Annotated in this window: 51 protein-coding genes, 1 tRNA gene and 1 other RNA gene (2 of these 53 running past the window's edge); 36 read left to right on the top strand and 17 right to left on the bottom strand. The window is 68.1% G+C overall.

Features of this window, described 5'->3' with window-relative positions; all coding sequences use genetic code 11:
- A tRNA-Ile gene (locus EGK63_RS11260) sits at window positions 1-10 on the bottom strand; it reaches 66 nt to the left of the window's first position.
- A 189-nt stretch (window positions 11-199) separates the two neighbouring features.
- Here EGK63_RS11260 and EGK63_RS11255 point away from each other — a divergent pair.
- The 16 genes from EGK63_RS11255 (at window position 200) to EGK63_RS11180 (ending at window position 17,778) form a co-directional block, all read left to right on the top strand.
- Entirely contained in the window at window positions 200-970 is a 771-nt protein-coding gene (locus tag EGK63_RS11255) for an SIMPL domain-containing protein (RefSeq protein ID WP_125901538.1), read from the top strand.
- A gap of 151 nt (window positions 971-1,121) precedes the next feature.
- Complete coding sequence (gene sppA / locus EGK63_RS11250; RefSeq protein ID WP_125901537.1) at window positions 1,122-2,921, top strand: signal peptide peptidase SppA; 1,800 nt, start codon at window positions 1,122-1,124, stop codon at window positions 2,919-2,921.
- A gap of 121 nt (window positions 2,922-3,042) precedes the next feature.
- Window positions 3,043-3,366: a hypothetical protein gene (locus EGK63_RS11245; protein WP_243637661.1), complete on the top strand. Its 324-nt coding sequence runs from the start codon at window positions 3,043-3,045 to the stop codon at window positions 3,364-3,366.
- A 25-nt stretch (window positions 3,367-3,391) separates the two neighbouring features.
- Window positions 3,392-4,153, top strand: coding sequence for an N-acetylmuramoyl-L-alanine amidase (locus tag EGK63_RS11240; RefSeq protein ID WP_125901535.1), 762 nt, complete (start codon window positions 3,392-3,394; stop codon window positions 4,151-4,153).
- A gap of 32 nt (window positions 4,154-4,185) precedes the next feature.
- Window positions 4,186-4,564, top strand: an RNA gene (gene rnpB / locus EGK63_RS11235) — RNase P RNA component class A.
- A 446-nt stretch (window positions 4,565-5,010) separates the two neighbouring features.
- Complete coding sequence (locus EGK63_RS11230; protein WP_125901534.1) at window positions 5,011-5,499, top strand: division/cell wall cluster transcriptional repressor MraZ; 489 nt, start codon at window positions 5,011-5,013, stop codon at window positions 5,497-5,499.
- Window positions 5,496-6,458: a 16S rRNA (cytosine(1402)-N(4))-methyltransferase RsmH gene (gene rsmH / locus EGK63_RS11225; protein ID WP_125901533.1), complete on the top strand. Its 963-nt coding sequence runs from the start codon at window positions 5,496-5,498 to the stop codon at window positions 6,456-6,458. Before EGK63_RS11230 ends, rsmH begins: the two co-directional genes overlap by 4 nt.
- A complete protein-coding gene (locus EGK63_RS11220; RefSeq protein WP_125901532.1) occupies window positions 6,455-6,841 on the top strand; it encodes a cell division protein in 387 nt (128 codons plus the stop codon). The genes rsmH and EGK63_RS11220 overlap by 4 nt, the downstream gene beginning before the upstream one ends.
- Entirely contained in the window at window positions 6,838-8,616 is a 1,779-nt protein-coding gene (locus tag EGK63_RS11215) for a penicillin-binding protein 2 (RefSeq protein ID WP_125901531.1), read from the top strand. Before EGK63_RS11220 ends, EGK63_RS11215 begins: the two co-directional genes overlap by 4 nt.
- Complete coding sequence (locus tag EGK63_RS11210; protein ID WP_125901530.1) at window positions 8,613-10,070, top strand: UDP-N-acetylmuramoyl-L-alanyl-D-glutamate--2,6-diaminopimelate ligase; 1,458 nt, start codon at window positions 8,613-8,615, stop codon at window positions 10,068-10,070. The genes EGK63_RS11215 and EGK63_RS11210 overlap by 4 nt, the downstream gene beginning before the upstream one ends.
- On the top strand, window positions 10,063-11,505 hold the full coding sequence (murF, locus tag EGK63_RS11205; protein WP_125901529.1) for a UDP-N-acetylmuramoyl-tripeptide--D-alanyl-D-alanine ligase: 1,443 nt from the start codon (window positions 10,063-10,065) through the stop codon (window positions 11,503-11,505). Before EGK63_RS11210 ends, murF begins: the two co-directional genes overlap by 8 nt.
- 12 nt (window positions 11,506-11,517) lie before the next feature.
- Complete coding sequence (gene mraY, locus EGK63_RS11200) at window positions 11,518-12,627, top strand: phospho-N-acetylmuramoyl-pentapeptide-transferase (protein WP_125901528.1); 1,110 nt, start codon at window positions 11,518-11,520, stop codon at window positions 12,625-12,627.
- 136 nt (window positions 12,628-12,763) lie between these two features.
- Window positions 12,764-14,161: a UDP-N-acetylmuramoyl-L-alanine--D-glutamate ligase gene (murD, locus tag EGK63_RS11195; RefSeq protein WP_125901527.1), complete on the top strand. Its 1,398-nt coding sequence runs from the start codon at window positions 12,764-12,766 to the stop codon at window positions 14,159-14,161.
- Complete coding sequence (gene ftsW, locus EGK63_RS11190; RefSeq protein ID WP_125901526.1) at window positions 14,158-15,339, top strand: putative lipid II flippase FtsW; 1,182 nt, start codon at window positions 14,158-14,160, stop codon at window positions 15,337-15,339. Before murD ends, ftsW begins: the two co-directional genes overlap by 4 nt.
- 152 nt (window positions 15,340-15,491) lie before the next feature.
- Entirely contained in the window at window positions 15,492-16,586 is a 1,095-nt protein-coding gene (murG, locus tag EGK63_RS11185) for an undecaprenyldiphospho-muramoylpentapeptide beta-N-acetylglucosaminyltransferase (RefSeq protein WP_125901525.1), read from the top strand.
- 64 nt (window positions 16,587-16,650) lie between these two features.
- Window positions 16,651-17,778: a mechanosensitive ion channel family protein gene (locus EGK63_RS11180; protein ID WP_125901524.1), complete on the top strand. Its 1,128-nt coding sequence runs from the start codon at window positions 16,651-16,653 to the stop codon at window positions 17,776-17,778.
- Between the two features lie 4 nt (window positions 17,779-17,782).
- On the opposite strand, the gene EGK63_RS11175 is transcribed toward EGK63_RS11180, so the two are convergent.
- Entirely contained in the window at window positions 17,783-18,232 is a 450-nt protein-coding gene (locus EGK63_RS11175) for a hypothetical protein (RefSeq protein WP_125901523.1), read from the bottom strand.
- 84 nt (window positions 18,233-18,316) lie between these two features.
- Between EGK63_RS11175 and EGK63_RS11170 the strand changes: the two genes are divergently transcribed.
- Window positions 18,317-19,177 carry a WecB/TagA/CpsF family glycosyltransferase gene (locus EGK63_RS11170; protein ID WP_125901522.1) on the top strand — a complete coding sequence of 287 codons (861 nt, stop codon included), beginning with the start codon at window positions 18,317-18,319 and terminating at the stop codon, window positions 19,175-19,177.
- Between the two features lie 224 nt (window positions 19,178-19,401).
- On the opposite strand, the gene smc is transcribed toward EGK63_RS11170, so the two are convergent.
- The 4 genes from smc to EGK63_RS11150 all read right to left on the bottom strand — a co-directional run bounded on the left by smc (window position 19,402) and on the right by EGK63_RS11150 (window position 24,812).
- The gene (gene smc / locus EGK63_RS11165) at window positions 19,402-22,842 is read right to left on the bottom strand and encodes a chromosome segregation protein SMC (protein WP_125901521.1); all 3,441 of its coding nucleotides are present in this window, start codon (window positions 22,840-22,842) and stop codon (window positions 19,402-19,404) included.
- A 10-nt stretch (window positions 22,843-22,852) separates the two neighbouring features.
- On the bottom strand, window positions 22,853-23,509 hold the full coding sequence (locus EGK63_RS11160; protein WP_125901520.1) for a DsbA family protein: 657 nt from the start codon (window positions 23,507-23,509) through the stop codon (window positions 22,853-22,855).
- A gap of 4 nt (window positions 23,510-23,513) precedes the next feature.
- On the bottom strand, window positions 23,514-24,149 hold the full coding sequence (locus EGK63_RS11155; RefSeq protein ID WP_125901519.1) for a thioredoxin domain-containing protein: 636 nt from the start codon (window positions 24,147-24,149) through the stop codon (window positions 23,514-23,516).
- Window positions 24,150-24,248: 99 nt separating this feature from the next.
- On the bottom strand, window positions 24,249-24,812 hold the full coding sequence (locus EGK63_RS11150) for a DUF721 domain-containing protein (protein ID WP_125901518.1): 564 nt from the start codon (window positions 24,810-24,812) through the stop codon (window positions 24,249-24,251).
- A gap of 21 nt (window positions 24,813-24,833) precedes the next feature.
- Here EGK63_RS11150 and mutY point away from each other — a divergent pair, with 21 nt between their 5' ends.
- Window positions 24,834-25,856 carry an A/G-specific adenine glycosylase gene (gene mutY / locus EGK63_RS11145; RefSeq protein ID WP_125901517.1) on the top strand — a complete coding sequence of 341 codons (1,023 nt, stop codon included), beginning with the start codon at window positions 24,834-24,836 and terminating at the stop codon, window positions 25,854-25,856.
- Here mutY and EGK63_RS11140 read toward each other — a convergent pair.
- The 3 genes from EGK63_RS11140 to EGK63_RS11130 form a co-directional block, all read right to left on the bottom strand.
- Window positions 25,853-28,000 (bottom strand): glycogen debranching N-terminal domain-containing protein, encoded by a 2,148-nt coding sequence (locus EGK63_RS11140; RefSeq protein WP_125901516.1) that lies wholly within the window; start codon window positions 27,998-28,000, stop codon window positions 25,853-25,855. The two genes, mutY and EGK63_RS11140, sit on opposite strands and share 4 nt — an antisense overlap.
- Window positions 28,001-28,118: 118 nt before the next feature.
- Complete coding sequence (locus EGK63_RS11135) at window positions 28,119-29,210, bottom strand: glycosyltransferase family 4 protein (RefSeq protein WP_125901515.1); 1,092 nt, start codon at window positions 29,208-29,210, stop codon at window positions 28,119-28,121.
- 132 nt (window positions 29,211-29,342) lie between these two features.
- Window positions 29,343-30,422, bottom strand: coding sequence for a site-specific DNA-methyltransferase (locus tag EGK63_RS11130; RefSeq protein WP_125901514.1), 1,080 nt, complete (start codon window positions 30,420-30,422; stop codon window positions 29,343-29,345).
- Window positions 30,423-30,727: 305 nt separating this feature from the next.
- Between EGK63_RS11130 and catB the strand changes: the two genes are divergently transcribed.
- The 9 genes from catB (at window position 30,728) to lpxC (ending at window position 43,849) form a co-directional block, all read left to right on the top strand.
- Window positions 30,728-31,369: a type B chloramphenicol O-acetyltransferase gene (catB, locus tag EGK63_RS11125; protein ID WP_125901513.1), complete on the top strand. Its 642-nt coding sequence runs from the start codon at window positions 30,728-30,730 to the stop codon at window positions 31,367-31,369.
- 61 nt (window positions 31,370-31,430) lie between these two features.
- On the top strand, window positions 31,431-32,876 hold the full coding sequence (gene murC, locus EGK63_RS11120) for a UDP-N-acetylmuramate--L-alanine ligase (protein WP_125901512.1): 1,446 nt from the start codon (window positions 31,431-31,433) through the stop codon (window positions 32,874-32,876).
- A 150-nt stretch (window positions 32,877-33,026) separates the two neighbouring features.
- Window positions 33,027-33,935: a UDP-N-acetylmuramate dehydrogenase gene (gene murB / locus EGK63_RS11115; protein ID WP_125901511.1), complete on the top strand. Its 909-nt coding sequence runs from the start codon at window positions 33,027-33,029 to the stop codon at window positions 33,933-33,935.
- A 119-nt stretch (window positions 33,936-34,054) separates the two neighbouring features.
- On the top strand, window positions 34,055-34,993 hold the full coding sequence (locus EGK63_RS11110) for a D-alanine--D-alanine ligase (protein WP_125901510.1): 939 nt from the start codon (window positions 34,055-34,057) through the stop codon (window positions 34,991-34,993).
- Entirely contained in the window at window positions 34,981-35,820 is an 840-nt protein-coding gene (locus EGK63_RS11105) for a cell division protein FtsQ/DivIB (RefSeq protein ID WP_125901509.1), read from the top strand. The genes EGK63_RS11110 and EGK63_RS11105 overlap by 13 nt, the downstream gene beginning before the upstream one ends.
- Window positions 35,821-35,847: 27 nt before the next feature.
- Window positions 35,848-37,173 (top strand): cell division protein FtsA, encoded by a 1,326-nt coding sequence (ftsA, locus tag EGK63_RS11100; protein WP_125901508.1) that lies wholly within the window; start codon window positions 35,848-35,850, stop codon window positions 37,171-37,173.
- A gap of 397 nt (window positions 37,174-37,570) precedes the next feature.
- Window positions 37,571-40,891 (top strand): TonB-dependent receptor, encoded by a 3,321-nt coding sequence (locus EGK63_RS11095; protein WP_165906586.1) that lies wholly within the window; start codon window positions 37,571-37,573, stop codon window positions 40,889-40,891.
- A gap of 261 nt (window positions 40,892-41,152) precedes the next feature.
- A complete protein-coding gene (gene ftsZ, locus EGK63_RS11090) occupies window positions 41,153-42,745 on the top strand; it encodes a cell division protein FtsZ (protein WP_125901506.1) in 1,593 nt (530 codons plus the stop codon).
- Window positions 42,746-42,949: 204 nt separating this feature from the next.
- Window positions 42,950-43,849 (top strand): UDP-3-O-acyl-N-acetylglucosamine deacetylase, encoded by a 900-nt coding sequence (lpxC, locus tag EGK63_RS11085; RefSeq protein ID WP_125901505.1) that lies wholly within the window; start codon window positions 42,950-42,952, stop codon window positions 43,847-43,849.
- A 177-nt stretch (window positions 43,850-44,026) separates the two neighbouring features.
- Here lpxC and pgeF read toward each other — a convergent pair whose 3' ends face one another.
- The 4 genes from pgeF to lgt all read right to left on the bottom strand — a co-directional run bounded on the left by pgeF (window position 44,027) and on the right by lgt (window position 47,195).
- Entirely contained in the window at window positions 44,027-44,797 is a 771-nt protein-coding gene (pgeF, locus tag EGK63_RS11080; protein ID WP_125901504.1) for a peptidoglycan editing factor PgeF, read from the bottom strand.
- Window positions 44,794-45,063, bottom strand: a complete 270-nt coding sequence (locus EGK63_RS11075) for a helix-hairpin-helix domain-containing protein (protein ID WP_125901503.1) — start codon at window positions 45,061-45,063, stop codon at window positions 44,794-44,796. The genes pgeF and EGK63_RS11075 overlap by 4 nt, the downstream gene beginning before the upstream one ends.
- Window positions 45,064-45,076: 13 nt before the next feature.
- Complete coding sequence (locus EGK63_RS11070) at window positions 45,077-46,174, bottom strand: class I SAM-dependent methyltransferase (RefSeq protein ID WP_165906585.1); 1,098 nt, start codon at window positions 46,172-46,174, stop codon at window positions 45,077-45,079.
- 142 nt (window positions 46,175-46,316) lie between these two features.
- The gene (gene lgt, locus EGK63_RS11065; RefSeq protein ID WP_125901502.1) at window positions 46,317-47,195 is read right to left on the bottom strand and encodes a prolipoprotein diacylglyceryl transferase; all 879 of its coding nucleotides are present in this window, start codon (window positions 47,193-47,195) and stop codon (window positions 46,317-46,319) included.
- Between the two features lie 177 nt (window positions 47,196-47,372).
- Here lgt and EGK63_RS11060 point away from each other — a divergent pair, with 177 nt between their 5' ends.
- The 3 genes from EGK63_RS11060 to EGK63_RS11050 all read left to right on the top strand — a co-directional run bounded on the left by EGK63_RS11060 (window position 47,373) and on the right by EGK63_RS11050 (window position 49,046).
- Window positions 47,373-47,660: an accessory factor UbiK family protein gene (locus EGK63_RS11060; RefSeq protein ID WP_125901501.1), complete on the top strand. Its 288-nt coding sequence runs from the start codon at window positions 47,373-47,375 to the stop codon at window positions 47,658-47,660.
- Window positions 47,661-47,739: 79 nt separating this feature from the next.
- A complete protein-coding gene (locus tag EGK63_RS11055) occupies window positions 47,740-48,243 on the top strand; it encodes a YbjN domain-containing protein (RefSeq protein WP_004370784.1) in 504 nt (167 codons plus the stop codon).
- On the top strand, window positions 48,243-49,046 hold the full coding sequence (locus EGK63_RS11050) for a pyrroline-5-carboxylate reductase (protein WP_125901500.1): 804 nt from the start codon (window positions 48,243-48,245) through the stop codon (window positions 49,044-49,046). Before EGK63_RS11055 ends, EGK63_RS11050 begins: the two co-directional genes overlap by 1 nt.
- A 12-nt stretch (window positions 49,047-49,058) precedes the next feature.
- On the opposite strand, the gene EGK63_RS11045 is transcribed toward EGK63_RS11050, so the two are convergent.
- The 3 genes from EGK63_RS11045 to EGK63_RS11035 all read right to left on the bottom strand — a co-directional run bounded on the left by EGK63_RS11045 (window position 49,059) and on the right by EGK63_RS11035 (window position 51,751).
- Window positions 49,059-49,550, bottom strand: coding sequence for a hypothetical protein (locus EGK63_RS11045; RefSeq protein WP_125901499.1), 492 nt, complete (start codon window positions 49,548-49,550; stop codon window positions 49,059-49,061).
- Window positions 49,551-49,638: 88 nt separating this feature from the next.
- The gene (locus tag EGK63_RS11040; protein ID WP_125901498.1) at window positions 49,639-50,997 is read right to left on the bottom strand and encodes an ATP-binding protein; all 1,359 of its coding nucleotides are present in this window, start codon (window positions 50,995-50,997) and stop codon (window positions 49,639-49,641) included.
- A 22-nt stretch (window positions 50,998-51,019) separates the two neighbouring features.
- Entirely contained in the window at window positions 51,020-51,751 is a 732-nt protein-coding gene (locus tag EGK63_RS11035; RefSeq protein ID WP_200166204.1) for a response regulator, read from the bottom strand.
- Window positions 51,752-51,839: 88 nt separating this feature from the next.
- Here EGK63_RS11035 and EGK63_RS11030 point away from each other — a divergent pair, with 88 nt between their 5' ends.
- The 4 genes from EGK63_RS11030 (at window position 51,840) to EGK63_RS11015 (ending at window position 55,406) form a co-directional block, all read left to right on the top strand.
- Entirely contained in the window at window positions 51,840-52,718 is an 879-nt protein-coding gene (locus EGK63_RS11030; RefSeq protein ID WP_125901496.1) for a branched-chain amino acid aminotransferase, read from the top strand.
- Window positions 52,719-52,836: 118 nt separating this feature from the next.
- A complete protein-coding gene (locus EGK63_RS11025) occupies window positions 52,837-54,108 on the top strand; it encodes a NupC/NupG family nucleoside CNT transporter (protein WP_125901495.1) in 1,272 nt (423 codons plus the stop codon).
- Between the two features lie 34 nt (window positions 54,109-54,142).
- Window positions 54,143-54,760 carry a glutathione S-transferase family protein gene (locus tag EGK63_RS11020; protein WP_125901494.1) on the top strand — a complete coding sequence of 206 codons (618 nt, stop codon included), beginning with the start codon at window positions 54,143-54,145 and terminating at the stop codon, window positions 54,758-54,760.
- A gap of 7 nt (window positions 54,761-54,767) precedes the next feature.
- Window positions 54,768-55,406: a YoaK family protein gene (locus EGK63_RS11015; RefSeq protein ID WP_207896368.1), complete on the top strand. Its 639-nt coding sequence runs from the start codon at window positions 54,768-54,770 to the stop codon at window positions 55,404-55,406.
- Here the strand turns inward: EGK63_RS11015 and EGK63_RS11010 are convergent.
- The gene (locus EGK63_RS11010) at window positions 55,390-55,824 is read right to left on the bottom strand and encodes a PaaI family thioesterase (RefSeq protein WP_125901493.1); all 435 of its coding nucleotides are present in this window, start codon (window positions 55,822-55,824) and stop codon (window positions 55,390-55,392) included. The genes EGK63_RS11015 and EGK63_RS11010 overlap by 17 nt on opposite strands.
- Before the next feature lie 47 nt (window positions 55,825-55,871).
- Here EGK63_RS11010 and EGK63_RS11005 point away from each other — a divergent pair, with 47 nt between their 5' ends.
- Window positions 55,872-56,207, top strand: coding sequence for a DUF3253 domain-containing protein (locus EGK63_RS11005; protein WP_125901492.1), 336 nt, complete (start codon window positions 55,872-55,874; stop codon window positions 56,205-56,207).
- On the top strand, window positions 56,191-56,233 hold the 5' end (the start) of the coding sequence (locus EGK63_RS11000) for a uracil-DNA glycosylase family protein (RefSeq protein ID WP_125901491.1). The gene runs 563 nt beyond the window's last position; 43 of the gene's 606 nt are visible here — the first part of the coding sequence; the start codon lies at window positions 56,191-56,193; the stop codon falls past the right edge of the window. The genes EGK63_RS11005 and EGK63_RS11000 overlap by 17 nt, the downstream gene beginning before the upstream one ends.

The following is a 56,233-nucleotide window of genomic DNA, read 5'->3' as shown; positions in this document are numbered from 1 at the left end:
CTACGGGCCCCCGAAGCACTGCAGCGCGTGCCTAGCAGGCGGGGCGTCGGCTGCAAAGCCGCCTTGGACCTGTCGTGCTTTTCACGCCGATGAACGGAACCTGCACAGGGGGCTTTTGCGTTCGTTCAGCTTGAAACGGTCAAGTTAGGCCGTGGCTGGCGAACACGTCCGCCCAAACAAATTCGACGGAGACCTCGTAATGACCCGCACCGCACGCGCCCTGATGCTGGGCACGGCCCTGATGACCTTGGCGGCGCCGGCCGTCGCGTCTGCCGCTTCTGGCGCCCAATCCCAGCCCGGCGGCGCTTCCCCGATGCAGGTGCACGCTATGGCTCAACAACCCGCCCTGAACCTGTCGGCCTATGGCGAGGTCAAGGTCGCGCCGGATCAGGCGACGATCAACTTCGGCGTGGTGACCGAGGCCCCGACAGCCCAGGAGGCCATGGCACAGAACGCCCAGCAGATGACCCGCGTGGTCGCCGCCCTGCGCCGCGCCGGGATCGCCGAGCGCGACATCCAGACCTCGGGCCTGAACCTGTCGGCGCAATATGACTATCAGCAGAACGAACCGCCCAAGCTGCGCGGCTACCAGGCGTCGAACCGCGTCACGGTGACGATCCAGGATCTGACCAAGGTCGGCACGACCGCCGACGCCGTGGTCGCAGCGGGCGTCAATCAGATCGACGGCATCGGCTTCGGTCTGAAGGATCCGAAGGCGGCCGAGGATCAGGCCCGCGTGTTGGCCGTGCGCGCCCTGCAGGACAAGGCGCGTCTGTACGCCCAGACCCTGGGCGTCGACCTGGGGCCGGTGCGCTCCCTGACCGAGGGCGGCGGCTATGCCCCCGAGGTGCGGCCGCAGGCCATGTACGCCCGCGTCGCCATGGACGCCGGCGGCGCCTCGACCCCGGTCTCGGCCGGCGAGCTGACGGTCCGCATCGACATCAGCGGAACCTACGACATCGGCCGCTGATCGCGACCTTGCGATGAATGAGAAGGGCTCGCCGGCGACGGCGGGCCCTTTTTGATGGGTTTATTACCGTCCGTTCATTTGACGCGTCGGGTGCGGCCTCTATCCTCACGCTTGGCCGCCTCTGGCCGCGATCCTGGACGTCCGCCTTTCCATGAAGCAGTTCTTCCTCACCATGCTGGGCGTTTTCGCCGGGCTTGTGGCCTTTTTCGTCGTTTTGCCTGTGGTGGCGCTGATCTTCTTCGCCATGGCGGCCGGGGCCTCCAAGCCTTCGACGCCCGCGCACACGGTGCTGGAACTGGACCTGCGCAGCGGTCTGACGGATCAGACGCCGGTCAATCCCTTCGCGGCCTTCAGCGGGCCCAGCCTGTCGGTGGTTCAGGTCGTGGACGTGCTGGCTCAGGCGACGGCGGACGACAACGTCAAGGTTCTGTTGGTGCGCGCGCCGGAAGCCGGCATGACGCCCGCCTCGGCCGATGAAGTGCGTCAGGCGATCGCCCGCTTCCGGGCCTCGGGCAAGACGGTGATCGCGCACAGCCAGGGCTTCATGCCTGTGGGCGCCGTCATGTCCAGCTATATGGTCGCCGCCAGCGCTGATCAGCTGTGGTTGCAGAACACGGCGAACTTCCAGGCCGTGGGTCTGGCGGCGGACAGCGTCTTCCTGGGCCGCGCCTTCCAGAAGTATGGCGTCAAGGCCGACTTCGAACAGCGCTATGAGTATAAGAACGCCGTCAACGAATATACGCAGAGCGACTTCACCGCCCCGCACCGCGAAGCCATGCTGGCTTGGATGGGCTCCATCTACGACAGCGCCGTCGCCAGCATCGCCCGCGATCGCAAGACCACGCCTGAGGCCATGAAGGCCATCGTCGAGGCCGGTCCCTATACGGCCGATCAGGCCCTGTCGCTGAAGCTGGTCGACAAGATCGGCCAGGTCGAGGAAGCCGAGGCCGCCGCCAAGACCAAGGCGGGCAAGAACGCCAAGATCGTGAAATTCGGCGACTACGCCTCGCTGAAGGGGACGCGCACGACCTCGGGTTCGGGCTCGGCCAAGTCGGCCATCGCCATCGTCGGCGGCGAGGGCGCCATCATGACCGGCCGCGGATCCAATGACTCGCCCTTCGGCGGCGGAACCAGCATCCGTTCGGACGACACGGCCAAGGCCATCTATGAGGCCATCGAGGACAAGGACGTGAAGGCCATCGTCTTCCGCGTTTCTTCGCCGGGCGGTTCGCCGGAAGCGTCGGAACAGGTTCTGGCCGCCGTGCGCGCGGCCAAGGCGGCGGGCAAGCCGGTGGTGGTGTCGATGGGCGCCTATGCCGCGTCCGGCGGTTACTGGATCAGTTCGGAAGCCGACTGGATCGTGGCCCAGCCCTCGACCCTGACCGGCTCGATCGGCGTGTTCGGCGGCAAGTTCGTGCTGGCCGATGCGCTGGGCCGTTTCGGCGTCGACATGCGCGGCCTGTCGGTCGGCGGCGACTACGCCGACGCCTTCTCGCCGACGCAGGGCTTCGATCAGGGCCAGCGCGCGGCCTTCGCCGCCTCGATGGACCGCATCTACGAAGAGTTCGTCGCCCGCGTTGCCAAGGGTCGCAAGCTGCCGGTCGAGCGCGTGCGCGAGATCGCCAAGGGCCGCGTCTGGACCGGCGCCCAGGCGCACGGCCTGGGACTGGTCGATCAGCTTGGCGGTCTGGAAGAGGCCGTGGCCAAGGCGCGCCAGCTGGCCAAGATCCCGTCGTCCGAGACCGTTCGCTTCAAGCGCTTCCCGCAGCCGCAGACGCCTTGGGAGGCCCTGGCGACCGCCTTCGGCGCCTCGGGCCAGGCGGCTGAGGCCATGGTCAAGGTCGGTCAGGTGATGGGCGATCCCGCCGCCCAGGCCATGCTGAACCGCGTCGAGACCGACCGGATGCGCAGTCGCGGTTCGGTGGTCCTGGCGGATCAGCCGGCCTTCTGAAGTTTCGCCGGGACAACAAATGTGACTGGTGCGTGATGTCGCAGTGCATTGACCGTTCAGGTCGATGGACCGACATTGCGCCTCAGGCGTTCATCAGGACGCTGAGAGAGGCTTTGAGTTCATGATCAACTCCGACCCGATGGGCCAGCTGGGTTTCAATGCGCGCCGTCGGCCCGGTTCCGGCCTGCTGGCGCCCTTCGTCTGGGTCGCGGGCCTGATCGCCACCGCCCTGGCCGTCACGGTCGGCGCGCTTCTGGCCGTCTTCACCGCCGCCGCCGTGGCCATGATCGCCGTGGTGGCGGGCGTGCTGGTCTTCTTCGCCGGTTTCGCTTTGCGCGCCCGTCGCGCCATGACGGCGCGCCGTCGCCGCGACGACGGCGTCATTGACGCCAAGAAGGTGGGCGACACCTGGGTGGCCTACGGCTGGGAAAAGGACGGGCGTTGATCGCCCGCCTCATGAGCCTTCGGCCATGACCGTCTACCCCGACGCGCCGTCCCCGAACTTCGACGCCCGGCGCGGCCCGCCGGACATGCTGGTGCTGCACTATACCGGCATGGAGACGGCTGAGGCGGCGATCGCCCGCTTGCGCGACCCAGAGGCCAAGGTTTCGGCCCACTACGTCGTCGATGAGGACGGCTCCATCCTGCGTCTGGTGCCGGAAGAGCGCCGGGCCTGGCACGCCGGTCGCGGCGCCTGGCAGGGCGAGACCGACGTCAACGCCGCCTCCATCGGCATTGAGATCGTCAATCCGGGCCATGAGTTCGGCTATCGCCTGTTCCCCGAGCCGCAGATCGAGGCGGTGATCGCCCTGACGGCGGATATCCGCACCCGCTGGTCCATCCCCGACGCCCGCATCATCGGCCACTCGGACATGGCGCCTGAGCGCAAGCAGGATCCTGGCGAGCTGTTCCCGTGGAAGCGATTGGCCGAGGCGGGACACGGCCTGTGGTTCGATCCGGCGCCGGAACGCATCGGCGCCCTGGGCGCGCCCCTGTCGCCGGGCGACGAGGGGTTGGGCGTCATCGTCCTGCGCTCGGGCCTGCACCGGCTGGGCTATGGGGTGCAGCCGGGCGGCGCCTATGACGACGAGACCCGCCTGACGGTCGAGGCCTTCCAGCGCCACTGGCGGCCGGATCGGGTGGACGGCGTGGCCGACGGCGAGACGCGGGCGCGTCTGGTCGGCCTGCTGCAACTGGCCTCGGTCGAGAGCGTGACGGGCGTTCTGGATTGACGCGGCGCCCTATCGCGCGCATCTAGCGCTCGCCAGACGGCCGGGCGGTCGCGGCGGGGGCTTGCTCCTGTCGAGGAAAGTCCGGGCTCCACGGTGAAAAGGCGGCGGGTAACGCCCGCCCGGGGCGACCCGAGGGATAGCGCCACAGAAAGCAAACCGCCTGGGCTTCGGCTCAGGGAAGGGTGAAAGGGTGGGGTAAGAGCCCACCGCGTCGGCGGCAACGTCGACGGCATGGCAAGCCCCGCCTGGAGCAAGACCAAATAGGGACATCGCGCGGGGCTCGCCCCGCAGGGTTCACCGCCCCAGATGTCCGGGTAGGTCGCGAGAGCCGTCCAGCAATGGGCGGCCCAGAGGAATGATCGTCGCCGCTTTCGGGCGGAACAGAACCCGGCTTACAGGCCGTCTGGCGTTTTCTTTAAAGGCCCTAACGGCCATCCTTACTCTTTGACGCCGTCATCCTCGGGCTTGACCCGAGGATCCAGCTGTCCGTCTGCGCGTCGGTGGATGGTGGGAGTGCTCGGTTCACTCGATCCTCGGGTCAAGCCCGAGGATGACGGCGTGAAGATAGGCGCAGGTCGCCATTATCGGCTTGGCCGTTAACCATTCCGTTGAAATCAAGGCGTTAGAACCCGTCCACAGGCTGTGAATACTCATTTTGTTCTGTGTATGTTCTGATTTTACAGTCCTGACGACGCTGATCGAACCGCAAATTAGGTTAAAGGGCGTCAACTAATCCCATTGAGACCCATTCTGTCCCATGCTATCCCACTGGTTCATGAGTAGGGGCTGAAAGCCCGACGCGTGGGTTTTCTTCAACGGATTTCAGGGACGGGCCGCAGGGTTCGATTGGGCAGGGCGTGTTTCTCTCGACCTACGAGAAGCAGCTGGACGGCAAGCGCCGTCTCCTGATCCCCCAGGAATTCCGCACGGCTGAAAACGGCGCTGAGCACGGCGTCTTCTGCTTTCCCTCCATCGAAGCCGATTGCCTGGAAGCGGGCGGCGACAAGCTGTTCGCCGAATACCGCGCGGTGATCGAAAGCCTGCCCTTCGGCGATCCCTACCGCTCGGCGCTGGAAGCCTCGATCTTCGGCGAGCAGAAGCCGCTGGCCTATGACTCTGGCGGGCGCATCACTCTGCCGGAACATCTGTGCGCCGAGGTCGACCTGTCGGACACGGTCGTCATCTATGGCGTCGGCGAGCGCTTCCAGATCTGGAATAAGGACAAGTGGGCCGCGCACCGCGCCGAGCAGCGCCGCATGGCGCGCGAGGGCCTGAAGCAGTTCGGCGAGATGCGGCGTCAGGCCCAAGGTCAGGCGATGGCGGCGAAGACGGGAGGGGCGGCATGACCTCTCCGCACGCGCCCGTTCTGCTGGCCGAGGTGATCGAGGCGCTGGTGCCCAAGGCGGGCGATGTCGTCATCGACGCCACCTTCGGCGCGGGCGGCTATACCCGCGCCATTCTGGAGCGCGGCGCGGATGTGGTGGCGTTGGACCGCGATCCGACGGTGCAGCCGTTCGCCGAGGCCGTGGCGCGCGACTTCCCTGATCGCTTCCAACTGATCCGCACGCCGTTCTCGGGCCTGGCCGAGGCGTTTGAGGAGAGCGGCAAGGCCAAGCTGGACGGCGCCGTCTTCGACATCGGCGTCTCGTCCATGCAGCTGGATCAGGCCGAGCGCGGCTTTTCCTTCATGCGCGACGGGCCGCTGGACATGCGCATGTCGGATGAGGGCGAAACCGCCGCCGACATTGTCAACACCTGGGACCACGGGCCGCTGGCCCATATCTTCAAACTGTACGGCGACGAGCGCCAGTCGGGCCGGGTCGCCACCGCCATCCTGCGCCGCCGGGTCGAGCAGCCGTTCACCCGCACCCTCGATCTGGCCGAGGTGGTGGAGAAGGCTCTGGGCGGACGTCGCGGCGCCGCCATCCACCCGGCCACGCGCGTGTTTCAGGCCCTGCGCATCGCCGTCAACGACGAACTGGGCGAGCTGGAGCGCGGGCTGGAGGCGGCCGAGGCGACGCTGGCGCCCGGCGGGCGGTTGGTGGTCGTCACCTTCCATTCGCTGGAAGACCGCATCGTCAAGGCCTTCATGACCGAGCGCACGGGCAATGCGCCGGGCGGATCGCGCCATGCGCCGGTCACGGTCGAGACGCGCAAGCCCAGCTTCGACCTGTTGTTCAAGGGCGCGCGCGAGGCGGGCGAGGCCGAACTGGACGCCAACCCCCGCGCTCGCTCGGCCAAGCTGCGCGCAGGCGTTCGCACCAGCGCGCCGGCCTGGGGCGCGGTGAAGGGGAGGGGCGCATGATGGCCGTGCCCGCCCCCGTCAAGCGCCTGTTCGAGTGGAAGGTGCGCGGCGTGCGCTGCGTCGAGATCATCGGCGTGGCCTGCGTCCTGGCCCTGGTCTTCTCGGTCTATATCGCCAAGGCGGCCGCCGCCCGCGAAAGCGCCGAGATCAGCAGCCTGGAGCGCGACATCCGCGAGAACCGCGAGCGGGTGCGCCTGCTGCGCGCCGAGGTCACGCGCCTGGAGCAGCCCGCGCGGCTGGAGGCCCTGTCGCGCGAGATCGGCCTGGGTCCGGTCGATGTGAAGAAGCAGGCGGGCGAGGCGGCCCTGCCCGCCATCGCGCCGCCGCCGGCTGAAAAGCCTGCCGCCGCATCTGCGGCCCCTGCTGCGGAGGCCGTGCAATGAGCGTGCATGACCATCACGGCATGGGCTATCGCGGTCGTCCGCAGGCGACCTTCGGCGGCGCGGTCTCGGCCTGGGGGCGCTGGGTCGCCTCCCTGGTGTGGAACCTGGAGCATTCGTTCGAGCGCGCCCGCGCCGATGCGCGCCCGGAAGAAGACACCCGCGTCCGCATCTTCCTGATCATGGCGGCCTTCTGCGTCGTCTTCTCCTGCCTGGCTCTGGGCGCGACGCACGCCGCCCTGCTGACGCCGCGCGGCGGAGCGGGGGCGGGCTTCAATCCCGGCGCCCTGACGCGCGCCGATCTGGTGGATCGCAACGGCCAGCTGCTGGCGACCAACATCACCCACTACGGCCTCTATATCGACCCGCGCGAGGTCTGGGACATTCCGGCCGCCAAGGCCCAGCTGCGCCGCGCCCTGCCGCGCATTTCGGCTGCGCGTCTGGACCGGGTGCTGAGCGGCGAGCGTCGTCTGATCGCCCTGAACGGCCTGACGCCGGCCGAGCGCCGGGCGGTCCACGCCCTGGCCCTGGGCGGGGTGACGTTCGAACCGGAAGACCGCCGCGTCTATCCGCTGGGCAGCTCGGCCGTGCACCTGATCGGTCGTTCGGACACGGGCGGGCAGGGCGTGGCCGGCGCCGAGCTGGCCTTCGACCAGGAGATCCGCGCAGCGGGCGCCGCCAGCGAGGACTTCCCCCTGTCGATCGACCTGCGGGTCCAGGGCGTGGTCGAGAACGAACTGGCCATCGCCGCCGAGGAGCATAAGGCCAAGGGCGCCGTCGCCGTCGTCGCCGACGTGCAGACCGGCGAGATCCTGGCCATGGCCTCATGGCCGACCTATGACGCCAACCGCCGCAACGCCGCGCCGGAAGAGGCCACGCTGAACCGCGTCGTCTCGGCCCACTATGAGATGGGCTCGGTGTTCAAGAGCTTCACCGTCGCCGCCGGCATCGACACCGGCCGGGCCGACATGAACACCCTGTTCGACGCCTCTCAGGCCCTGCAGATCGGCAAGCGCCGCATCACCGACTTCCACGCCACCAACAAGGTGCTGACGTTGGAGGAGGTCTATCTGCATTCGTCCAACATCGGCACCTCGCGACTGGCGGTCGAGATGGGCGGCGATGTGATGCGCGACTACTTCCGCCGTCTGGGCCTGCTGGACGCCGCCCCGATCGAGCTGAAGGAATCGGCGGCCCCGCCCAAGGTGCGCAAGTGGGACGACAGCACCCTGGCGTCGCTGTCCTTCGGCTACGGCATCATGGTCACGCCGATCCAGTATGTGTCGGCCTATGGCGCGCTGGTGAACGGCGGTCGCTATGTGCCGCCGACGCTGCGCAAGGGCGGCCGTCCCAACGCCCAGACGCATCAGGTCATTTCGCCGGAAACCTCGGCCAATATGATTGATCTGATGCGCCGCAACGTCACGCGCGGTTCGGGCCGGTTCGCCGATGCGCCGGGTCTGCGCATGGGCGGCAAGACGGGCTCGGCCAATAAACTGGTCAACGGCCGCTACAACCCGGCGGTGGCCGTCGGCTCCTTCGCCGGGGTCTTCCCCGCCGACGGACCTGTGGACGCCAAGCGCTACACCGTCTTCGTCCTGATGGACGAGCCGGGCGTCTATCCGCGCACCGGCGGCTATGTCGCCGCGCCCGCCGTGGGCCGCATCGCCGCCCGCATCGCTGGCTTCCTGGGCGTCGAGCGCAAGGCCGACCGCTGGTCCACCGCGCTGGGCGAAAAGATCCCCGAGTTCCAGGACGTGGAGGGCGACGGCCGATGAGCCAACTGCGCCTTTCCGAACTGCTGCGCCGCGACGTGGCCTCGGATCCTGAGATCACCGCCGTCACCGCCGACAGCCGTCAGGTGGTGCCCGGCGCCCTGTTCGTCGCCCTGCCGGGGACGCAGGCCGACGGCCGCGCCTTCATTCCGCAGGCGCTGGCCAAGGGCGCGGCCGCCGTGCTGGCGCCGTCCGATACGCCTGAGGGCGCAGCGCCGGTTCTGGTCGGGTCGGGCGACGTGCACCGGGCTTACGCCATCGCCGCGCGCGCCTTCTACGGCGCCCAGCCGCGCACCTGCGTCGCCGTGACCGGCACCAACGGCAAGACCTCGGTCGCCAACTTCTGCCGCCAGATCTGGGCAGGGCTCGGCCTGAAGTCGGCCAGCATGGGCACTCTGGGCGTCGTCGGCCAGAAGGGCGACAAAACCTACGCCCTGACCGGTCCCGGCCTGACCAGCCCCGACGCCGCCGAGGCCGCCCGCCTGCTGGCCGAACTGGCCCGCAAGGAGGTGACGCACCTGGCGCTGGAGGCGTCGTCCCACGGCATCGACCAGCGGCGTCTGGACGGGGTGGCGATCAAGGCGGCGGGCTTCACCAATCTGACGCAGGACCACCTCGACTATCACGGCACGATGGAGGACTATCGCGCCGCCAAGATGCGCCTGTTCGAGGCCCTGCTGCCGCGCGGACGCACGGCGGTTCTGAACGCGGATTCCGACGCCTATTCGGCCTTCGCCTCGGCCTCGATCATGGCGGGTCTGGGCGTGATGGGCGTGGGCGAGCGCGGGCGCGATCTGACCCTGCTGGCGCGCCGGGCGACGCCGGAAGGCCAGCGCCTGACCCTCGACGTGCGCGGGCGGGTGCATGACGTCCTGCTGCCGCTGGCGGGGGCGTTTCAGGCGTCCAACGCCCTGGTCGCAGCCGGCCTGTGCATCGCGGGCGGCGAAGACCCCGACCGCGTGATCCCGGCGCTGGAGCTGATTCAGGGTGCGCAGGGCCGCCTGCAACGCATTCCCGGCGGGGCGCGCGGCGGCGAGGTCTATGTCGACTACGCCCACACGCCGGACGGGCTGGAGACGGTGCTGAACGCCCTGCGTCCACACGCGACGGGCAAGCTGATCGTCGTCTTCGGCGCGGGCGGCGACCGCGACCGGGCCAAGCGTCCGCTGATGGGCGAGATCGCCGGGCGTCTGGCCGATACGGCCATCGTCACCGACGACAATCCGCGTTCCGAAGACGCCGCCGCCATCCGCGCCCAGGTGCGCGCAGGCTGCCCCGACGCGCTGGAGATCGGCGACCGCCGCGAGGCCATCCGTCACGCCGTCTCCCTGATGCGTGAAGGAGATGTGGTCGTGATCGCCGGAAAAGGGCATGAACAGGGACAGATCGTCGGCGGGGTGGTGCATCCCTTCGACGACGCCGCCGAAGCGACCGAAGCCCTGAAAGATCATGCCTGACGCACACACGCCGCTCTGGACCGCCGAAGCCATCGCCTCGGCCACCGGGGGACGGCTTCATGGACCCGACGCATCAGTTTCGGGCCTGACCTACAACAGCCGCGAGATCCAGCCGGGCGACCTGTTCCTGGCCCTGCACGGCGCGCGCGACGGACATGAGTTCGCCGCGGCCGCCTTTGCGGCGGGCGCGACGGTGGCGCTGGTCGACCGGCCGGTCGAGGGCGGGCCCTATGTGCTGGTGCCCGACACCCTGAAGGGGCTGGAGGCGCTGGGCGTCGCCGCGCGCGATCGCGCCCGTCTGCGCGGCGCCGTCACCGGCAGCGTCGGCAAGACCAGCGTGACCCAGGCGATCAAGGCGGGCCTCGATCTGGCGGGATCAAGCCACGCCTCGATCAAGAGCTACAACAACCATATCGGCGTGCCGCTGACGCTGGCGCGGATGCCGCAGGGCACGGACCGCGCCGTGTTCGAGATCGGCATGAACCATCCGGGCGAGATCGGGCCGTTGTCGGCCTTCGTGCGCCCGCACGCGGCCTGCGTCACCACAGTCGGGCCGGTGCATATCGAAGCCTTCGCTGACGGCGAGGCGGGCGTGGCGCGCGAAAAGGCGTCCATCTTCGAGGGGCTGGCGCCGGGCGGGATCGCCGTAGTCAACGCCGCCGACGCCCATGCCGACATCGTGCGTCAGGGCGCGGAAAAGGCCGGGGCCGTGGTGCGGACCTTCGGCCATGCGGCGGGCTGCGACGCGCGCCTGCTGGACTTCGTCGCCGATAGCGAAGGCGCGACCGTCACGGCTGAACTGGACGGACAGCGCATCGAATATCGCCTGGCCCAGTCGGGCGTGCACTGGGGGCTGAACAGCCTGTGCGTCATCCTGATGCTGCAAGCGCTGGACGTGTCGCTGGAGACGGCCTTGCAGGCGCTGGCAGGCTTCCAGCCTCTGGCCGGGCGCGGGCAGATGAAGGCTGTCAAAGTTCCTGGCGGGACGTTCACCCTGATCGACGAGAGCTACAACGCCAATCCGCTGTCGATGAAGGCGGGCTTCGTCAGCCTGGGCGCCAAGCCGGTGGGGCAGGGCGGCCGCCGCGTCGTGGTGCTGACCGACATGCTGGAGCTGGGCGAACACAGCCGCACCCTGCACGAAGGGCTGGCTCCCGCCATCGTCGCCGCCGGGCTGGACCTGGTGCATACGGCCGGGCCGCAGATGCGCCTGCTGCATGAGGCCCTGCCGCCTGCGCTGCGCGGAGAATGGCGCCAGACGGCCGCCGAACTGGCCGCCGAGGCCGCCCTGCTGGCGCAGCCGGGCGATGTGGTCATGGTCAAGGGCTCGAACGGCTCGAAGGCCTCGCTGGTCGCGGCCGCGCTTGCAAATCTCGGCGTGGCCGAACAAGGCAACAATCCCTCAAGCAGCGGCGCGCCGCGCGCGACGCGATAGGGTCACTCAAGAATGTTCTATCTGCTCTATCTCTATTACGCGGACATCGCCCAGGAATATCCGCTGCTGCACCTGATCCAGTATCAGACGGTGCGCGTGGCCCTGGCCATGGCCACGGCCATGATCGTGGCGGTCGCCATGGGCAGCCGCTTCATCAACTGGATCCGCGCCAAGCAGGGCCGGGGCCAGCCGATCCGCGACGACGGCCCGGTGTCCCACCTGTCCAAGGTCGGCACTCCGACCATGGGCGGGCTGATGATCCTGGCGGGCATCGGCGTGGCCGTTCTGCTGTGGGGCGATCTGACCAACCCCTATATCTGGATCGTCTCGGGCGTGACGGCGGCCTTCGGCGTGCTGGGCTTCATCGACGACTACGCCAAGGTGACGAAGCAGACCTCGGCCGGGCTGACGTCCAAGCAGAAGCTGCTGGCCCAGACCGTCGTGGCGGTGATCGCCGGCGTGCTGACCGTGCTGTGGATGACCCAGTCGCCCACCTCGCCGGGGCTTGAGACCTCGATCGCCTTCCCCTTCCTGAAGGCGGTGCTGCTGAACATCGGCTGGTTCTATGTGGCGTTTGCGGCCTTCACCATCATCGGCTTCTCGAACGCGGTGAACCTGACGGACGGGCTGGACGGCCTGGCCATCGTGCCGGTGATGATGGCGGCGGGCGCCTTCGGCATCATCTCCTACCTGGTCGGCAACTTCCTGTTCGCCGATTATCTGCAGGTCCACCACGTGCCCGGCGCGGGCGAGCTGGCCATCTTCTGCGCCGCCATCATCGGCGGGGGCATGGGCTTCCTGTGGTACAACGCCCCGCCGGCCAAGATCTTCATGGGCGACACCGGCTCGCTGGCCCTGGGCGGCGCGCTGGGCTCGATGGCCGTGGCGACCAAGCACGAACTGGTGCTGGGCATCGTCGGGGGCCTATTCGTGGTCGAGGCGGCCTCGGTCATGATCCAGGTCGGTTATTTCAAGCTGACGGGCAAGCGCATCTTCCTGATGGCGCCGATCCACCACCATTTCGAAAAGATGGGCTGGCCGGAATCGACCGTCGTCATCCGTTTCTGGATCGTCGCCGCCATGCTGGCGCTGCTCGGTCTGGCCACGCTGAAGCTGCGATGAAAGCGGCCGCCCTTTCCGCGTCATCCTCGCCCCTGTGGCGAGGATCCAGACCCTCGACGTTCGGCGTTGGAGCGGGTCGGTTGGCGTCGGCGTGTCTGGATCCTCGGGTCAAGCCCGAGGATGACGGAGTGCGGGAATGATCCCCGTTCCCGACTTCGAGGGGCGTCGTGTCGCGGTCTTCGGCCTGGGGCGGTCGGGGATCACGGCGGCGCGCGCGCTTCAGGCCGGGGGCGCGATCCCCGTGCTGTGGGACGACGGCGTCTCGGGCCGCATGCAGGCCGAGGCCGAAGGCTTCCTGGTCGAGGATCTGACCCGCGCCGACTGGTCCGGGTTCGCCGCCCTTGTGCTGTCGCCGGGCGCGCCGCTGACCCATCCCAGGCCGCACTGGAGCGTCGAACGCGCCCATGAGGCGGGCGTGCCGGTCATCGGCGACGTGGAGCTGTTCGCGCGGGCGCTGGCCGCCTTGCCGCCGGGGGAGCGTCCCCGTGTCGTCGCCATCACCGGCACCAACGGCAAGTCGACGACCACGGCCCTGATCGGCTGGGTGCTGAAGCAGGCGGGCCTCGGCGTCCACATCGGCGGCAATATCGGCATCGGGGTGCTGGCCCTGCCGGAGCCGACGGCGGATGCGGTCTATGTGATCGAGGTGTCGTCCTATCAGCTGGACCTGACGACGAGCTTCGCGCCGGACGTGGCGATCCTGACCAATGTTTCGCCGGACCATCTGGACCGCCACGGCGGGATGGAGGGCTATGTCGCCGCCAAGCGCCGGGTTTTCCAGGCGCAGGATGGTGAGGCGCTGGCGTTGATCGGGGTGGATGAAGAATGGGGCCGGAAGGCTGCGGCGGAGCTGCGCGCGCAGGGGCGGCGGGTCGAGACGGTCGTATCTCTTCCTTCTCCCACAAGGGGAGAAGGGTATGGGGCGGCGGCGGGCATGTTGACGACGGGCGGCGAAGTGCTGGCCGATCTGACCGCCGCGCGGTCCTTGCCCGGCCGTCACAACGCCCAGAACGCAGCCTTCGCCTATGCGACCGCGCGGGCGCTCGGCGTGTCGCATGAGGCGGCGGTCGAGGGCCTGCTGACCTTCCCCGGCCTGTCGCACCGGATGGAGGCTGTCGGGCGGCTGGGCGCCGTGCGCTTCATCAATGACTCCAAGGCCACCAACGCCGACGCCGCGCGGCAGGCGCTGGCCTCATACCCGGCTGTCTTCTGGATTGCGGGGGGCAAGGCCAAGGACGGCGGCATCGAAACCTTGCACGACCTCTTCCCGCGCGTGACCAAGGCCTATCTGATCGGAGAGGCGGCGGACGCCTTCGCCGTGACCCTGGCCGACACGCCGCACGTCGTGGCGCATACGATGGAGCGCGCCGTCGAACTGGCCGCCGCCGACGCGGCCGCAGCCGGGGGCGAGCAGGTGGTGCTGCTGTCGCCCGCCTGCGCCAGCTTCGATCAGTTCCCCGATTTCGAGGTCCGGGGCGAGGCGTTCCGCGCCGCCGTCCTGAGCCTGGGCGCACGGCCGGAGCCCGCCGCATGACCCACAACAGCTACAGCCATCCCTTTTCGCGCAATGATCAGAGCCTGATCGCGCGCTGGTTCTGGACGGTGGATCGCGGCCTGCTGGGCGCGGCGCTGACGCTGGTGGCCCTGGGCGTGGCGTTGAGCTTCGCCTCCAGCCCGGCGGCGATCCTGGCGGATGAATCGATCAGCGATCCCTTCCACTATTCGTGGCGGATGATGGTCTTCTCGACCATGGGGCTGATCGCCATGCTGAGCGCCTCGCTGCTGTCGCCGCGCGGGGTGCGGCGGATCGCGGTGCTGGCCCTGTTCTGCGCCATCGTGGTCATGGCGGCCCTGCCCTTCATCGGCGATACGGTGAAGGGGGCGGCGCGCTGGATCAATCTGGGGCCGTTCAGCCTGCAGCCGTCCGAGTTCGCCAAGCCCGGCCTGATCGTCTTCGCCGCCTGGATGTTCGCCGAGGCCCAGAAGGGCGAGGGCGTGCCCGGCGTCAGCATCGCCTTCGGCCTGTGGGCGCTGACGGTCGGCCTGTTGCTGATCCAGCCGGACATCGGCCAGACCCTGTTGATCACCACGACCTTCATGGCCGTCTTCTTCATGGCCGGGGTGCCGCTGAAATGGGTGGCGGCGCTGGCGGCGGTCGGCGCGGGCGGGGTGGTGTCGCTGTATTTCATGTTCAGCCACATGCGTGACCGCCTGAGCCGCTTCCTGTCGCCCGAGACGACCGACACCCACCAGATCGACCGCGCCTCCGAAGCGATCCGCGCCGGGGGCCTGGTCGGGCGCGGCATCGGCGAGGGGGTGATGAAGCGCCACGTCCCCGACCTGCACACCGACTTCATCTATTCCGTCGGGGCCGAGGAGTTCGGCCTGGTGCTGTCGCTGATCATGATCGGGCTTTACGCCTTCATCGTCATTCGCGGGATGAGGAAGGCGATGAAGCTGAACGACTCCTTCGAACAGACGGCGGCGGCGGGGCTGTTCATGCTGATCGGCCTGCAGGCCTGCATCAACATCGCGGTGAACCTGAACCTGATCCCGACCAAGGGGATGACGCTGCCCTTCATCAGCTACGGCGGGTCGTCCATGATGGCCATGGGGCTGACGCTGGGGTTCGCACTGGCCCTGACCCGGCGCCGTCCGGGCGCCTATGAACTGGGGTCGAACGTCAACCCGCGTCGTCGCCTGCTGCCGTGAGACTCGTTTTTTCTTCGTCATCCTCGGGCTTGTCCCGAGGATCCAGAGACGCGACCTCGCCGAGCAGCCGCGCCGGTGTTCTCACTTTCAACGCTGGTGTTTATGGATTCTCGGCACAAGGCCGAGAATGACGGATGAAATTGACTGAGCCCATGAATTCCCCATCCAAGGTCTGCGTCGTCGCCGCCGGGGGCACCGGCGGCCATATGTTCCCCGCCGAGGCGCTGGCCCGCGAGATGGCGGCGCGCGGCTGGCGCGTGGTGCTGGCCACCGACAGGCGCGGCGAGCAGTACGCCCACGCCTTTCCGGCCGAAGAGCGGCTGGCGCTGGATGCGGCGACCGGGCGCGGTCCCATCGGCCTGATGAAGGCCGGGCTGGCGATCCTGAAGGGCGTCGGTCAGGCCAAGGCGGCGTTCCAGCGCACGGGCGCGGACGTGGTGGTGGGCTTCGGCGGCTATCCGTCGGCGCCGGCCCTGCTGGCGGCGGTGACGACACGGCGCCCGACCGTCATCCATGAGCAGAACGCCGTGCTGGGCCGCACCAACCGCTATCTGGCGCCCAGCGTGGGCGTGATCGCAGCGGCCTTCCCCACGCTGGGCCGGGCGCCGGACAAGGGGAGGGATCGCGTCCAGCTGGTCGGCAATCCGGTGCGGCCGGACATCCGCGCCCTGTTCGAGCGGGCCTATGCCGCGCCGACGGACGGCGGGCCGATCCATGTGCTGGTGACGGGCGGCAGCCAGGGCGCCCGCATCCTGTCCGAAACCACGCCGCGCGCGCTGGCGGCCCTGCCCGAGGCCATCCGCAACCGTCTGAAGGTGCAGCAGCAGTCGCGGCCCGAGACGCTGGAGGCCGCGCGCCAGATCTACCTCGACGCCGGGATCGAGGCCGAGGTCGCCCCCTTCTTCCGCGACATGGCGGATCGGCTGTCGAAGGCGCATCTGGTGATCGGGCGGGCGGGGGCCTCGACCTGTTCGGAGCTGGCGGTGGCGGCCCTGCCGTCGGTGCTGATCCCGCTGAAGATCGCCATGGACGACCATCAGACCCTGAACGCGCGGGCGCTGTCCGAGGCGGGCGCGGCGAAGGTGATCGCCGAGGACGACCTGACGGTCGAGAGCCTGACGGCGGCGCTGACCGCCATCCTGTCCGATCCGGCGGGGCTGGCGGCCATGTCGGCGGCTGCGCGCTCGGTGGCGATCCCGGATGCGGCGCAGAGGCTGGCGGATCTGGTGGAGCAGGCGGCGTCCTGAACCCTCTCCCGGCGGGAGAGGGATGCGGGATGACGTGGCTGTTTGCGCCGTCTAACCTCCCCCCATGCCTCAGTTCGTCACCAATCTGACCAACACCATCTTTGCGCTCTGGCGTCAGTTCCACTGGCTGCCGGAATGGGCGGTGGTGTCGATCATCACCGTGGTCTTCGTCTTCATCGGCTGGGCGGCCAACCAGGTGGTGTTCGCCCTGCTGAAGCTGGCGGTGCGCAACCGCGACGACTTCTGGAAGGGGATGCTGAAGCGCGCCCGACTGAAGGTGCGGATCGCGGTCATGATCATCGCCCTGGCCCTGGCCGTCACCGTGTCGCCGCTGGACCCCGAACCGTCGCTGTTCATCCGGCGCAGCCTGCTGTTCGGCTTCATCCTGGTGTGCGGCTGGATGTTGGCGGGCGCGGTGGACATGGGCGCCATCGTCCACCTGAAGAAGTTCAATATGGAGGCGGAGGACAACCTCTACGCCCGCAAGCACGTCACCCAGACGCGCATCCTGCAACGGGTGGCGGCCATACTGATCGGCCTGATCACCCTGGGGCTGGCGCTGCTGACCATTCCCGGCGTCAAGCAATGGGGCCTGTCGCTGCTGGCCTCGGCGGGCGTGGTCGGCATCGTCGCCGGTCTGGCGCTGCAACCCTTCCTGACCAATCTGATCGCGGGCATCCAGATCGCCACCGCCCAGCCGATCCGCCTGGACGACGCCGTCATCGTCGAGGGTGAGTGGGGCCGGGTCGAGGAGATCACCTCGACCTATGTGGTGGTCAAGCTGTGGGACTGGCGGCGCATGGTGCTGCCGCTGACCTATTTCATCCAGAAGCCGTTCCAGAACTGGACGCGCGAGGATTCGCGCCTGATCGGCGTGTCCTTCCTCTATGTGGATTACGAGGCGCCGATCGACCGGCTGCGGATCAAGCTGGAGCAGATCGCCCACGCCTCGCCCCACTGGGACGGCGATGTGGTGGCGTTGCAGGTTACGGATGTCACCGAGCGGACGGCCCAGGTGCGCTGCCTGACCAGCGCGCGCAACGCCTCGGTCGCCTTCGACCTGCGGGCCGAGGTGCGCGAGAAGATGCTGGCCTTCATGCGCGACGAATGCCCCGAGGCCCTGCCGCGCGACCGGATGGATTTCGACCGCGACGCGCGACGCGGTTTGCGCCTCAAGACTGAAGAGGCCTGATCGGTCAGGGCTTCAGCCTGGCGCGGCCGATCCACACCGCCGCTCTGGCCGAGGTCGCCTCCACCGCAGGGAAGGCCTCGCCGCAGGCCGTGGCGGCCAAGGCCGAGGCGTCCTGGCTTGGGGCTATGACGGCCGGCGGCGAGCGTTCGGGCGTGACAGGGCCTTCGGTCCCATCGGCGCGCAGGGAGGCGAAGTCCAGCCGGTCCGCTGTCCAGGCCGCGCAGTCGAAACGCCACCAGGACCAGCCGCCGACGTAGGCGACGCTGCCGATCAGCATGTCCTCGCGGCTGACCTGCAACGACCTCATTCTGACCGTGTGCGCGCTCTGCTCAGGCTCCGTCGTGATAGAGGCGATGTCGGCGAAGACGGCGAACCGGCTGCTGCCGGTAAACGCCAGTTGCGGAGAAGCCGGTGCAACCTCCACGACGGGCGCGGGCACGGGAATGATCAGCATGGTCGCTCCAGATGCGCAGGGCGTTTGTTTGGATTAACCCTGTCCGCATACCCGACGTTGAAACGGCCACGCTAGACAGCTTGCATGCATCACGCGCCTTCCGATCCGGATTCCGCCCGTTTGTCGCCTGATCGGCGGCGCGCCCCGCGCCGATCTTTTCGTCAGGCGCGCCGGACGGAGGAGCGCATCCGCCTGCTGGGCGAACCGGTCGACCTGGTTCGTCCTGAAGAGGTGCTGCTGCACGTCGAACGCAGCGTAGAGGCGGGCGCGCAGAGGGTCGTCGCCAACCACAATCTGCATAGTCTCTATCTGATCCGGCGCACGCCGGGGATGCGGCGCCTGTACGATGCGGCCGATCTGATCGAGCTGGACTCCACGCCGCTGATCCATTTCGCTCGCCTGCTGGGCCATCCGGCGCGTCCGCAGCACCGCTGCACCTATCTGGACTGGCGCGATCATTTCTGGAGCCTGGCCGACCGCAAGGGCTGGCGCGTCCTCTATGTCGGCGGCGAGGACGGCGTGGCCGAAGAGGCGGCGCGGCGACTGACGACCCGCTATCCGGGCGCGATGGTGAAGGGGCTCAGCGGCTATTTCGACGCCACGCCGGGGTCGTTGGGCAATACGGCGGTTCTGGCGGCGATCAAGGACTTCGCCCCGCACGTGCTGTTCGTCGGCATGGGCATGCCGCGCCAGGAGCTGTGGATCGCGGACAATCTGGCCTCTCTGCCGCTGGTTCCGATCCTGCCGGTCGGCGCCGCTTTCGACTATGAGGCCGGGGTGCAGAAGGCCGCGCCGCGCTGGATGGGACGGCTGGGCGTCGAATGGCTGTTCCGCCTGTTCGCCGATCCGAAGCGGTTGTTCGCGCGCTACTGCATCGAGCCGTGGTTCCTGATCGGCCCGGCGCTGGCGGATGTGCGAGAGGCCATGCAGCGCAGGAAACACTGAACCGCGCCCCTTGTCAGCCATCGCAATGACGCTGATCGAGGCATTGAATTCTCGAGGTCTTTTCTTGACTGGACGGGATCGACCGGCCGTCCTCTAGCCAGACCGCATACTCCTCAGCGCGCCGACGACGGCGCGGGCTGACAAGGAGACGACCGCGCCGATTTCAGACGATTCAGACGAATTGGACTCTGTTTTTTCTGTCCAAGTCGACCACGCGCCTCAGATCACGCCGTGACGATCTCTTCGGCCTGTTGCAGATCGACGCTGACCAGTTGGCTCATGCCGCGCTCGGGCATGGTGACGCCGTAGAGACGGTCCATCCGGCTCATGGTCACCGGGTTGTGGGTGATGACGATGAAGCGGGTGTCGGTGCGGCTGCGCATCTCGTGCAGCATCCGGCAGAAGCGGTCGACGTTGGCGTCGTCCAGCGGGGCGTCCACCTCATCCAGCACGCAGACCGGCGCCGGATTGGCCAGGAAGACGCCGAAGATCAGCGCCGCCGCCGTCAGAGCCTGCTCGCCGCCGCTCATCAGGCTCATCACCGACAGCCGCTTGCCGGGCGGGCAGGCGTAGATTTCAAGCCCCGCCTCCAGCGGATCGTCGCTCTCGACCAGCTTCAACTCGGCCTGGCCGCCGCCGAACAGGGCCTCGAACAGGGTCTTGAAGTTGGTGTTGATGACGTCGAAGGCGGCGATCAGCCGCTCGCGCCCCTCGGCGTTCAGTTCGTCGATGCCGTCCCTGAGCTTCGCAATCGCCTGCGTCAGGTCGATGCGCTCGGTCTTCATGGCGCTGAGCCGGTCGCCGTATTCGGCCGCCTCTTCCTCGGCGCGCAGGTTGACGGCGCCCAGCGCCTCGCGCTCGCGCTCAAGGCCATACAGCAGGCTCTCGGCCCCCGCGGCATCGGGCGGGCGGGCGATGGCGTCGTCGGTCAGCTTGCGGCCCAGTTCCTCGGGCGACATCTGCGCCGTTTCGCGGATGTTGGCGGCGCTCTCGGCCAGCTTCTCGGCGGCGGCCTCGGCGCGGGCGGACAGGCCCGCCCGGCTCTCGCGAGCCTGAGAGGCGGCCGTTTCGGCGGCGCGGGCGGCGCGGTCGGCCTCCTGGGCGCCCGCCTCGGCGACGGCGACGGCGTCGGTCGCCGCCTGTTTGCGCTTCTCGGCCTCGGCCAGAGAGTCCATCAGGGCGTTGCGCTGCTCGGCGAAGCCGGCGGGCGCGGCCTCGGCCTTCGTCAGGGCCGTTTGCGCCTTCTCGGCGTCGCGCTCCAGCGTCTTGAGGCGGGCGGCGCTGTCGCCGGATCGCGTGACCCAGCCCTCGCGGGCGCGGGTCAGACTGCCGAGCCGTTGCTCGCGCATGGCGCGGTCGCGGGCCTCCTCGTCGCGGGTCGAGCGCGCGGCTTGCGCCGCCAGCCGGGCGCGTTCGGCCCCGCCGCGCGCCTCGGTCAACTCTTGGCGCAGGCCGACTACCACGTCGGACGAAGATTCGACCGAACTGGTCTCGGCGAAGGCGGCCTCGGCCTCCTGCACCTCGCCGTCCAGCCGGGCGACGGTCTCGTCCAGCGACTGGGCGCGGGCCTCCTTGCGGGCCTGATCGCGCATCAGGGATTCCAGCCGGTCGCGCGCGGAGACGACCTGTTTGTCCAGCGTGAAGGGGCGCAGGCGCGCGGCCTTCACCTCTTCCTCGGCGGCGCGGAAGGCCTCGCCCGCCGCCTTCAGCGCGCCTTGCGCCGTTTCCAGCGCAGGCTTGCCGAGGTCGATGTCGGCTTCCAGTTCCGACAGGCGGGTACGCTGGGCCAGACGCACGGCGGCGGGGCGCGGCGCCTCGGCGCGGCTGACGAAGCCGTCCCAGCGATAGAGGTCGCCCTCGACCGTGGTCAGGCGCGCGCCGCGCGGCAGGGCGCGGGCCAGTTCGGCGATTCGCTCGCGCGGGGCCACGCCGCAGAAGGCCAGACGCGCGGCCAGCTGATCCGGCGCTGTCACATGGTCGGACAGAGGCTCGACGCCCTGCGGCCAGTCTGGCGGCGCCGCGTCAGCGCCCGCCCAGTGCGCCGGCGCGCGGGCGTCCAGCGCTGCGTCCAGATCATCGCCCAGCGCCGCCGCCAGCGCGGCCTCATACCCTTTGGCCGCCGATACCTTGTCCAGCGCCGGAGGGTGCTCGCGCTTGCCCGTGACCAGCAGTTGGGCCAGCCCGCGCGCCTCGGTCTGCAGGCGGCCCAGCCGGTCCTCAGCGGCGCGGGCGGCGGTGCGCGCCTCCTGCTCGGCGCGGGCGATGTCGCTGCGTTTGGCCTCGGCGGCCTCAACGGCCTCGCGCGCGGCGGCGAGGTCGGTCTGGGCGGTCTCCAGAGCCGCCCTGGCCGTCTCGATCTCGGGCGTCTCCAGCGGGCCGAGCGCCTCGCGTTCGCGGCGGGCCTGTTCGTGCTGGCCCTTCACGCGCGCCAGCCGGGCCTCGGCGTCGCGCTTTCTCGCGCTTTCAGCGTTGGCGCGGGCTTCGACGGCGGCCAGCGTCCCGGCCAGCCGTTCGACCTCGGCGTCGGCGGCCTTGCGGGCGTCCTCGGCTTCCAGCAGGGCGCGTTCCAGCTCGGGGCCGCGCTCGGGGGCGGCGGCGATTTCGGCCTTCAGCTTCTCAAGCTCGCGGTCCAGCCGTTCCAGTTCGCGCCCGGCGTCGGCGGCCATACCGTCCTCGCGCACGCGATCGGCCTCGATGCGGGCGACCTCGGCCTTCAGGCGGTCGACCTCGGCGCGGGCGGCCTGTTCGGCCATGTCCAGCCGGTCGCGCTCGATGATGGCCCGGTTCAGCAGGGCGGTGGCGACCGCGTCTTCTTCCCGCGCAGGCTTCAGGCCCTCCTGAGCGTTCAGGGCCGCCGTCTGGGACGCCGCCGCCGCCGTGGTCGTTTCGGCCACCAGCCGGTCGGCTTCGCGCAGTTCGGCCGCCGCCGTCTCGGCCGCCGTCTTGGCGTCGGTCCAGCGGACGTAGAGCAGGGCCGCCTGAAGGGCGCGGATCTCGGCCGAGATCTTCTTGTACTTCTCTGCCTGACGCGCCTCGCGCTTCAGCCGGTTCAGCGTCGACTCCAGCTCCTTGCCGATGTCGTCGAGGCGGTCGAGGTTGGTCTCGGCCGCCCGCAGCCGCAACTCAGCCTCATGGCGCCGAGTGTGCAGGCCCGCCACGCCCCCGGCCTCTTCAAGGATGCGGCGGCGGTTCTGCGGCTTGGCGGCGATCAGTTCGCTGATCTGGCCCTGACGCACCAGGGCCGGGCTGTTGGCGCCGGTCGAGGCGTCGGCGAACAGCAGCTGAACGTCGCGCGCCCGCACCTCCTTGCCGTTGATGCGATAGGTCGAGCCGCGCCCGCGCTCGATCCGGCGCGACACCTCCAGCATGGGGCTGTCGGTAAAGGGCTGGGGCGCGCGCTTCTGGGCGTTGTCGATGGTCAGCTGGACTTCGGCGTGGTTGCGCGGCGGACGGCCCGCGGCGCCCGCGAAGATCACGTCCTCCATGCCCTGGCCGCGCATGGCCTTGGCCGAGTTGGCGCCCATGACCCAGCGCAGGCTTTCCAGCACGTTCGACTTGCCGCAGCCGTTCGGCCCGACAATGCCGGTCAGCCCAGCCTCGATCTGCACCTCGGCCGGGTCGACGAAGGATTTGAAGCCGACGAGCCGGAGGCGCTGGAACTGCATCGCGTCTCGATCAGCGCGCCCGGATCAGCGGGTCGATGGCCGCCGACAGGGCCTCCAGCGAATGGTCGCTGACCCTCCTGCCGTTGACGAAGAAGGACGGCGTGCCCGTCACCCCTGCCGCCACGGCACCGTCGACCTCGGCCTGCAGGGCCTGGCTGGTCGCCGGGTCTTTCATGCAGGCTTCGATCTGTTCCTGACTGCGGCCGCTGGAGGCGATGGCGGCGACGAACCAGTCGCGGGCGTCGCCTTTTTCAAAGGCGGCGGCCTGACCGCTCATCAGGCTGTGGGCCACGTCAAAGAAGCGGTTCGGGGCGGCGCAGCGCGCGATGCCCGCCGCCGTCGCCGCGATCTGGGCCGGAGGCGTGGGCATGTCGCGGAACACCAGCCGCACCTTGCCCGTGTCGATATAGCGGGCCTGGAACTGCGGCAGGACGTCGTTGGTCCAATGGGCGCAGTGGCTGCAGGTGAATGAGGCGTACTCGATCACCGTCACCGGCGCATCGGCCCGGCCCATCACGCGGTCCGCCGCCGTGACAGCGGGCACGGCCGCCGTCGCGGAGGCGCGCGTCACGGCTGGGTCGAGCGCCGCCGAGGGGCTGGCGACGGCGACCGCCGCCAGGGCGGCTGCGCCTAACAGGGCTTTGAATGTCAGGCGCGACCGCAGCATCGGCTTACTTCGCCAGTTCGGCGTCGATGACTTCGGACAGGCCCGACAGCGAGTTGTCCGCCACCTTCACGCCGTTGACGGTGAAGTAGGGTGTACCGGTCACGCCGGCGCTGATGCCGGCTTGGATGCGCTTCTCCATGGCCTCGATGGCGGCCTTGTCGCGGATGCAGTCGTTGATCTGCTGCTCGCTGAGGCCCGCCGCCTGGCCGGCGCGGAACAGGGTGGTGCGCGGCGCGACGCCCGCCTGCCATTCCTTCTGGCTGGCCATGATGTCGCTGACGACGTCGAAATACTTGTCCGGACCGGCGCAGCGCGCGATCAGGAAGCCGGCGACGGCGATGTCCTGGGGCGGGGTCGGGAATTCGCGGAAGACGAAGCGGACCTTGTTGTTGTCGACGTACTTCGTCTTGAACTCGGGCCAGACCTCTTCATTCCACACGGCGCAGTGGCCGCAGGTGACCGAGGCGTACTCCACGACCGTGACCTTGGCGCCCTCGGGCGCGCCCTTGGCCATGTCGCCTTCGACCTCGCCGCCCGCGCCGCCGGCCGAGCAGCCCGCCAGCACGGCCATCGAGGCCAGGGCGGCGGCGGACAGGGCCGCGCGGCGGCTCATGGCGGCGTATTTGAAGATCGGGGCCATCGGCTGGTCCTTGTCAGAAATGAGATTCAGAAACGTCGCGCGATTCGTGCGCGCTGGCGAAATCGTCTGAATGTCGAGAACGCCGATGGCGAAGGTTTGTCAACGCTCCTCGTCGCGCGGGGGCTGCGACAGCACGGCGCGGCCCAGCTTGCCCAAGGCCGCTTTCAAGCTGTCAGGCGCCGCTTCGACCGAGGCGTTCAGCGCAGCTTCCGTCGCGGCGGGCAGGGGCGGCAGGACGGCGCGGCCGCGCGGGCGGGGCTTGGCGCCTGAAGCGGGCAGAGGCTTCACCGGCCCCTGGGCGATGCGCAGTTTCTCGACCGAGCCTGCGCCCAGGAACAGGTTCACGCGCTGAATGATGTCGGCCGACTGGTGCTGGACCAACAGGGCGGCGGGCCCGGCGACGCGCAGCTCCAGCGTTCCGCCCGCATTGCCGCGCCCCTTGGTCAGCTTCTGCGGACGGGTGACGCGGGCCAGCCGTTCGCCCACGATCTCGACCCAGCGCGGCTCCAGCGCCGAGGCGCCGCGCCCGAACTGGGCGTCCAGCTTCTTGATCAGCGGCGCCAGCGACCGGCCCGCCGGGGGCGGCGGGCGCAACGGCGGGCGCGTCCGGCGGCGGGCCAGGATTTCGCGCGCTTCGCTTTCGGTGGGCAGGGGACGACGCATTCGTCCTATATAGCCTGACCCATGCTCGACGTCCCCTCTCTTCGCGCCGCCCTGCTCGATTGGTATGACGCCCATGCGCGCAGCCTGCCGTGGCGCGCGCCGCCGGGTGCGACGGCGAAGACCGACCCCTATCGCGTCTGGCTGTCCGAGGTGATGCTGCAGCAGACGACGGTGCCCCACGCGGCGCCCTATTTCGAGCGGTTCACCACGCGCTGGCCGACGGTGGGCGACCTGGCCGCCGTCGAAGACGCCGAGTTGATGGCCGCCTGGGCGGGGTTGGGCTACTACGCCAGGGCGCGTAATTTGCTGGCCTGCGCCCGCGCCGTGACGGCGGATCACGGCGGGGCCTTCCCGCAGACCGAGGCCGAGCTGCTGGCCCTGCCGGGGGTGGGCGCCTACACCGCCGCCGCCGTGGCCGCCATCGCCTTCGATCGACCCGCCAACGTCGTCGACGGCAATGTCGAACGGGTGATGAGCCGCCTGTTCGCGGTCGAGACTCCGCTGCCCGCCGCGCGGCCCGAGCTGCGCCGCCTGGCCGCCCTGTTCGTCGACGACCACCGACCCGGCGACTGGGCGCAAGCGCTGATGGATCTCGGCTCGGGCGTCTGTCGTCCCCGGTCGCCGCTGTGCGACCAGTGTCCTCTGACTTTCGGTTGCGAAGCGCTGAAGACGGGGGCGCCCGAACGCTATCCGTTGAAGACGAAGAAGGCCGAGCGGCCGCATCGGCGCGGCCACGTCTATGTGCTGACCGATGACGCGGGGCGCGTCGCCCTGGTGCGGCGACCGGACAAGGGGCTGCTGGGCGGCATGGCGGGCCTGCCGACCTCGGACTGGGGCGCGGCGCCGGAGTTCGCGCCGCCGATGGAGGGTGACTGGCGGGCGGCTGGATCGGTCGAGCACGTCTTCACCCACTTCAGCCTGACGCTTGAGGTGCATGTGGCCGAGGGGCAGGGCGACTTCCTATGGACCACAGCGGCCGAGGCGGCGAAGGCCCTGCCGACCGTCTTCAGGAAGGCGCTGGAGCGCGGGTTGGGCGCGGCCTAACCCGTCGCCCTCAGGTTCACCGCGCCGCTACGTTCGCGCGGCATGACCACGACGTGGCCGTTCAGACGCTGGAAATGCAGGTCGATCACCCCGTCGCCGACCTTCAGCCGCGTGATCGACAGCCGGTCCAGCCCGGCGGGCAGGGCGGGATTGTTGACCTCGACCAGCCCCTCGGCGGCGTCGATGCTCAGGCCCAGCACCGACTGCATCATCAGGAAGACCGACCCCGCCGCCCAGGCCTGGGGCAGGCAGGCGACCGGATAGGCGATCGGCGGCTCGCCGGTCTCGCGCACGAAGCCGCAGAACAATTCCGGCAGGCGCATCTGGAAATGGGCGGCGGAGCCGTAGATCTCGCCCAGCAGCATGGCGACGGCCCGCCGTTCGCCGTAGCGGGCCATGCCCGCCGCCGCCAGGGCCGTGTCGTGCGGCCAGACCGAGCCGTTGTGATAGCTCATCGGATTGAAACGGGCCTGTCCCTTGGCCAGGGTTCGCAGGCCCCAGCCCGAACGGAATTCCGCCGTCAGCATCCGCCGCGTCACCCGCCGCGCCCGCTCGTGCGAGGGCAGGCCCATGAACAGCAGGTGCCCTGCGTTGGAGGCGACGGCGCGGCATTGCTCCCCGTCGCCGTCCAGGGCGATGGCGTAGAAGCCCTCGTCCTCCATCCAGTAGCGGTCCTCGACCAGGGCGCGCAGCGCCTCGGCCCGCGCCGCCCATTCTAGGGCGCGGCCTTCGCCCAGCACCGCGCCCATCTCGGCCAGGGCCTTCCAGGCGGCGAAGGCGTAGCCCTGGACCTCCAGCAGGGCGACCGGGCCCTTGGGAAAGCGGCCGTCGGCGTGAAAGATGGAGTCTTCGGAGTCCTTCCAGCCCTGGTTCGACAGGCCGGTGTCGGCCGCGCGGGCGTAGTCGATCAGGCCGTCGCCGTTGCTGTCGCCGTAGTCGCTCATCCAGCCCGCCGCCGCGATCAGATGGGGCCACAGGGCGCGGATGGTTCCATAGTCGTTGGTGCGTTTGGCGTAGGCGCCGGCCAGGGCGATGAACAGGCAGGTGGTGTCGACCCCGCCGTAGTAGAGGCCGAAGGGCACCTCGCCCAGCACGCTCATCTCGCCGCCGCGCGTCTCGTGCATGATCTTGCCGGGGGCGGAGTCCATGAAGGCGTTGGTCTCGGTCGCCTGACGCGAGGCCAGATAGGTCAGCACCCCCTTGGCCAGACCGGGGTCTATCCACAGCATCTGCCAGGCGGTGATGATGCCGTCGCGCCCGAACGGGGTCGAGAACCAGGGCGTCCCCGCATAGGGATAGGGGCCCGTCGGCAGGTCGGTGACGAGCAGGGCGATGTCGGCCCTCGACTGCCGCAGCCAGTCGTTGAAGCCCTGGTTGCGGCCGCCCTCGACGATGGCGCCGCGCCGCAGCCGTCGTCGCATGGCCAGCCGCGCCAGAATGGCGTGCCAGCGCCAGCGCGCCTCGTCCGGCTGTTCGCAGGCGTCCAGGCCGCACTCGACGAACAGGTCCAGACTGCGGCCGCGCGGCAGGCTGAACATGAACTCGGCCCGGCTGGCGCTGAGGCGGGCGGGCGGCTCGGAAAAGGCCAGGCAGCTGGTGCGCGTCACCCTGTCCAGCCCGGTGTAGCTGAAGGTCACGCGCCGTCCGTCGATCACAGGCGGATGGATTTCGCCGTGCCGGGGCCGCACCGTGCCGCGCACCTGGAAGATGTCGGCGAAGTCCGCGTCGAACTCGAACGTCAGCGGCAGCAGGATGTCCTCGACGCCGTGGTTGACCATCCGCACCCGCTCGAACAGCCGCCGGTCCCACAGGAAGCGCCGCCGCTCCAGATGCAGCACGCCCGCCGGGGCGGAGCGCCCGCCCATCGGCGGCAGGGGCCGGTTGGTGGAATGGCAGGTGAAGAAAACGTTGTCCTTGGTCACGCCCGAACTGAGCCGTGACGGCCGCGCGCGCCCGACCGTCAGGACGAAGCGGGACAGCAGCCGCGTGTCCCGCTCGAACAGGCCGTCTGCGCCCGCCTTCACGTCTCCCCAGTGATCGGCGACGAGGAAGGCGTCGCCGTCCTTCAGCGCCATCAGGGTCTCGAGACCGTCCTGATCATTGGTGTCGGCGGCCGTGGCCTGGACAGAATAGGCGTCGTCCATAAGCGTCTCCGCTTGCGGTTCGTCCCCCTACTGAAGTCACAAGCGAACGGCCGGGGAGGCGGTTCAGTTCAGATGAAAACGGCGTTCGTCGTCAGGCTCGGCTGTTCAGGCGGAGAGGTCAGGCCAGGGCGGCGAAGCTGCGTTCTTCCTCGATGCTCCGCATCGGCGCCGCGAACGGCCGCCGCGCCAGGATGTCGCCGTAGACGTCCAGATACCGCCGCGCCATGGCTGTGGCCGAGAAGCGCAGGTCGAACCGCGCGCGGATGGCCTCCCGGTCCAGCCGGTGCGCCTGGGCGGCGGCGGCGACCGCCTCCTCCATGGTCGCGACCAGGAAGCCGGTGGCCCCGTCCTCGATGATCTCGGGCGTCGAGCCGCAGGCGAAGGCGAAGACGGGCGTGCCGCAGGCCATGGCCTCGATCATCACCAGGCCGAACGGCTCGGGCCAGTCGATGGGGAAGAGCAGGGCCTCGGCCCCGCCCAGGAAGGCGGACTTCTCCGCATCACCGATCTCGCCGACGAACTCGACCAGGGGATTGCCGCGCACCAGAGGTTCGATTTTTGTCTCCCAATAGGCGTGGTCGGCGGCGTCGATCTTGGCGGCGATCTTCAGCGGTTTGTTCAGCCGGGTCGCGATCTCGATGGCGCGGTCGGGCCGCTTTTCTGGCGAAATGCGGCCCAGGAAGGCGAGATAGCCCTCCGATCGCGGCGAGAAGCGATAGAGGTCGCCCGGCATGCCGTGATGCACGGTCGCCCGCCAGTTGGCGTGGGGCAGGGGGCGGCGCTGATCGTCGGAGATCGACACCAGGCCGTACTCCGTCCAGCGCGCGTAGATCGGGGCCAGATCCTTCAGGTCCAACCGCCCGTGCAGGGTCGTCACCGTCTTGTCGGCCCAGCCCTCGAAGAAGGGGAAGTGGATCATGTCGGTGTGGAAATGGATGACGTCGAAACGGTCGGCGCGGTCCAGCACCTCGGCCAACTGGGCCATGTGGGCCGCTAGATCGGACTTCAACGCGGCGGGGTCCAGACGGATGGCCTGATCGCGAACCGGGATCAGGCGGGCGCGGGTGCGCGCCTCGGCGCTGGCGAACAGGGTGACGTCGTGACCCAGCTCGACCAGGGCGTCGGTCAGGTGAGCGACCACGCGCTCCGTGCCGCCGTAAAGCCGGGGCGGCACGGCCTCGTACAAGGGCGTGACTTGGGCGATTTTCATGGCAGGCTCCTGCGTCGCGTGAAGACGCGACGCCGAAACCTCAATCCGCCCAGGATCGCCGGGTTCCAGCGTTGCTGGAACGATATTCTTCAATGCCGCCTGTAGGTTATGCGGCGGTGAGAAGCCGCTGCCTTACTGCATCCCGGCGCGGATTTCGGCGCGCAGGGCGTCGATGGGGCGCAGCCCCGTATCCGTCTTGAAGCGCCAGTAGGTCCAGCCGTTGCAGGCCGGGGCGTTCTCCAGCAGGGCGCCCAGCTTGTGGATCGAGCCGGTCAGGGCGCCGGACACCAGCGAGCCGTCGGCCCGCACCCGCGCCTCGCGCTCGCCCTTGGGGCAGTACAGCTTGTCGCCCGGCGCCAGCAGCCCGGCTTCGACCAGGGCACCGAACGGCACCTTGGGCTCGGCCTTCTTGGAGCCGGTGACGACCAGGTCTTCCGGCGCGGCCGGAATGACGGCCTTGATGCGCTTCTCGGCCAGTTTGGCGTAGGTCTCGTCGCGTTCGATGCCGATGAAGTGGCGGCCCAGACGCTTGGCCGCCGCCCCCGTGGTGCCGGTGCCGAAGAAGGGGTCCAGAACCACGTCGCCGACGCGGCTGGCCGACAGCAGGACGCGGTGCAGCAGGGCCTCGGGCTTCTGGGTCGGATGGGCCTTGTCGCCGTTCTCGTCCTTCAGCCGCTCGCCGCCGGTGCACAGGGCCAGGGTCCAGTCCGAGCGCATCTGGGTGTCTTCGTTGAAGGCCTTCAGCGCATCGTAGTTGAAGGTATAGCGCTTCTGCTCGCGCGACTTGGCGGCCCAGATCAGGGTTTCATGGGCGTTGGTGAAGCGCGTGCCCTTGAAGTTCGGCATCGGGTTGGACTTGCGCCAGATGATGTCGTTCAGCACCCAGAAGCCCAGGTCCTGCATCGCCGCGCCCAGGCGGAAGATGTTGTGATAGCTGCCGATGACCCACAGGCTGCCCTCGTCCTTCAGCACCCGACGGCACTCGCCGAGCCAGGCGCGGGTGAAGGCGTCATAGGCGGCGAAGCTGTCGAACTTGTCCCAGTCGTCATCGACCGCGTCGACCTTGGAGTTGTCCGGCCGCAGCAGGTCGCCGCCTAACTGCAGGTTATAGGGCGGGTCGGCGAAGACCATGTCCACCGACTTGTCCGGCAGGCCCTTCAGCACCTCGATGCAGTCGCCACGCAGGATGACGTCGGTCTTCAACTCGGACATGGAAAAGCGGCCCCGGACAGATGAGACGCTTATGGTGAATCCTTACGGTTAAGGCGGAGTAACCAAGATTCACGCGGCGGCGATTGCGTGGATTGCGTTGCGACGAAACGGGGCCATAATCGCCACATGGAAATGGCGGTCAGACCCTTCTGATAGCGTCCGTGCGGGCTTGACGCCCCCGAGCGGCGCACCCTGTGCGACCCGGTCTCGCCCGGCGCATCAAGGCTGCGCGCTTCATACCCTCCAGTAAAAATTCCAAGGCCGCCCGGCGCTGACCGGGTGCGGCCGCGCACATAGAGATTTCCATGACTCAGGTTTTCGAAAGCCCGTTCAAGGGCCGACTGCTGTCCGATCTGGTGACCAACCCCAACATCATCGTCGGGCGTTACAGCTATTATTCCGGCTGGTATCACGGCCACGGCTTTGACGACTGCGCCCGCTATCTGATGACCGAGCCGGGCGTGGACCGGCTGATCATCGGCGACTTCTGCTCGATCGGCAGCGGCGCCGCCTTCATCATGGCCGGCAACCAGGGGCACCGGAACGACTGGGCCAGCTCCTTCCCCTTCTTCTACATGCCCGAGGTTCCGCATCTCGCCGGGGCGGTCGACGCCTTCCGACCGGCGGGCGACACGGTCATCGGCAACGACGTCTGGATCGGTAGCGAGGCCATCATCATGCCCGGCGTGAAGATCGGCGACGGCGCCGTGATCGGCACGCGGGCGCTGGTGACGCGCGATGTCGAGCCCTACGCCATCATCGGCGGCAATCCGGCCCGGGTCATCCGCAAGCGGTTCGACGACGACAGCGTCGCCATGCTGCTGGAGATGAAGTGGTGGGATTGGGACGACGCGCGTCTGGGCCAAGCCATGCCCATGCTGTGCAGCGGCGACATCGCCGCCCTGTACGCCTTCTGGCGCGAATGGGCGGAGGTCCAGGCGGTATAAACCCGCTCATCCCGGCGAAGGCATGGTGCAAATCGCATCCTGTTTGAGCTATGGGGCGAAGATGATCCGTCGTCTTCGCCCCGTTCCGTTCGCCCTCGGGCCTGTCCACTTCGTCGGCATCGGCGGCATCGGCATGAGCGGCATCGCCGAGATCATGCTGAAGATCGGCTATCAGGTGCAGGGCTCGGACGCCAAGGCCAGCGCCAATACCGAGCGTCTGGAGAAGCTGGGCGCCCGCATCTACATCGGCCACGACGCCGCCCATGTGACCGAGGGCGTCTCGGCGGTGGTCTATTCCACGGCGGTCAAGCCGACCAACCCCGAGCTGGCGGTGGCGCGCGAACGCCGCATTCCTCTGGTGCGCCGCGCCGAGATGCTGGCCGAGCTGATGCGGCTGCAGTTCTCGATCGGCGTCGGCGGCACGCACGGCAAGACGACGACGACCTCGATGGTCGCGGCCCTGCTGGACGCCGGATCGCTGGACCCGACGGTGGTCAACGGCGGCATCATCAACGCCTATGGCACCAACGCCAAGGTCGGCGAGGGCGACTGGATGGTGGTCGAGGCGGATGAGAGCGACGGCTCCTTCCTGCGCCTCAAATGCACGGTGGCGATCATCACCAACATCGACCCGGAGCACCTGGACCACTACGGCGACTTCGACGCGGTGAAGAAGGCGTTCGGCGACTTCATCGAGGACATTCCCTTCTACGGCTTTGGCGTGGTCTGCCTGGATCACCCCGAGGTGCAGAAGCTGGCGGCCCAGATCGACAACCGCCGTCTGGTCACCTACGGCCTGAACCCTCAGGCCATGGTCCGCGCCGACAATGTGCGCATGGATCCGGACGGCTCGCGCTTCGACGTGGTGATCCAGGGGCAGGGCATGGCCGCTCTGGGCGAGCCTGCGCGTATCGAGAACCTGCACCTGCCGATGGCGGGCTGGCACAACGTTTCCAACGCCCTGGCCGCCATCGCCGTGGCGCGCGAGATCGGGGTGGACGAGGACGCCATCCGCGCTGGCCTGGCCGGCTTCGGCGGGGTCAAGCGCCGCTTCACCACCACGGGCGTGGCCCACGGCGTGCGCGTGATCGACGACTATGGCCACCACCCGGTCGAGATCGCCGCCGTGCTGAAGGCCGCGCGCCAGGTGGTGCAGAACGCCGACAACACCGGCCGCGTCATCGCCGTGGTCCAGCCGCACCGCTACACCCGCCTGCGCGATCTGATGGAGGACTTCTCCACCTGCTTCTCGGACGCCGACAGCGTGCTGGTCGCCGACGTCTATCCGGCGGGCGAGCAGCCGATCGAGGGCGTGGACAAGCACGCCCTGGTCGAGGGCGTCCGCCGCTACGGCCACCGCCACGTCGCGGCGCTGGAGAACGCGGCCGTCCTGCCGCGCGTCATCAAGGATGAGGCCAAGCCCGGCGATCTGGTGGTCCTGCTGGGCGCCGGCGACATCACCAGCTGGGCCTACGCCCTGCCGGCGCAGCTGGAGGCGTTGGCTTAATCTCATGCTCCCGCTCATCCCGGCGGACGCCGGGATCCAGCGAGAGCTTCACGACGAAGCCTTGCCGCCCTACATCGGATCAACGTCAAACGGCTGGATGCAGCCAAAGCACTGGATCCCGGCGTCCGCCGGGATGAGCGGATTTATCGGATGGCCTGGACTGACAACCTCCCCGCCGTGCGCGGCAAGCTGCTGCTGAACGAGCCGCTGGGGCCCTACACCTGGTTCCGCGTGGGCGGGGCGGCGGACGCCCTGTTCATTCCGGCGGACGTCGATGATCTGGCCGACTTCCTCAAGGCCCTGCCCGAGGACGTGCCGGTGACGGCGATCGGCGTCGGCTCCAACCTGATCGTGCGCGACGGCGGGGTCGAAGGCGTGGTGATCCGTCTGGCGGGCCGCGCCTGGGGGCAGGTGACGACCGACGGCGTCACGGTCACGGCGGGCGCGGGCGCGCTGGACAGCATGGTGGCGCGCGCCTCTGCCAAGGCGGGCATCGCCGGGCTGGAGTTCTATGCGGGCATCCCCGGCTCGATCGGCGGCGCTCTGACGATGAACGCGGGCTGCTACGGCTCGGAGACGAAAGACGTGCTGGTGACCGCCTGGGGCCTGAACCGCAAGGGCGAGCGGGTCGAACTGGCCCTGGCCGACTTCGGGTACACCTACCGTCACTCGAACGCTCCAGCGGGCATCATCTGGATCGAGGCGACCTATCGCGGCACGCCCGACGCGCCCGAGGCTGTCGCCGCCCGGATCAACGAGATCACTGAGCGCCGCGAGAAGACCCAACCGATCCGCGAGAAGACCGGCGGCTCGACCTTCAAGAACCCTGACGGCCATTCCTCGTGGAAGCTGGTCGACGAGGCGGGCTGGCGCGGCAAGCTGCACGCGGTCACAGGCGGCGGGGCCAAGTTCAGCGAACTGCACTCCAACTTCATGATCAACCCCGGCGAGGCGACGGCCGCCGATATCGAGGGTCTGGGCGAAGCGGTGCGTGCTGACGTGCTGGCCAAGACCGGCGTGCATCTGAACTGGGAAATCAAGCGGATCGGGCGCCCGTAATCCTTCTCCCTCAAGGGGAGAAGGAAGAAGGTGACGAATTTCCTTCCACGCCCCCGTATCGTTTCCAACCGGTTAACCGTATTCAGGGCATAGGGGTGGGCTAGTCTTCGGATGTCGCCATGCGTACGCCCCTGAACACCCTCCATGTCGCTGTCCTGATGGGCGGTCTGTCGTCGGAACGCGAGGTCTCCCTGTCCTCGGGGCGCGGCTGCGCGGACGCCCTGGAAGGGCAGGTCGCCAAGGTCACGCGCGTCGACGCCGGGCGCGATCTGGCTCAGGTGCTGACGGCGTTGAAACCCGACGTCGTCTTCAACGCCCTGCACGGAAAATGGGGCGAGGACGGCTGCGTTCAGGGCATCCTTGAGACGCTGAAAATTCCCTACACGCACTCTGGCGTCCTGGCCTCGGCCCTGGCGATGGACAAGGACAAGTCCAAGGCCGTGCTGCAGGCGGCGGGCGTCATCGTGCCTGGCGGCGGCCTGTTCGACCGGCACGAGGTGGCCAGCCGCCACGTCATAGACCCGCCCTATGTGGTCAAGCCGAACGCCGAAGGCTCGTCCGTCGGCGTCTTCCTGGTGCGCGAGGGCGCCAACCGCCCGGTGGCCGAGGTCGGCGCCGAGGACTGGGCCTATGGCGATCAGGTCATGGTCGAGCCCTTCATTCCCGGCAAGGAACTGGCGGTCAGCGTGATCGGCGAGGCGACCGGCCCGCGCGCTCTGACCATCACCGACATCACCCCGACCAAGGGCTTCTACGACTACGAAGCCAAATACGCGCCCGGCGGCTCGCGCCACGTCCTGCCCGCCGAGCTGCCCGCGCACGTTTTTGACAAGGCTTTACGTCAGGCTGAGCTGGCCCACGCGGCCATGGGGTGCCGAGGCGTCTCCCGCGCCGACTTCCGTTATGACGATGTTAACGACGTTCTCGTTCTGTTGGAGGTGAACACCCAGCCCGGCATGACCCCGACCTCGCTTGTCCCCGAGCAGGCGGCCTTTGTCGGTATGGATTATCGCGAACTGGTTCGTTGGATGGTGGAGGACGCCTCATGCCCGCGGTAGTGCGCGGCGGTCGGCGACAGTCTTCGGGCAAGGGCGGCGCGCGCGGCGCTCCGTCCGGCCGCGCGGCCGAGATCGGCCGTCTGGACATGTCGCCGCGCGTCGTGGCGGCGACCCTGGTGGTCGGCGTCGGCATACTGGCGGCCGTGCTGGCCACCGGCGCGCGGGCCGAGCGTATCTCGACGGCCGTCACCGAACGCTTTGACGCCATGACGACCGGCATGGGTCTGAAGGTGCGTCAGGTTCACGTCACCGGCGCCTCGCCCGAGGCCGCCGCCGCCGTGCGCGCCGCCGTCGGCGTCCATGCCGACCAGCCTATCGTCAGCCTGGACCTGGCCGCCGTGCGCGACCGGGTGCAGTCGGTCGGCTGGGTCAAGGAGGCGCGCGTGGTGCGCCTGCTGCCCGACACCCTGATCGTCGACGTCAAGGAGCACGACCGCCTCGCCGTCTGGCAGGTAGGCGGCAAGGCCCACGTCATCGACGCGCAAGGAATCGTCATTCCGGGAGCCGACGCGGGCCGCTATCCGCGCCTGCCGCTGGTGGTGGGCAAGGGCGCCGATCAGGCTGCGTCCGACGTCCTGCCCCTGCTGGCCCAGCGCCCGCGCCTGATGGCCAAGGTGGACGCCCTGGTCCGCGTGGACGAGCGCCGCTGGGACTTGCGCCTCAAGGACGGCGCCCTGATCCAGCTGCCCGCCGTGGATCAGGAATCCGCCCTTATCCGCCTCGACGCCCTGGACCAGCGCGAACGCCTGCTGGACCTGGGCTTCGCCCGCATCGACCTTCGCACGCCGGAAGAAGTGGCCGTTCGCCCTTCCGAAGGCGCCGTTTGACCCTCTGACTTCCTAGGACACGACCCCATGGTTGGACGCAACCGAGACATCAAGCCGGAACAGGGCAGGGGCGCGCCGCGCGCGCCGGTCGTGGCCGCGCTCGATCTCGGCCAGGCCAAGGTCGCCTGCTTCATCATGAAGCCCGACGGCGTGCGCCACGCCGACCGCACCATCCGCGTCGCCGGGGCCGGCCACGTCCAGTCGCGCGGCGTCAAGGGCGGGGCCATCGTCAACATGGACGAGACGGCCCAGGCCATCGGCCACGCCGTCGAACGCGCCGAACGCGCGGCGGGCGCCCCCGTCTCCGGCGTCGTCGTCACCACGGCCATCGGCCAGATGGCCAGCCACCGGGTGCAGGCGCGCGTCTCGCTGGGCTCCCACCCGATCAGCGACGCCGATCTGGCGCGCGCCATCGGCATGGCCCTGGCCCAGATCCGTCTGCCGAACCGACGCCCGATCCACGTCCTGCCCATCGCCTGGTCGGTGGATGGCGCGCGCGGCGTTCATGATCCGCGCTCGATGCGCGGCGGCTCGTTGGGGCTGGACCTGCTGGTGGTCTCCATGTCCGAGGGCTCGTTCAACGCCCTCAGCCACTGCCTCGAACTGGCGCATCTGGATCTTCAGGGCGTGGCCGCGGCGCCGGTCGTCTCCTCCCTCGCCGCGCTGGAAGAAGATGAGATGGAGCTAGGCGCCCTGTGCATCGACATGGGCGGCGGCTCGACCTCGGCGGCGGTCTGGGGCGGGCGCTCCTTGCTGCACATCGAAAGCCTGAACGTCGGCGGCGACCATGTCACCGCCGACATCGCGCGCGGCCTGTCCACCTCGCGCGTCGGCGCTGAGCGGCTGAAGACCCTGCACGGCTCGGCCATGGCCAGCGCCAACGAAGACCGCGAAATGCTGGAGGCCCCGCCGCGCGGCGAGGACGCCTCGGCCGGTCCCGTCATCGTCCCGCGCGCCATGCTGAAGACCGTCATCGCCCCGCGCGTCGAAGAGACGCTGGAGTTGCTGCGCGATCGCCTGAAGCACGCCGGCATGGGCCTGGAGCCCGGCGCGGGCCTCGTCCTGACCGGCGGCGCCAGCCAGTTGAACGGCGTGCGCGAACTGGCCGTGCGCGTCTTCGACCGCCCGGTGCGCCTGGGCCGCCCGCAACGCGCGCCCCACCTGGCCGACGCCGCCGCCGGCCCGGCCTTCTGCTCGGCCGCCGGCGTCCTGCTCCGCGCCGCCTACGGCCCGCGCGAGGCTGTCTCGGCCCGCAAGCTGATGTCCCGCCAGATCACGGCGGCGGATGCGCCTAAGGTGCATCGCGGCGGTATGGTGGCCCGCGCGGCGGGCTGGCTGCGGGATAACCTGTAGCCGTCTGCGCGGTTTATATTCTAAATAACGTCGCTTTTCGGCCCTATTTCTCTCTGACTGCGATTAGAGAGAATGCTGATGTTCGCGTATATCCGAAAAATTTTTCTGATTTTGAACAGTTTCAAAAAATTTCCGTCCAAGAATAACAACGTTGTTGGGTATGTGTCTTTGCTGTGGCGGGATTGTTACATTACCGACGCTCAATAGCCCGATTTAGGTCACAATGGTTGTCCTTCCGTCATTTTCCGTTAGATGTGGTCATTAGGCATGCGCGTCGTTTCGGATGCGTGCGTTCGCTGATCATAGCTTTTCGGGGGCAACTATTATGAGTTTGAAGCGCAAATACCTGTTTGGGACGACTGTCTTGGCGGGTGTGGTTGCGGTCGCTGCGCCTGCCATGGCGCAGACCCAGACGCCGCCAGTGTCGGAAGAATCGACGCAGGTCGAAGAAATCGTCGTCACCGGTTCACGTATTCGTCGTGATCCGACGACTGTGGCCGCTCCGATCATTCAGATCGACGGTGCGGCGCTGCTCGAGACGGGCATGCCCACGGTTATCGACTACCTTGCGACCATTCCGGCGCTGTCCAACTCGCTGGTTCCGTCGGATACGACGGGCTCGGGCCTGAATGACGGCGGTCTGGAATTCGCCAACCTGCGCTCCCTCGGGTCGGGCCGTACGCTGACGCTGATTGACGGCCGCCGCCATGTCGGATCCTCGGCCGGCGTTCTGTCGGTCGATGTGTCGACGATCCCGCGCCTGTTGATCCAGAACATCGAGATCATCACCGGCGGCGCTTCGTCGGTTTACGGCGCCGACGCCGTGTCGGGTGTCGTCAACTACACGCTGCGCAAAGACTACGAAGGCCTTGAGGTCGACGCTAACTACGGTCAGTTGGTCAAGGGCGGCGACGCCGTTACCCGTCGCGTGTCGGCCCTGGGCGGCATCAACCTGTTTGACGATCGTCTGAACGTCTATGCTCACGCTGAATGGGAAAAGGCCGACGAGCTTCGTTCGAACCAGATCGGTTGGCTGCGTCGGGGTCGTGTCGGGCTGGGCATTGACGCCGACCCGACCAACCTGGCCATCGGCCCGGCGGCTGATGGTTTTATAGATACCGGCGAGTTCTTCAACGCTCGCCGCCTTGATCGTCCGCTCTGGGGTACGACGACCCTGGCCAACATGCAGCGCCCCAGCCCGTTCGGTGATCCGGACGTTCCGGTGGCGGCGTGCCGCAGCTTCTCGACCTCGTCCAACTGCTTCAACGTAGATCCGGCCTATACTTACTGGTTTGACGGCGCCACCGCTCGTCTGGCGGATTTCGGGCAGCGCATCGGCAACACCGGCGCCAACCGTCCGTGGAATATCGGCGGTGACGGCGAACTGGCTAACATGACGGCCTTTGACGCCTGGACCCGTTTCCCTGAACAAGAATCGCAACGTTACCAGGTCGGCGCCAACCTGCAGGTCAGCGACAACATTCGCGCGACGTTTGAAGCGAAATACACGACCGAGGACGCCTTCGATCAGGGCCAGTTCTCGTTCTGGGATATCTTCATCGTCGACGCCGGCCTGTCGTGCGGCGGCACGCCGTTTGGCGGCGCGGCTCGGACCTGCAACAACGGGAATACTCCGGGCTTGATCGGCGGCACCAGTTCGTTCGCCACGCGGACGGACAACGCCTTCCTGCCGGCCAATCTCGTTACGGCAATCCGCAACAACACCTTCATTCCCTATTCTGATCCGACCAACACGACGCCGGGCGCGCCGGGTACGGCCGTGACCGCCCCGATCGCCTTGCACCGCGGGTTCGGCATTCCGCGTGATCAGACCAACAATCGTGAGGTCCAGCGTTACGTCGCGGCGTTCGAAGGCGATTACGATCGTATCGGCTTCATCAACAACGCCAACTGGAGCCTGTCGTACACCTACGGCGAAATGAACAATAAGAACCGTGAGACGGGACCGGATGCGATTCGCTTCGGCCACGCCATGGACTCCATCGTCGATACGGCCGGCATTGTGAACGGCAAGCCAGGCGAGATCGTCTGCCGGGTCCAGCACCTGGCGGCGCGCGGCATTGCGGTTCAGGAGCAGAACCCCAACACGACGACGACGAGCTACACCGATGCGGCCACCAACCCGGAAATCGCGGGTTGTAAGCCGCTGAACGTCTTCGGCATGGGTAACCAATCGGCTGAAGCTCTCGAGTACATTTCGGCCAGCGTAACGGTGAATGAGAAGAACGTGCAGGAAAGCGCGGTCGCGACCTTCGGTGGTCAGGTTGGCGACTTCTGGGGCGCTGGTCAGATCGGCTTCTCGGTGGGCGCCGAATACCGCCGTGAGTATACTGAGGGCGTCGGCCGTAGCCGCGACACGAACAACCGCCTGCTGCAGTTGAATACAGGCGCTGATTTCCTGGGTGTCGAATACGAGACCACGGAATTCTTCGCAGAATTGGCTATTCCGCTGTTCCGTGACAGCTGGTTGGGCGAGTATGCTGAGTTCAACGGCTCGTACCGCACGTTTGATTATACGACTGCGGGCACGGGCGACGTCTATGGCCTTAGCCTGGTCTATCGTCCGATCCAGGACATCATGTTCAAGACCAGCTTCAATACGTCTTTCCGGGCTCCGAACCTGTCCGAAAACTACCGTCCTTACGGCCAGACGTTCGTGAACAGCTTCTCCGATCCATGCGACACGCGTGTCATTGCTTCCTTGAGCGGCAATAATGCGGCGGAAATCCGGACCAATCGTATCGCCAACTGTACGGCTCTGGCTGCACAGAAGGGTCTGGCTTATGACTTCGGTCAGGCGACGGTCGGTATCGGAGACGACTATCGTCCCGCCTATTCGGCCGGTGTCGCCAGTGTTCTGGCTGGCAACCCGGATCTGCGTCCTGAAACGTCGGAATCCTTCACCTTCTCGACGATCCTGCGCCCGCGGTTCATCCCGAACTTCAGCCTGGTGCTGGATTATTATGAGATCACGATCGACGACGTGATCGTCACGCCGTCGGGCCAGCAGATCGCCAACCAGTGCGTCAATGGCGCTCAACTGGACGCCGTGGCCTGCGCCCTGATCCGCCGCGAGAACCCGAATAACAACGCTGATCCGTTCAACGTCTTCAAGGTTGGCGCTCCCGTTGGCGATCCGATCGGCGGCTTCATCCTGCAGACGCTGAACTTTGCTAAGCTGGAAACTCGCGGTCTGGACATCACGGCCACCTACAGCGTCGATACCGAAGAAGTCTTCGGTAAGAACTTCGGCCGCTTTAATTACTCCTTCGGCGCGCTGTGGTTGATCGAGCAGAAGCAGTACACTAGCCTTACGAACCGTGACTTCTTCGACGATCTAACCACCAACGTCTTCTACCCGAGGCTAGAGGGCACCTCGCGCCTGAGCTGGACTTCGCCCAACAATAAACTGAGCGTGAGCTGGCTGGCCGACTGGATGGCTTCGCAGGACTTGGTCAAGAAGCGCGACGCCATCGCGTCGGGCAACGTCGATCAGTCCCCGACCGATTGGTGGACTACGGGCAACTTCGTCCGCCACGACGTGAGCTTCAACTATAAGGTCACGGATGATGTCACCGTGCGCGCCGGCGTGACCAACCTGACGGACGTCGAACCGCCGCTCTACCTGGGCTTCGCATCGACCTTCGACCCATATGGGCGTCGCTTCTTCGTTGGCCTGAACTACAAGCTGTTCTAGGTCGAACAACTCTTTCGAAACGGAGAGGGCGGCTCGAGAGAGCCGCCCTTTTCACATTCGCGGCGAACCAAGACCGAAGAAAGTTCACGAAATCTGCGGTCAAGCTGTTCGCAGCGACTATCATTCCGCCCGACTCACGCTATCGAGGTAACCCTTCGTTAACGCAGTCAGGGTTTTCCTTAACGCGCTCATAACCAATGCGATTCGGCGGGGAGTTCGCATCGGGGACGAAGGGCAGGGTTCTTAGGTCGGAATAATACAATGTCTCTCTCGCTGGTCAGGCCGGAAGCCACGGAATTGAAGCCCCGCATCGTCGTCTTCGGCGTAGGCGGAGCGGGCGGCAACGCCGTCAACAACATGATCGACTCCGGCCTTGAGGGCGTGGAGTTCGTCGTCGCCAACACCGACGCCCAGCATCTGAGCTTCGCCAAGACCGACCGCCGTATCCAACTGGGCGAGACCATCACGCAAGGGTTGGGCGCGGGCGCCCACCCTGAGGTCGGCATGAACGCCGCCGAGGAGAGCGCGGACGAGATCCATGCGCACCTGGAAGGCGCGCACATGGTCTTCATCACCTGCGGCATGGGCGGCGGCACCGGCACCGGCGCGGCGCCGGTCATCGCCAAATGCGCGCGTGATCGCGGCATCCTGACCGTCGGCGTTGTGACCAAGCCCTTCACCTTCGAAGGCCGTCACCGGATGCGCCTGGCCGACGCCGGCGTGGCCGAGCTGCAGCGCTACGTCGACACCCTGATCGTCATCCCGAACCAGAACCTGTTCCGCGTCGCCAACGAACGCACCACCTTCTCCGACGCCTTCGGCATGGCCGACCAGGTGCTGCACTCGGGCGTCCGCTCGATCACCGACCTGATGATCCTGCCGGGCCTGATCAACCTCGACTTCGCCGACGTCCGCGCCGTGATGAGCGAGATGGGCAAGGCCATGATGGGCACGGGCGAGGCCACGGGCGACGACCGCGCCCTGCTGGCGGCCCAGAACGCCATCGCCAACCCGCTGCTGGACGAGACCAGCCTGAAGGGCGCCAAGGCCGTGCTGGTGAACATCACCGGCGGCATGGACATGACCCTGCTGGAAGTCGACGAGGCCGCCAACGCCATCGCCGGCGAAGTGGACGGCGACGCCAACATCATCTTCGGCGCGGCCTTTGACCCGGCGCTGGACGGCAAGATCCGCGTCTCGGTCGTCGCGACCGGCATGGATGAAGCCGTCATCCAGCAGATCGAGCCGCAGGGCCAGAGCTTCGGCCGCACGGGCGGCTTGCCGAACGCGGCGCCGCGCCAGCCGGAAGTCCGCATCGACCCGGTGCGCGAAGCCGCGCCGCAGCCGGCGCCCGCTCCGGTTTATGAAGCCCCGGCCGCTCGCGCGCCTGAGCCGAAAATCGAAGCCAAGCCCGAGCCGGTCATCCGTGATGCGCCGCGGAACTTGGAGCCGATCGTCGATCCGTGGGTCGAGGAGTATGAGCAGGGCGCCGGTCGCGCCCAGCCGGCGGCTTCGTCGGAACAGGGCGACCTCTATTTCGATCGCGCCCCGCAGCGTCAGCAACCGGCGCCGCAGCAACCGGCCCAGCGTCCGGCCGCCCGTCATGAAGAGCCGGCCGAGGAGCCCTTCTACGACGAGCGCGACCACCGCCGCAGCGGTTGGAGTCTGTTCGGCCGCAAGCGCCAGCAGCCGCAGCAGCAGCAGTCCTATGCGCCGCCGCCGTCGTCGAACCGCACGACCCAGCAACTGCGTCAGACGCAGGCGATGCAGCCCCAGCAGCAAGACCCGCAGGTGGGCCAGTCCGAGGATGACGACCTGGAGATCCCGTCCTTTCTCCGCCGCCTCGCGAACTGATCGACCCAAAAAGTCCTGATAACGAAGCGCCCCGGAGCCGACCTTCGGGGCGTTTTCACGTGTGGGCGCCGAGGCTGGAATGTGTCGTCGAACCGAAACAATCCGAAACCCGACTTTCATTTCGGGCTTGAGCCCCGAGGCGTAAACGACAGGTGAGGCGAAGACCGTCCCGTTGGGGCGGGTCGCGCAACAGAGAGTTTCCGAGTGACGGTCCGCAACGACCAGTACGAACAGACCATCGTCGCCCCGGCCATCTGCGCCGGCGTCGGCGTGCACACCGGCCGCCGCGTGCGTCTGGTCGTGCGCCCGGCTGCGCCTGGCCACGGCATCGTCTTCGTGCGCACGGACGTCACCGACCGCGACAATCGCATCCCCGTCTCGGGCGAGGCGGTCGTAGACGCGCGCCTGAACACCATGATCGAGAACGCGGCGGGCGTGCGCCTGTCGACGATCGAGCACCTGATGGCCGCGCTGGCCGCCTTGGGCGTCTCCAACGCCGTGATCGAGGTGGACGGGCCGGAACTGCCGATCCTGGACGGCTCGGCGCTGCAGTTCGTGCAACTGCTGGACCGCGCGGGTTTCCGCCGCCAGGAAGCGCCCCAGACCTATATCGAGATCCTGAAGCCGATCCGGGTGGAGGAGGGCGACAAGTCCGCCGTCCTTAAGCCCTGCGACCGCTATGAGATGCGCTTCGAGATCGACTTCCCGACGCCGGTCATCGGCAATCAGGTGGTGGATTTCGTCGTCGACGAAGCGACCTTCCGCTCGGACATCATGGCGGCCCGCACCTTCGGCTTCGCCCATGAGGTCGAGGCCCTGCGTCAGGCCGGTCTGGCCCGCGGCGGCTCGCTGGAGAACGCCGTGGTCATCGACGGCGACCAGATCCTGAACCCCGGCGGCCTGCGCATGGAGCGCGAGTTCGTGCGCCACAAGGCGCTGGACGCCATCGGCGACCTGTATGTCCTCGGCGCGCCCCTGCTGGGCCGCTACGAAGGCGTCAAGGCGGGCCACGCCCTGAACAACAAGCTGGTCCGCGCCCTGCTGGCTCAACCGGACGCCTGGCGCGAAACGGTTCGCGTGCCCGACATGGCGATGGCGGGCTGAATTCGTCCTTCTCCCCTTGTGGGAGAAGGTGGCAGGCGGAGCCTGACGGATGAGGGGTGTAATCGCCCTGGTATCTGGATGGGCGCGCCGCTTGCCGTGGTTGATTTCCGAATGTCGCGCTGGCCCCCCTCATCCGAGCGCCTCCGGCGCCCACCTTCTCCCTCAAGGGGAGAAGGGTCAGGAGAGGGCAATCGCGCTGATCAACCGGCCGAAGTCCGGCTCTCCCGCCAGATAGGCGCGGCGGTTGGAGTAGAAGCGTGCCGCGTCCGCGCGCGTGTCGTCGCCGGTCCAGGCGGCCTCGCCGACGCCCGCCTGCTCCAGCCGCCACAGGACGAAGCCGGGCAGGTCGAACTGGCGTTTGTCTTCGATGGCGCCGGGGGCGAAGAAGCGTTCGCTGCCGGGGTCGTGGTGGGCGAAGCGGTCCTGGTAGTCAGCGCCGACTTCGTAGGAGGCCTGGGCGATGCAGGGGCCGACGACGGCGACGATGCGCGACGGCTCGGCGCCCAGGGCCTGCATGGCCGCGACGGTCGAGTGGATGACCCCGTCAAGAGCGCCCTTCCAGCCCGCGTGGGCGGCGCCGACCACGCCCGCCTCGGCGTCGGCGAACAGCACGGGGGCGCAGTCGGCGGTCAGGACGGTCAGCACCGGCCCCTTCACTCCCGCGACCACGGCGTCGCCTTCGGGGCGTTCGCCGGCCCAGCCGCTTTCGGCCACGCGGGCGACGGCGGAGTGGACCTGATAGCAGCCGCACAGGTCGTCGGCGGCGCCGCCCATCCATTCGGCGACGCGGCGGCGGTTCTCGGCGACGTGGGCCGGGTCGTCCTTGGAGCCGACGCCGGCGTTCAGTCCGGCGTAGATGCCGTCCGATACGCCGCCCGCGCGAGTGAAGAAGCCGTGGCGCACCCCGGCCCTGGTCAGCAGCGGATGGGTGATCGTGTTCAGGCTCATGCGGCGGCCTCCAGTTCGAAACGGGCGGCGTCGATGGCGGCCTGAACGGCCTTGCGCGCCTGGGGGCTGTTCTTCCAGCAGGTCGAGCCGACGCTGGCGGCGGCTCCGGCGCAGACGACGGCCGCATCGGCCTGGGCCAGGCGGGCGAAGCCGCCGACGCCCAGTTCTTCCAGCCGTTCGATAACCTTGGGGCCGACGCCCTTGGTCGCCAGCAGAATTTGGCGCTCGTGCTCGGTGAAGGTCATGGCCGCATCAGTCTCCATCATCGGGCGGGCCGCCTCAGAAGCCCGGCAGCGCCAGCGAGCGCGGCGAGAAGATCGCCGCCGCCTTGAACAGTTCGCCCATCTGGTCCGGTGCGGTCAGGCGGTCCAGCTGGCGCTGGATGACCGGGGCGGCTTCGGGGCATCCCTGCATCAACCGCTGGGCGCGGGCTTCGATCCCCAGCGCCTTGAGGAAGGCGCCCTGGCCGACGCAGCCGGTCACGTCGGCGCCGCCCCGTACGGCGGCCTCCAGCACCAGGGGGAAGTCGGCCCATTGCGTCAGGTCGGCCTCACCCGGTGTCGACAGGGGATCGACCTTCTGGTGCCGCCGCAGGGCCTGCAGCGTATCGCCCGCCTCGGGTTTACTGCGGCCGTAGTCGATCAGCAGGGCGGCGCCCGAGGCGGCGCGGATTAGGCTGGCCAGATCGCGGCCGAAGGCGGCTTGCTGTTCGGAAATCTCCATGATCTGACCCGGTTCGACCTCAAAGCCGGGCGTCTCGAAGCCGTCGGCGATGGCGGTCAGGCCGAAGGTCAGTTCATTGTCGTCAGTGACGCCGATGCGGCGCTCGGCCCAGCCGCCTTCGGTCTTGATGAACTGGCGCGCGGGCAGGCAGTCCAGCACCTCATTGGCGATCAGGATGACCGGGGCGTCCGTCTCGACCTTGTTCAGGGCGCTGAGCCAGCGCGGATGCACGTCAGCGTCCGCCAGTCGACGAGCCTGCTCGGCGCGCAGCGGCGCGCTGGGTTCGATCAGGATCAGATCGACCGCCTGCAGGAAGCCGGGCACCAGCCGCGCCGCGCGCAGCACGTCGGACATCAGCGTGCCGTCGCCCGGCCCGACCTCGACCAGCCGCACGCGCTCGGGCGCGCCCAGGCGGGTCCAGGTCTCGATCGCCCACAGGCCGATGAGTTCGCCGAACATCTGGCTGATCAGCGGGGCGGTGATGAAGTCGCCGCCTTCGCCCAGCGCGGGGCGAGTGGCGTAATAGCCGCCCCTGGGGTCGTGCAGGCAGCGGGTGACGTAGTCCGCCACCGTCATCGGCCCGGTCAGCACGATCTCGCGGACCAGCCGGTCCTTGAGGGTCTGCGAGATGGGGGACGGTGCGGAATGGATCATGCCGTGCTGTTCTCTCAATCCGTCATCCTCGGGCTTGTCCCGAGGATCCAGAGACTCAAGGCCTGACATAGGAACTCGCGAGCCTGAAACCGACCGTCGCGTGTCTGGATTCTCGGGACAAGCCCGAGAATGACGAGAAAAATCAATCTACCGAGGCCGCGACTTCGGGCTTCTTCAGCGCCCGCCAGATCAGCCAGGCGCCGACCAGCATCATCGGGATCGACAGGATCATGCCCATGGTCAGGCCCAGCGGCAGGTTCTCCAGCCCGGCGTCAGGCTGGCGCACGTTCTCCAGCGCGGCGCGGCAGACGCCGTAACCCAGCAGGAACAGGCCGGTGACGAAGCCCGGGCGCTTCAGCATCCGCCATTTCCAGATCGCCAGCGACAGGACGACGAACAGCAGCAGGCCCTCCAGCCCCGCCTCATACAGCTGGCTGGGGTGGCGCGGCTCGTTGCCGGCGGGGCAGAAGCCGTACATCTGCTGGATGCGCTCGTTGCAGAAGCGGATGGCCCAGGGGACCGTCGTCTCGCGGCCCCATAGTTCGCCGTTGATGAAGTTGGCGATGCGGCCGAAGAACAGACCCAGCGGCGCGACCGGGGCGATCAGGTCGCCCAGGCTGAGCGGGTTCACCTGTTGGCGCCGGGCGTAGAGGGCGATGGCGATGACCACGCCCAGGAAGCCGCCGTGGAAGCTCATCCCGCCGGTCCATAGCTGCAGCAGTTCCAGTCGCTCGCCCCAGCTGTCGCCGGTGAACAACTGGGCGAACATTGCCGGCTTGTAGAAGAGGGCGTAGCCGAAACGGCCGCCCAGGATGACGCCGAGCGTGATCCACAGCACCAGGTCGTCCAGTTGCTGTCCGCCGACCGGCGACTTGCCCGGCGCCCACAGGCGCTCCGTCTTGGCCAGGCGCGAGGCGTACCACCAGCCCAGGACGATGCCGGCGATATAGGCCAGCGCGTACCAGCGGATGGGCAAGGGGCCGAGCTGGATCAGTACGGGGTCGAATTCGGGAAAGGGCACGGGGCCTCCTGCACCTTCAGAAGTTGTCCCTCGTCTAGCAAGCGGGACTGCATTCGTCGCGCGCTTTTCCCGCGAAGCAGTCTATAGGCCGCAGGCAGGTAAGGTTTGGTTTACCCAAATCAATGCACCGTTAACCACGTTTCGGACCGATGGTCCGGGAGTTCTCAAGAGGCCGCCATGCAGACGCGCAATCCCCTCCTTGATGAGTTCGCCAAGCTGACGACCGGCGCCATGGGTCTGGCCCAGGCCGCAGGTGAAGAGGCCAAGGCCGCCTGGCGCGCCCAGGCTGACCGCTTCGTCGCTGAAATGGATCTGGTCCGTCGCGACGAGTTCGACGTGCTGAAGGACGAGATCGCCGCCCTGCGCGCCGAGATCGCGGCGCTGAAGGCTGCGGCTCCGGCTCCGAAGAAGGCCGCCAAGGGATCGTCCACAGACGCGGCTTCGAGCCCGGATTCAGCCGGTTGAGCCGAATCTGCGAACACGCCTACCGTTCTCGAAAGCGCTCATTTGAGTCGCTGCCGCTGCTGAAGAAGTTGAACGCCTGATGGATGCTGTGAGACCCGAAGAGGTCGACCTGCCCTTTGATCCGCTGGATGTGGTTGAACACGTCCTGACGGCGGAGAACCTGCCGTTCGACCGCACGGACGAGGGCGATCTGGCCTTCGCCCTGGCCGGCGACTGGAAGGACTATGAGCTGTGGTTCGCCTGGCGGCCCGAGGGGGACTGCCTTCAGCTGTGCCTGGCGTTGGACCTGCGGGTGGCCAAGACGCGCCGCGCGGCGGCCTATGAACTGGTGTCGATGATCAATCAGCGCACCTGGCTGGGCCATTTCGAGATCTGGCCGGACGAGGGCGAGATCGTCTTCCGCCACGCCCTGGCCCTGCCGCACACTGAACGCCCGACCCTGGCCCAGGCCGCGTCCATGATCGACGCGGCGGTCGAGGCGGCCGACCGTTATTATCCCGCCTTCGACTTCATGGTGCGCGGCTCCAAGAAGCCGAAGGAGGCGATCGACGCCTGCCTGTTCGAGACCGTGGGCAACGCCTGATGAGCGGTTCTGGACATCCGGTCGTGCTTCAGGGCGTCGGACGCCTGGGCTCGGCCATTCTGGAAGGCTGGCTGGCGACGGGCGCCGTCGACCCGGCCGATCTGATCATCCTGACGCCGTCTGAAAAGCCGGTCGCCGAGGCGGCGCGGACCAAGGGCGCGCGGATCAATCCGCCACTGGAGGCGCTGGCCAACGCCCGCGCCTTCGTCATCGGGGTGAAGCCCGCCAAATGGCTGGAGGCGGCGCAGGCGGTGTTGCCGCATCTGGCGCCAGACGCCGTGATCGTTTCGGTCATGGCCGGGGTGCGCGGCGAGACGATCTCTGACGGCTATGACGACCGCCCGGTCGTGCGCGTCATGCCGACGACCGGCGTGGCCCAGGCGCGCGGGGTGGCGACGCTGTGGTCTGCTGACGCCGGCGCCCTGAAGGTCGGGCGCGAACTGTTCGAGCCGATCGCCGAGACGGTCCTGCTGGATGACGAAACGCTGATGCACGCGGCGACGGCGGTGTCCGGCTGTGGCCCGGCCTATTTCTTCGCCTTCACCCGCGCCCTGGCCGAGGCTGGAGAGGCGGAAGGCCTGTCGCCCGAGGCCGCCGCCCGTCTGGCGCGCGCCACCCTGCGTTCGGCTGCGGCGGGGGTGGAGGGCGACGAGGCTCTGAACGCCCTGATCGACCGCGTGGCCTCGCCCGGCGGCGTGACGCAGGCCGGTCTGATCGCCCTCAATGAAAACGGCGCCCTCGACCATTCTGTCGAAAGCGCCGTGAAGGCGGCGGTCGCCAAGTCCACTGAACTCAGCGGCTGATCGTCAGGCGCTTCAGCGCTTGACGAAGCGACCCTCGGCCAGGTTGCGAGCCAGGCGGTCATAGGCGCGCTGGGCGTCGGTCCATGTGGTCGAACCGCGCGCATCGGCCAGGGTCGGGGTGTAGTAGTCGAACTTGACCGGCTGGACCTCGCCCGAGGCCATGGTCACGGACCCTTCCACCGCCGCACCGCCGATCGACAGGCTGCGCATGCCGTCCAGACCGGGCTTGTCGCCCAGTTGCTGCATGGTCGGACGATTGGGCTTCAGGTCTGTGATGACCAGTTCCACGCGAGCGCCGTCCAGGGCGTGACGATCCGTCAGCACGCGCTCGACGGTGCGGGTCAGGTCGCTCACCTGTTGTTGGACATCGCGTTCGCCCAGTTCTTGGGCGGTCTTGGCGAAGTCGGGGCTGACCGTCACGACGACGGCCGAGGGTTGAGCCGCGGCTGTGCCGGAGACGACGAGGGCGGCGGCGAGCGGCGCAAGGAAAGCAATACGACGCATAGTACGGACTCCTGATTCCAGGCCCCCCTGGAACACAGGACAAGATGGCGACGATTTTACGGTTTCGCTAGAGGCGCCGGCAAAAGATCTAGGCGGCGCGACGATCCGCCGGCAGCCGGATGGACGCCTTCAGCCCGCCCATTTCGCTGCGGCCCAGGATGATGTCGCCGCCGTGGCCGCGCGCCACGTCCCGCGCCACGGCCAGGCCCAGGCCCACCCCCTTGCGGTTCTGATTGCGCGAGGCGTCCAGGCGCGAGAAGGGGCGGAAGGCTTCTTCGTGCATGTCGTCCGGAATGCCGGGGCCGTCGTCCTCGACCACGATCTCCAGTCCGCCGGAGGGCAGGGGGCGAGCCGACAGCCGCACCTTTTCCCCGTGGGAGGCGGCGTTGCCGACCAGGTTGTTGATCGCCCGGCGGAAGGCCAGGGGGCGGGCCAGCATGTTGAGATCGTCGGGCGTCTCGACTTCGGCCACGGCGCCGGAGCGACCGGCGTCCTCGGCGGCGCGGCGCAGCATTTCGGGCACGGAGATCGTCTGCATCGCCTCGCCCGCCTCGCCGCGCGCGAAGGCGAGGTATTCGTCGATCATATGCTCCATCTCGTCCAGATCGCCCTTCATCGCCTCGGCGCGCTTGAACGGCGGGGCCAGGGCCAGTTCGAGGCGCAGCCGGGTCAGGGGCGTGCGCAGGTCGTGGCTGACCGAGGCCAGCAGGGCGGTGCGCTGATCGATGTGGCGCTGGATGCGGGCGCGCATGTCCAGGAAGGCGGTGGCGGCGGCCCGCACCTCGCGCGCGCCGTGCGGCTTGAAGCGCGGCACGCTCTCGCCTCGGCCGAAAGCCTCGGCGGCGGAGGCCAGGCGCTCGATGGCGCGCACCTGGTTGCGGATGAACAGCACCGCCACGCCGAGCAGCAGGATGGTGGCGATCATCAGCCACAGGACGAAGATGTGGGCCTGGGTCGCCACGGCCCGTTCACGCGGGGCGATGACGCGCAGCACGCCGCCCGCCTCCTGCACCCGGATGTCGACATAGGCGGGGTAGCGGGTGGTGTCGAACCAGAAGGGCTGGTCCAGTCGCGAGGCCAGGGCCTTCTCCAGCGTTCGGTCGACCAGACCCAGGGCGCCGCGCCGTTCTTCCTGCGGAAGAGACGCTTCGGGCTGGAAGGCGATGGACAACTGCATCGACCGTTCGGCGCGCTCGGAGATCAGGGCCAGGTTCTGGGGCGAAGGATCGTCGCGATAGCTTTCGGCCGCCCAGGCCACGTCGCCGGCAAGACCCTCGGACAGACGCGCCGTCACCGCCTGCCAGTGGGCGTCGAAGAAGGCCCAGGTCACCGCCGCCTGCATGATCAAAACCGGCAGGACGATGATCAGCAGCGACCGGCCCCACAGAGAGGTCGGCACCCGGCGCTTGATCCATCGCGTCCAGACGTTGAACGGCATCAGCCGCATGGGCGATATTCCGATCCCAGTCTCAGTCCGGGGCCAGCATATAGCCGACGCCGCGCACAGTCTGCAGATAGCGCGGGTTCTTCGGATCGGCTTCCAGCTTGCGGCGCAGGCGCGTCACCTGCACATCCACGGCGCGGCCGGTCACATCGGCCGTGTCGGGCGACAGGGTCATGCGCTCGACCGGCGAATGGGCGTGGATGGCCAGGGTCTTGAGCAACTGCGCTTCGGCCTCGGTCAGACGCTGCAGCACGCCGTCACGCGTCAGCTCCAGCCGCTCCATGTCAAAGACCGCCGGACCCATATGGATCTCTTTCGGCGTCATCAGCTTGCCGCCCGTGCGACGCAGGATGGCGTCGACGCGCAGCGCCAATTCACGCGGGTCGAAGGGCTTGGACATATAGTCGTCGGCGCCGCGCGACAGACCCTCGATCCGATCGTCGGGGTCGCCCTTGGCGGTCAGCAGCAGCACGGGCGTCTTGGACAGGGCCGCCTGGCTGCGGATCCAGGTGGTCAGGTCGAATCCGCTCTCGCCCGGCATCATCACGTCCAGCACGATCAGGTCGAATTCGATCAACTCGATCATTCGACGCGCGGCGCCCGCATGGGCGGCTCCGGTGACGCGATAGCCCTCGCGGCTCAGGAATTCCTTGAGCAGTTCGCGGATACGGTCGTCGTCATCGACGACCAGAAGGTGCCGTCCGCTGCCCGCCGGAGCGATGGGGCCCGAGCGGCCGTTGGGGCGCGGATCGATCATGCTCACTGCGAATCTCCTCGCGAGACGCCGTTGACGCGGACGCGCGACGGGCGTCTAAATAAATATCTTGCGCAGGAGACGTTCTTCAATGGCCTTCGTTCCTTTCGACGATCGTGACGGATGGATCTGGTTTGATGGAGAATTCGTTCCCTGGCGGGAGGCGAAAACGCACGTTCTGACCCATGGCCTTCACTACGGCTCGTCGGTGTTCGAGGGTGAGCGTATGTATGGCGGTGAAATCTTCAAGCTGACCGCGCACAGCGAACGCCTGAAGCGCTCCGCCGAGCTGCTCGACTTCGAGATTCCCTATAGCGTGGCCGAGATCGACGCCGCCTGCAAGGAAACCTGCGCGCGCAACGGCCTGATCGACTGCTATATCCGCCCCGTCGCCTATCTGGGGCCGGAACAGCTCAGCGTCACCGCCAAGAACAGCAAGGTCCACCTGGCGATCGCCGCCTGGGAATGGCCCAGCTATTTCGACCCCGAGGTCAAGAAGAAGGGCATCGCCCTGGAGTGGGCCAAGTGGCGCCGCCCCGATCCGGCGACGGCGCCGTCGACGGCCAAGGCGGCCGGCCTCTACATGATCTGCACCATGTCCAAGACGGCGGCCGAGAAGCGCGGCTTCGCCGACGCCCTGATGCTGGACTGGCGCGGCTATGTGGCCGAGGCGACCGGCGCCAACGTCTTCTTCGTCCGGAACGGCGCCCTGCACACGCCGCGTGTCGATCACATCCTGAACGGCATCACCCGCCAGACCGTCATCGAAATGGCCCAGGCGCGCGGGATCGAGGTCATTGTCCGCGACATCCTGCCGGAAGAGCTGGGCGATTTCTCCGAATGCTTCCTGACCGGCTCGGCCGCCGAGGTGACGCCGGTCGGTCAGGTCGGCGACTATCGCTTCACGCCGGGCGCGCTGTCGCTGAGCCTGATGGACGACTACGGCAAGCTGGTGCGCGGGACGCTCTAATCTCCCTCTCCCAGCGGGAGAGGGTTTTTCATTGCCCCCTTGCCAGCGGCGTTCTGCTGTCGTTGATGCGCACTGAAGAAGCCGGCTCCCATAGCGCCGGTCGCGGAGCCGCCTTTCCATGTTCAGCCTCCTGAACCTCCAGAGCCTGTTCGGCCTGGTCGTCATCGTCGCCGTCTGCTGGGCGATCTCCGAGAACCGCCGCGCCTTTCCGTGGCGGCTGGCGATCGGGGCGGTGCTGGTGCAGGCGGCTCTGGTGCTGGCGACCTTCGCCATTCCCGGCTCACAGGTGGTGCTGGACGGCATCAACAATGCGGTGAAGGGGCTGGAGCTGGCGACTGCGGAGGGGACGCGCTTCGTCTTCGGCTACCTGGCGGGCGGGGATCAGCCCTACGCCGTGGCCAATGAAGGCGCCCTGTTCACCTTCGCCTTCAATGTGCTGCCGCTGATCCTGGTGATCTCGGCCCTGTCGGCCCTGCTGTGGCACTGGAAGATCCTGAAGTGGATCACGCTCGGCTTCGGCTTCCTGTTCCAGCGGACCATGGGGCTGGGCGGCGCCTCGGCCCTGGCGGTCGCGGCCAATGTCTTCCTGGGCATGATCGAAAGCCCGATCGTCATCCGCGCCTATCTGGACAAGCTGAGCCGGTCCGAGGTCTTCCTGATGATGGTGGTCGGTCTGGCCACGGTCGCCGGTTCGACCATGGTGGCCTATGCGACCATTCTGTCGCCGGTGCTGACCAATGCGGCGGGCCACGTCCTGGTGGCCTCCATCGTCTCGGCGCCCGCCGGCATCCTGCTGGCCCGCGTCATCATTCCGGAAAAGCCGGGCGAGGGCGGGGCGGTCGCCGACTATAACTCGGCGCTGAAGTACGACAGCGCCGTCGACGCCATCGTGAAAGGCACGTCCGACGGCCTGATGGTGGTGCTGAACATCTCGGCCGTGCTGATCGTCTTCGTGGCCCTGGTGGCGCTGGCCAACGTCATCCTGGGCGGCTTCGTCATCGCCGGAGAGCCGCTGACGATCGAGCGCATCCTGGGCGTGCTCTTCGCTCCCGTGGCCTGGCTGACCGGCGTGGAATGGGCCGACGCCCAGAAGGCGGGCTGGCTGCTGGGCGTCAAGCTGACCCTGACCGAGTTCGTCGCCTTCATCGAACTGGGCAAGGTGCCCGCCGCCGAGATGAGCGAGCGCACGCGGATGCTGATGACCTACGCCCTGTGCGGCTTCGCCAACATCGGCTCGGTCGGCATCACCGTCACCGGCCTGTCGGTGCTGATGCCCGAACGCCGCGAGGAGGTGCTGGGCATGGTGTGGAAGGCGCTGCTGGCGGGCTTTCTGGCCACGCTGATGACGGCCTGCATCGTCGGGGCCTTGCCCGCCGCCGTCTTCGCTTAGTAGCGTTCCGAGGGCAGCCGAAGGGAACCCTCTGATGAAGCTTTATGAAAGCCGTCGCGCGCCCAATCCGCGCCGCGTCCGCTGGGTCATGGCGGAAAAGGGCGTGACCGACGTCGAGCGGGTCGAGATCGAGCTTCTGGCGGGCGAGCACCGCACGCCGGCCTATCGCGCCAAGTTCGGCGTGCCGCACGTTCCTGCGCTGGAACTGGACGACGGGACCTGCCTGACCGAATCCATCGCCATCTGCCGCTATCTGGAGGCCCTGCACCCCGAGCCGAACCTGTTCGGCCGCGATCCGAAGGAGCAGGCCATCATCGAGATGTGGATGCGTCGGTGCGAGATGTATCTGGCCAATCCGATGATGCTGAACGTGCGCTTCACCCATCCGGCCCTGGCCGCGCTTGAGGCGCCCCAGCCTCAGGTCGCCGAATACAACCGTCTGGGCGCCGAACGCTTCATGAAGACGCTGGACCGGCACTTGGCGGATCATGAGTTCATCGCCGCCGACCGCTTCACCATCGCCGATATCGTCGGGGCCGTGGGGCTGGATTTCGCCCGGCTGGTCAAATACCGCCCGCCGGAGGAACTGACCCATCTGGCCCGCTGGCTGGAGGCGTGCCGCGCCCGTCCGGCGGCGGCGGCGGGGATGTGAGCCTGCCTTGCGCACTCTGACGCGGTCGGATCGCTGGCTGGCTCTGATGCTGGCGGCGCTGGCGGGCTATGTCGACAGTCTGGGCTTCCTGCACCTGGGCGGAGTGTTCGTCTCCTTCATGAGCGGCAACAGCACCCGGCTGGCCGTCAGTCTGGCCGAGGGGCGGTGGCAGGCGGCGGGCGCGGTGGCCGGTGTGCTGGCGCTGTTCGTGCTGGGCGCCATGCTCGGCGCCCTGGTTGCAGGCGGCGAGGGCGCGCGGTCGCGCAGCCGGGTGCTGGCGGTCGAGGCCTTCCTGCTGGGCGGAGCCGCCGTGGCGGCGGGGGCGGGCATCGCGCCTGTGGCCATCGGCCTGATGGTCATGGCGATGGCCGTCGAGAACTCGGTCTTCCTGCGCGACGGCGAGGTCGGGGTCAGCCTGACCTATATGACCGGAACGCTCGTCAAGACCGGCCACGCCCTGGCGGCGGCGGTGCGGGGCGGCGATCCGTGGGCGTTCCGGCCCTATATGGTGCTGTGGGCCGGGCTGGTCGGCGGCGCGCTGCTGGGCGCCGTGGTCTATGGCCGCCTGGGACTGGACGCCCTGTGGCCGGCGGCGGCCGCCGCGATGGGGCTGGCGCTGAGCGTGCGGTTCAGTCGCGCGGCGTGAACTTTCGGATCACGCCCGAGAAGGTCATCAGCAGCCTCTCGCCCGTGACGATCTGGCCGCGCACGAAGATCAGGCTCTTGCCCGCCTTGGTCACCTGGCCAGTCGCCTCGATCAGTTCGCCGACGTAAGCGCCGTCGATGAAGGTGGAATCCAGCTGCACCGTCACGCCCGAGGCGCCTTCCATCTCCTGATAGGCGATCTGGAACATGGCAATGTCGGCGAAGGTCATCAGGCAGCCGCCATGCATCCGCCCGCCTGCGTTCATATGCTTCTGCTCGGCGCGGAAGGCGCAGCGCATATGCCCGTCGGGATCGGGCTTGCCATAGAAGGGGCCGACGACCACGTCGAAGGTGTCGCGCAGATTATAGGTCTTCCAGCCGGCGAACTCGCCTTCGGTGACGGTGATTATCTCGGCCATGTCGGTTTTGCCTTCTTTCCGATCTCGCGGTGCAGCATATAGCGCCTATGAGCGATCCAATCGAAGCAGCCATTTTTGAAAAACTGGCCAAGGCCGATCCGAAGAACGTCGGCGGCAAGAGCATTGAACCGGCCGACGTGGCCAAGGAGCTGCAACCCGAGCAGTGGCAGCGGATGCTGCCCAAGGTGAAGGCCACGGCGCTGGGCCTGATGCGTCAGGGCAGGCTGACCATCACCAAGAAAGGCAAGGTCGTCGACCCTAACAACTTCCGCGGCGTGATCCGCCTGCGCCTGCCGACCGAGGCCGAGACGGCTGCGGCCCAAGAAGCGGAGAACAGGGCGGCCCTGCCGCCGGTCGAAGCGTCGGATGACGACTTCGACTGATCCGGAATCCGGCCTGGATGAACTCC

It is taken from the genome of Brevundimonas sp. 357 (assembly GCF_003938605.1).
In the GTDB taxonomy this organism is placed as follows: domain Bacteria; phylum Pseudomonadota; class Alphaproteobacteria; order Caulobacterales; family Caulobacteraceae; genus Brevundimonas.
This window is presented reverse-complemented; position numbering and strand designations above follow the sequence as displayed.

Coding starts and splice junctions, on each gene's coding strand:
- EGK63_RS11255 (WP_125901538.1), top strand. CDS start 200: ATGACCCGCACCGCACGCGCCCTGATGCTGGGCACGGCCCTGATGACC.
- sppA (WP_125901537.1), top strand. CDS start 1,122: ATGAAGCAGTTCTTCCTCACCATGCTGGGCGTTTTCGCCGGGCTTGTG.
- EGK63_RS11245 (WP_243637661.1), top strand. CDS start 3,043: ATGATCAACTCCGACCCGATGGGCCAGCTGGGTTTCAATGCGCGCCGT.
- EGK63_RS11240 (WP_125901535.1), top strand. CDS start 3,392: ATGACCGTCTACCCCGACGCGCCGTCCCCGAACTTCGACGCCCGGCGC.
- rsmH (WP_125901533.1), top strand. CDS start 5,496: ATGACCTCTCCGCACGCGCCCGTTCTGCTGGCCGAGGTGATCGAGGCG.
- EGK63_RS11220 (WP_125901532.1), top strand. CDS start 6,455: ATGATGGCCGTGCCCGCCCCCGTCAAGCGCCTGTTCGAGTGGAAGGTG.
- EGK63_RS11215 (WP_125901531.1), top strand. CDS start 6,838: ATGAGCGTGCATGACCATCACGGCATGGGCTATCGCGGTCGTCCGCAG.
- EGK63_RS11210 (WP_125901530.1), top strand. CDS start 8,613: ATGAGCCAACTGCGCCTTTCCGAACTGCTGCGCCGCGACGTGGCCTCG.
- murF (WP_125901529.1), top strand. CDS start 10,063: ATGCCTGACGCACACACGCCGCTCTGGACCGCCGAAGCCATCGCCTCG.
- mraY (WP_125901528.1), top strand. CDS start 11,518: ATGTTCTATCTGCTCTATCTCTATTACGCGGACATCGCCCAGGAATAT.
- murD (WP_125901527.1), top strand. CDS start 12,764: ATGATCCCCGTTCCCGACTTCGAGGGGCGTCGTGTCGCGGTCTTCGGC.
- ftsW (WP_125901526.1), top strand. CDS start 14,158: ATGACCCACAACAGCTACAGCCATCCCTTTTCGCGCAATGATCAGAGC.
- murG (WP_125901525.1), top strand. CDS start 15,492: ATGAATTCCCCATCCAAGGTCTGCGTCGTCGCCGCCGGGGGCACCGGC.
- EGK63_RS11180 (WP_125901524.1), top strand. CDS start 16,651: ATGCCTCAGTTCGTCACCAATCTGACCAACACCATCTTTGCGCTCTGG.
- EGK63_RS11175 (WP_125901523.1), bottom strand. CDS start 18,232: ATGCTGATCATTCCCGTGCCCGCGCCCGTCGTGGAGGTTGCACCGGCT.
- EGK63_RS11170 (WP_125901522.1), top strand. CDS start 18,317: ATGCATCACGCGCCTTCCGATCCGGATTCCGCCCGTTTGTCGCCTGAT.
- smc (WP_125901521.1), bottom strand. CDS start 22,842: ATGCAGTTCCAGCGCCTCCGGCTCGTCGGCTTCAAATCCTTCGTCGAC.
- EGK63_RS11160 (WP_125901520.1), bottom strand. CDS start 23,509: ATGCTGCGGTCGCGCCTGACATTCAAAGCCCTGTTAGGCGCAGCCGCC.
- EGK63_RS11155 (WP_125901519.1), bottom strand. CDS start 24,149: ATGGCCCCGATCTTCAAATACGCCGCCATGAGCCGCCGCGCGGCCCTG.
- EGK63_RS11150 (WP_125901518.1), bottom strand. CDS start 24,812: ATGCGTCGTCCCCTGCCCACCGAAAGCGAAGCGCGCGAAATCCTGGCC.
- mutY (WP_125901517.1), top strand. CDS start 24,834: ATGCTCGACGTCCCCTCTCTTCGCGCCGCCCTGCTCGATTGGTATGAC.
- EGK63_RS11140 (WP_125901516.1), bottom strand. CDS start 28,000: ATGGACGACGCCTATTCTGTCCAGGCCACGGCCGCCGACACCAATGAT.
- EGK63_RS11135 (WP_125901515.1), bottom strand. CDS start 29,210: ATGAAAATCGCCCAAGTCACGCCCTTGTACGAGGCCGTGCCGCCCCGG.
- EGK63_RS11130 (WP_125901514.1), bottom strand. CDS start 30,422: ATGTCCGAGTTGAAGACCGACGTCATCCTGCGTGGCGACTGCATCGAG.
- catB (WP_125901513.1), top strand. CDS start 30,728: ATGACTCAGGTTTTCGAAAGCCCGTTCAAGGGCCGACTGCTGTCCGAT.
- murC (WP_125901512.1), top strand. CDS start 31,431: ATGATCCGTCGTCTTCGCCCCGTTCCGTTCGCCCTCGGGCCTGTCCAC.
- murB (WP_125901511.1), top strand. CDS start 33,027: ATGGCCTGGACTGACAACCTCCCCGCCGTGCGCGGCAAGCTGCTGCTG.
- EGK63_RS11110 (WP_125901510.1), top strand. CDS start 34,055: ATGCGTACGCCCCTGAACACCCTCCATGTCGCTGTCCTGATGGGCGGT.
- EGK63_RS11105 (WP_125901509.1), top strand. CDS start 34,981: ATGCCCGCGGTAGTGCGCGGCGGTCGGCGACAGTCTTCGGGCAAGGGC.
- ftsA (WP_125901508.1), top strand. CDS start 35,848: ATGGTTGGACGCAACCGAGACATCAAGCCGGAACAGGGCAGGGGCGCG.
- EGK63_RS11095 (WP_165906586.1), top strand. CDS start 37,571: ATGGCGCAGACCCAGACGCCGCCAGTGTCGGAAGAATCGACGCAGGTC.
- ftsZ (WP_125901506.1), top strand. CDS start 41,153: ATGTCTCTCTCGCTGGTCAGGCCGGAAGCCACGGAATTGAAGCCCCGC.
- pgeF (WP_125901504.1), bottom strand. CDS start 44,797: ATGAGCCTGAACACGATCACCCATCCGCTGCTGACCAGGGCCGGGGTG.
- EGK63_RS11075 (WP_125901503.1), bottom strand. CDS start 45,063: ATGATGGAGACTGATGCGGCCATGACCTTCACCGAGCACGAGCGCCAA.
- EGK63_RS11070 (WP_165906585.1), bottom strand. CDS start 46,174: ATGATCCATTCCGCACCGTCCCCCATCTCGCAGACCCTCAAGGACCGG.
- EGK63_RS11060 (WP_125901501.1), top strand. CDS start 47,373: ATGCAGACGCGCAATCCCCTCCTTGATGAGTTCGCCAAGCTGACGACC.
- EGK63_RS11055 (WP_004370784.1), top strand. CDS start 47,740: ATGGATGCTGTGAGACCCGAAGAGGTCGACCTGCCCTTTGATCCGCTG.
- EGK63_RS11050 (WP_125901500.1), top strand. CDS start 48,243: ATGAGCGGTTCTGGACATCCGGTCGTGCTTCAGGGCGTCGGACGCCTG.
- EGK63_RS11045 (WP_125901499.1), bottom strand. CDS start 49,550: ATGCGTCGTATTGCTTTCCTTGCGCCGCTCGCCGCCGCCCTCGTCGTC.
- EGK63_RS11040 (WP_125901498.1), bottom strand. CDS start 50,997: ATGCGGCTGATGCCGTTCAACGTCTGGACGCGATGGATCAAGCGCCGG.
- EGK63_RS11035 (WP_200166204.1), bottom strand. CDS start 51,751: ATGATCGATCCGCGCCCCAACGGCCGCTCGGGCCCCATCGCTCCGGCG.
- EGK63_RS11030 (WP_125901496.1), top strand. CDS start 51,840: ATGGCCTTCGTTCCTTTCGACGATCGTGACGGATGGATCTGGTTTGAT.
- EGK63_RS11025 (WP_125901495.1), top strand. CDS start 52,837: ATGTTCAGCCTCCTGAACCTCCAGAGCCTGTTCGGCCTGGTCGTCATC.
- EGK63_RS11020 (WP_125901494.1), top strand. CDS start 54,143: ATGAAGCTTTATGAAAGCCGTCGCGCGCCCAATCCGCGCCGCGTCCGC.
- EGK63_RS11010 (WP_125901493.1), bottom strand. CDS start 55,824: ATGGCCGAGATAATCACCGTCACCGAAGGCGAGTTCGCCGGCTGGAAG.
- EGK63_RS11005 (WP_125901492.1), top strand. CDS start 55,872: ATGAGCGATCCAATCGAAGCAGCCATTTTTGAAAAACTGGCCAAGGCC.